Source organism: Pseudoxanthomonas helianthi, assembly GCF_017939625.1.
In the GTDB taxonomy this organism is placed as follows: Bacteria; Pseudomonadota; Gammaproteobacteria; order Xanthomonadales; family Xanthomonadaceae; genus Pseudoxanthomonas_A; species Pseudoxanthomonas_A helianthi.
Window position 1 is genome coordinate 473420 of sequence record NZ_JAGKTC010000002.1, and the last position, 54865, is coordinate 528284.

The 54865-nt window shown below is 65.0% G+C and carries 61 protein-coding genes and 1 tRNA gene (1 of these 62 only partly in view); 49 read left to right on the forward strand and 13 right to left on the reverse strand.

The window, feature by feature from the left end:
- Positions 1–14 precede the first annotated feature (14 nt).
- The 34 genes from rpsG (at position 15) to J5837_RS10070 (ending at position 23059) form a co-directional block, all read left to right on the forward strand.
- Positions 15–482: a 30S ribosomal protein S7 gene (rpsG, locus tag J5837_RS09905; protein ID WP_210536594.1), complete on the forward strand. Its 468-nt coding sequence runs from the start codon at positions 15–17 to the stop codon at positions 480–482.
- Between the two features lie 180 nt (positions 483–662).
- Entirely contained in the window at positions 663–2759 is a 2097-nt protein-coding gene (gene fusA, locus J5837_RS09910) for an elongation factor G (RefSeq protein ID WP_210536595.1), read from the forward strand.
- 66 nt (positions 2760–2825) lie between these two features.
- Positions 2826–4016: an elongation factor Tu gene (gene tuf / locus J5837_RS09915; protein ID WP_210536585.1), complete on the forward strand. Its 1191-nt coding sequence runs from the start codon at positions 2826–2828 to the stop codon at positions 4014–4016.
- Between the two features lie 396 nt (positions 4017–4412).
- The gene (gene rpsJ, locus J5837_RS09920) at positions 4413–4724 is read left to right on the forward strand and encodes a 30S ribosomal protein S10 (RefSeq protein ID WP_011036122.1); all 312 of its coding nucleotides are present in this window, start codon (positions 4413–4415) and stop codon (positions 4722–4724) included.
- Between the two features lie 10 nt (positions 4725–4734).
- Positions 4735–5388, forward strand: a complete 654-nt coding sequence (gene rplC, locus J5837_RS09925; RefSeq protein ID WP_210536596.1) for a 50S ribosomal protein L3 — start codon at positions 4735–4737, stop codon at positions 5386–5388.
- An 11-nt stretch (positions 5389–5399) separates the two neighbouring features.
- Positions 5400–6005: a 50S ribosomal protein L4 gene (gene rplD / locus J5837_RS09930; protein WP_210536597.1), complete on the forward strand. Its 606-nt coding sequence runs from the start codon at positions 5400–5402 to the stop codon at positions 6003–6005.
- Positions 6002–6301, forward strand: coding sequence for a 50S ribosomal protein L23 (gene rplW / locus J5837_RS09935; protein ID WP_210536598.1), 300 nt, complete (start codon positions 6002–6004; stop codon positions 6299–6301). The genes rplD and rplW overlap by 4 nt, the downstream gene beginning before the upstream one ends.
- 11 nt (positions 6302–6312) lie before the next feature.
- Positions 6313–7140 (forward strand): 50S ribosomal protein L2, encoded by an 828-nt coding sequence (gene rplB / locus J5837_RS09940; RefSeq protein ID WP_210536599.1) that lies wholly within the window; start codon positions 6313–6315, stop codon positions 7138–7140.
- A gap of 6 nt (positions 7141–7146) precedes the next feature.
- The gene (gene rpsS, locus J5837_RS09945; RefSeq protein WP_210536600.1) at positions 7147–7425 is read left to right on the forward strand and encodes a 30S ribosomal protein S19; all 279 of its coding nucleotides are present in this window, start codon (positions 7147–7149) and stop codon (positions 7423–7425) included.
- A 10-nt stretch (positions 7426–7435) separates the two neighbouring features.
- On the forward strand, positions 7436–7771 hold the full coding sequence (gene rplV / locus J5837_RS09950) for a 50S ribosomal protein L22 (protein WP_210536601.1): 336 nt from the start codon (positions 7436–7438) through the stop codon (positions 7769–7771).
- A gap of 2 nt (positions 7772–7773) precedes the next feature.
- Positions 7774–8523, forward strand: a complete 750-nt coding sequence (rpsC, locus tag J5837_RS09955) for a 30S ribosomal protein S3 (protein ID WP_210536602.1) — start codon at positions 7774–7776, stop codon at positions 8521–8523.
- A 2-nt stretch (positions 8524–8525) separates the two neighbouring features.
- Entirely contained in the window at positions 8526–8939 is a 414-nt protein-coding gene (gene rplP / locus J5837_RS09960) for a 50S ribosomal protein L16 (protein WP_210536603.1), read from the forward strand.
- Entirely contained in the window at positions 8939–9121 is a 183-nt protein-coding gene (rpmC, locus tag J5837_RS09965) for a 50S ribosomal protein L29 (RefSeq protein WP_210536604.1), read from the forward strand. Before rplP ends, rpmC begins: the two co-directional genes overlap by 1 nt.
- Positions 9122–9129: 8 nt before the next feature.
- Positions 9130–9399: a 30S ribosomal protein S17 gene (rpsQ, locus tag J5837_RS09970; protein WP_210536605.1), complete on the forward strand. Its 270-nt coding sequence runs from the start codon at positions 9130–9132 to the stop codon at positions 9397–9399.
- 12 nt (positions 9400–9411) lie between these two features.
- Complete coding sequence (gene rplN / locus J5837_RS09975; protein WP_162372847.1) at positions 9412–9780, forward strand: 50S ribosomal protein L14; 369 nt, start codon at positions 9412–9414, stop codon at positions 9778–9780.
- A 15-nt stretch (positions 9781–9795) separates the two neighbouring features.
- Positions 9796–10113, forward strand: a complete 318-nt coding sequence (gene rplX / locus J5837_RS09980) for a 50S ribosomal protein L24 (protein ID WP_210536606.1) — start codon at positions 9796–9798, stop codon at positions 10111–10113.
- An 11-nt stretch (positions 10114–10124) separates the two neighbouring features.
- Positions 10125–10667 carry a 50S ribosomal protein L5 gene (gene rplE, locus J5837_RS09985; protein WP_210536607.1) on the forward strand — a complete coding sequence of 181 codons (543 nt, stop codon included), beginning with the start codon at positions 10125–10127 and terminating at the stop codon, positions 10665–10667.
- Positions 10668–10684: 17 nt separating this feature from the next.
- Positions 10685–10990, forward strand: coding sequence for a 30S ribosomal protein S14 (gene rpsN / locus J5837_RS09990; RefSeq protein WP_210536608.1), 306 nt, complete (start codon positions 10685–10687; stop codon positions 10988–10990).
- A 190-nt stretch (positions 10991–11180) separates the two neighbouring features.
- Positions 11181–11579, forward strand: a complete 399-nt coding sequence (rpsH, locus tag J5837_RS09995) for a 30S ribosomal protein S8 (protein WP_210536609.1) — start codon at positions 11181–11183, stop codon at positions 11577–11579.
- A gap of 13 nt (positions 11580–11592) precedes the next feature.
- A complete protein-coding gene (gene rplF / locus J5837_RS10000) occupies positions 11593–12120 on the forward strand; it encodes a 50S ribosomal protein L6 (protein ID WP_210536610.1) in 528 nt (175 codons plus the stop codon).
- A 29-nt stretch (positions 12121–12149) separates the two neighbouring features.
- The gene (rplR, locus tag J5837_RS10005) at positions 12150–12506 is read left to right on the forward strand and encodes a 50S ribosomal protein L18 (protein ID WP_210536611.1); all 357 of its coding nucleotides are present in this window, start codon (positions 12150–12152) and stop codon (positions 12504–12506) included.
- Between the two features lie 154 nt (positions 12507–12660).
- The gene (gene rpsE / locus J5837_RS10010) at positions 12661–13209 is read left to right on the forward strand and encodes a 30S ribosomal protein S5 (RefSeq protein WP_210536612.1); all 549 of its coding nucleotides are present in this window, start codon (positions 12661–12663) and stop codon (positions 13207–13209) included.
- Positions 13202–13399, forward strand: a complete 198-nt coding sequence (gene rpmD, locus J5837_RS10015) for a 50S ribosomal protein L30 (protein WP_210536613.1) — start codon at positions 13202–13204, stop codon at positions 13397–13399. The genes rpsE and rpmD overlap by 8 nt, the downstream gene beginning before the upstream one ends.
- A 4-nt stretch (positions 13400–13403) precedes the next feature.
- Positions 13404–13841 carry a 50S ribosomal protein L15 gene (rplO, locus tag J5837_RS10020; RefSeq protein WP_210536614.1) on the forward strand — a complete coding sequence of 146 codons (438 nt, stop codon included), beginning with the start codon at positions 13404–13406 and terminating at the stop codon, positions 13839–13841.
- 7 nt (positions 13842–13848) lie between these two features.
- A complete protein-coding gene (gene secY / locus J5837_RS10025) occupies positions 13849–15192 on the forward strand; it encodes a preprotein translocase subunit SecY (RefSeq protein WP_210536615.1) in 1344 nt (447 codons plus the stop codon).
- 386 nt (positions 15193–15578) lie between these two features.
- Positions 15579–15935 (forward strand): 30S ribosomal protein S13, encoded by a 357-nt coding sequence (gene rpsM / locus J5837_RS10030; RefSeq protein ID WP_210536616.1) that lies wholly within the window; start codon positions 15579–15581, stop codon positions 15933–15935.
- A gap of 12 nt (positions 15936–15947) precedes the next feature.
- On the forward strand, positions 15948–16340 hold the full coding sequence (gene rpsK / locus J5837_RS10035) for a 30S ribosomal protein S11 (protein WP_093289967.1): 393 nt from the start codon (positions 15948–15950) through the stop codon (positions 16338–16340).
- Positions 16341–16355: 15 nt separating this feature from the next.
- Positions 16356–16982, forward strand: coding sequence for a 30S ribosomal protein S4 (rpsD, locus tag J5837_RS10040; protein WP_210536617.1), 627 nt, complete (start codon positions 16356–16358; stop codon positions 16980–16982).
- Between the two features lie 51 nt (positions 16983–17033).
- Positions 17034–18032, forward strand: coding sequence for a DNA-directed RNA polymerase subunit alpha (locus J5837_RS10045; RefSeq protein WP_210536618.1), 999 nt, complete (start codon positions 17034–17036; stop codon positions 18030–18032).
- Positions 18033–18324: 292 nt separating this feature from the next.
- A complete protein-coding gene (rplQ, locus tag J5837_RS10050; RefSeq protein ID WP_210536619.1) occupies positions 18325–18696 on the forward strand; it encodes a 50S ribosomal protein L17 in 372 nt (123 codons plus the stop codon).
- A gap of 321 nt (positions 18697–19017) precedes the next feature.
- A complete protein-coding gene (locus J5837_RS10055) occupies positions 19018–19533 on the forward strand; it encodes a PadR family transcriptional regulator (RefSeq protein ID WP_210536620.1) in 516 nt (171 codons plus the stop codon).
- A gap of 173 nt (positions 19534–19706) precedes the next feature.
- A complete protein-coding gene (locus J5837_RS10060) occupies positions 19707–20966 on the forward strand; it encodes an MFS transporter (protein WP_210536621.1) in 1260 nt (419 codons plus the stop codon).
- A 116-nt stretch (positions 20967–21082) separates the two neighbouring features.
- Positions 21083–21586 (forward strand): disulfide bond formation protein B, encoded by a 504-nt coding sequence (locus J5837_RS10065; RefSeq protein WP_210536622.1) that lies wholly within the window; start codon positions 21083–21085, stop codon positions 21584–21586.
- Between the two features lie 78 nt (positions 21587–21664).
- Complete coding sequence (locus J5837_RS10070) at positions 21665–23059, forward strand: class II 3-deoxy-7-phosphoheptulonate synthase (protein ID WP_210536623.1); 1395 nt, start codon at positions 21665–21667, stop codon at positions 23057–23059.
- Between the two features lie 175 nt (positions 23060–23234).
- On the opposite strand, the gene J5837_RS10075 is transcribed toward J5837_RS10070, so the two are convergent.
- The 3 genes from J5837_RS10075 to typA all read right to left on the reverse strand — a co-directional run bounded on the left by J5837_RS10075 (position 23235) and on the right by typA (position 27239).
- Positions 23235–24806, reverse strand: coding sequence for an amidase (locus J5837_RS10075; RefSeq protein WP_210537001.1), 1572 nt, complete (start codon positions 24804–24806; stop codon positions 23235–23237).
- Positions 24807–24883: 77 nt separating this feature from the next.
- Entirely contained in the window at positions 24884–25357 is a 474-nt protein-coding gene (locus J5837_RS10080; protein ID WP_210536624.1) for a DUF2127 domain-containing protein, read from the reverse strand.
- Positions 25358–25409: 52 nt separating this feature from the next.
- The gene (typA, locus tag J5837_RS10085; protein WP_210536625.1) at positions 25410–27239 is read right to left on the reverse strand and encodes a translational GTPase TypA; all 1830 of its coding nucleotides are present in this window, start codon (positions 27237–27239) and stop codon (positions 25410–25412) included.
- A 105-nt stretch (positions 27240–27344) separates the two neighbouring features.
- Here typA and J5837_RS10090 point away from each other — a divergent pair, with 105 nt between their 5' ends.
- The 5 genes from J5837_RS10090 (at position 27345) to prpC (ending at position 33341) form a co-directional block, all read left to right on the forward strand.
- Positions 27345–27839 (forward strand): peptidylprolyl isomerase, encoded by a 495-nt coding sequence (locus tag J5837_RS10090; RefSeq protein WP_210536626.1) that lies wholly within the window; start codon positions 27345–27347, stop codon positions 27837–27839.
- A gap of 84 nt (positions 27840–27923) precedes the next feature.
- Positions 27924–28910 (forward strand): malate dehydrogenase, encoded by a 987-nt coding sequence (locus J5837_RS10095; protein WP_210536627.1) that lies wholly within the window; start codon positions 27924–27926, stop codon positions 28908–28910.
- Positions 28911–29042: 132 nt separating this feature from the next.
- Positions 29043–30947, forward strand: coding sequence for a propionate--CoA ligase (gene prpE, locus J5837_RS10100; RefSeq protein WP_210536628.1), 1905 nt, complete (start codon positions 29043–29045; stop codon positions 30945–30947).
- Between the two features lie 126 nt (positions 30948–31073).
- Entirely contained in the window at positions 31074–31958 is an 885-nt protein-coding gene (gene prpB, locus J5837_RS10105) for a methylisocitrate lyase (protein ID WP_210536629.1), read from the forward strand.
- Positions 31959–32174: 216 nt separating this feature from the next.
- On the forward strand, positions 32175–33341 hold the full coding sequence (prpC, locus tag J5837_RS10110; RefSeq protein WP_210536630.1) for a bifunctional 2-methylcitrate synthase/citrate synthase: 1167 nt from the start codon (positions 32175–32177) through the stop codon (positions 33339–33341).
- Positions 33342–33410: 69 nt separating this feature from the next.
- Here prpC and J5837_RS10115 read toward each other — a convergent pair whose 3' ends face one another.
- From J5837_RS10115 to J5837_RS10140, 6 genes are all read right to left on the reverse strand, one after another.
- Positions 33411–33866, reverse strand: coding sequence for a cell wall hydrolase (locus J5837_RS10115; RefSeq protein ID WP_210536631.1), 456 nt, complete (start codon positions 33864–33866; stop codon positions 33411–33413).
- 357 nt (positions 33867–34223) lie between these two features.
- A complete protein-coding gene (locus J5837_RS10120; RefSeq protein ID WP_210536632.1) occupies positions 34224–36263 on the reverse strand; it encodes an NADPH-dependent 2,4-dienoyl-CoA reductase in 2040 nt (679 codons plus the stop codon).
- Positions 36264–36327: 64 nt separating this feature from the next.
- Entirely contained in the window at positions 36328–36948 is a 621-nt protein-coding gene (yczE, locus tag J5837_RS10125; protein ID WP_210536633.1) for a membrane protein YczE, read from the reverse strand.
- On the reverse strand, positions 36945–38174 hold the full coding sequence (locus J5837_RS10130) for a MalY/PatB family protein (protein WP_210536634.1): 1230 nt from the start codon (positions 38172–38174) through the stop codon (positions 36945–36947). The genes yczE and J5837_RS10130 overlap by 4 nt, the downstream gene beginning before the upstream one ends.
- A 21-nt stretch (positions 38175–38195) precedes the next feature.
- Positions 38196–39212 (reverse strand): zinc-binding alcohol dehydrogenase family protein, encoded by a 1017-nt coding sequence (locus tag J5837_RS10135; protein ID WP_210536635.1) that lies wholly within the window; start codon positions 39210–39212, stop codon positions 38196–38198.
- Complete coding sequence (locus tag J5837_RS10140; protein ID WP_244755857.1) at positions 39209–40009, reverse strand: dioxygenase family protein; 801 nt, start codon at positions 40007–40009, stop codon at positions 39209–39211. Before J5837_RS10140 ends, J5837_RS10135 begins: the two co-directional genes overlap by 4 nt.
- Positions 40010–40406: 397 nt before the next feature.
- Here J5837_RS10140 and J5837_RS10145 point away from each other — a divergent pair, with 397 nt between their 5' ends.
- From J5837_RS10145 to J5837_RS10155, 3 genes are all read left to right on the forward strand, one after another.
- On the forward strand, positions 40407–41426 hold the full coding sequence (locus J5837_RS10145; protein WP_210536636.1) for an OmpA family protein: 1020 nt from the start codon (positions 40407–40409) through the stop codon (positions 41424–41426).
- Between the two features lie 215 nt (positions 41427–41641).
- Positions 41642–42157 carry a hypothetical protein gene (locus J5837_RS10150; protein WP_210536637.1) on the forward strand — a complete coding sequence of 172 codons (516 nt, stop codon included), beginning with the start codon at positions 41642–41644 and terminating at the stop codon, positions 42155–42157.
- An 8-nt stretch (positions 42158–42165) separates the two neighbouring features.
- On the forward strand, positions 42166–42936 hold the full coding sequence (locus J5837_RS10155; RefSeq protein ID WP_210536638.1) for a pseudouridine synthase: 771 nt from the start codon (positions 42166–42168) through the stop codon (positions 42934–42936).
- 5 nt (positions 42937–42941) lie between these two features.
- Here the strand turns inward: J5837_RS10155 and kbl are convergent, their stop codons facing one another.
- Together kbl and J5837_RS10165 are read right to left on the reverse strand one after the other, a co-directional pair.
- Complete coding sequence (kbl, locus tag J5837_RS10160) at positions 42942–44141, reverse strand: glycine C-acetyltransferase (RefSeq protein ID WP_210536639.1); 1200 nt, start codon at positions 44139–44141, stop codon at positions 42942–42944.
- Positions 44142–44234: 93 nt separating this feature from the next.
- A complete protein-coding gene (locus tag J5837_RS10165; RefSeq protein ID WP_210537003.1) occupies positions 44235–44777 on the reverse strand; it encodes a GspH/FimT family pseudopilin in 543 nt (180 codons plus the stop codon).
- Between the two features lie 157 nt (positions 44778–44934).
- Between J5837_RS10165 and uvrB the strand changes: the two genes are divergently transcribed.
- Positions 44935–46956 carry an excinuclease ABC subunit UvrB gene (gene uvrB, locus J5837_RS10170; protein WP_210536640.1) on the forward strand — a complete coding sequence of 674 codons (2022 nt, stop codon included), beginning with the start codon at positions 44935–44937 and terminating at the stop codon, positions 46954–46956.
- Positions 46957–46966: 10 nt separating this feature from the next.
- Here the strand turns inward: uvrB and J5837_RS10175 are convergent, their stop codons facing one another.
- A complete protein-coding gene (locus J5837_RS10175; RefSeq protein ID WP_210536641.1) occupies positions 46967–47710 on the reverse strand; it encodes a DNA-formamidopyrimidine glycosylase family protein in 744 nt (247 codons plus the stop codon).
- A 152-nt stretch (positions 47711–47862) separates the two neighbouring features.
- Positions 47863–47936, reverse strand: a tRNA-Ser gene (locus J5837_RS10180).
- Positions 47937–48131: 195 nt separating this feature from the next.
- Between J5837_RS10180 and J5837_RS10185 the strand changes: the two genes are divergently transcribed.
- The 6 genes from J5837_RS10185 to J5837_RS10210 form a co-directional block, all read left to right on the forward strand.
- Entirely contained in the window at positions 48132–49211 is a 1080-nt protein-coding gene (locus J5837_RS10185; protein WP_210536642.1) for a tyrosine-type recombinase/integrase, read from the forward strand.
- 1636 nt (positions 49212–50847) lie between these two features.
- Entirely contained in the window at positions 50848–51501 is a 654-nt protein-coding gene (locus J5837_RS10190; RefSeq protein WP_210537004.1) for a recombinase family protein, read from the forward strand.
- A 41-nt stretch (positions 51502–51542) separates the two neighbouring features.
- Entirely contained in the window at positions 51543–52712 is a 1170-nt protein-coding gene (locus J5837_RS10195) for a hypothetical protein (RefSeq protein ID WP_210536643.1), read from the forward strand.
- A gap of 9 nt (positions 52713–52721) precedes the next feature.
- Positions 52722–53702: a hypothetical protein gene (locus J5837_RS10200; protein WP_210536644.1), complete on the forward strand. Its 981-nt coding sequence runs from the start codon at positions 52722–52724 to the stop codon at positions 53700–53702.
- 160 nt (positions 53703–53862) lie between these two features.
- On the forward strand, positions 53863–54096 hold the full coding sequence (locus J5837_RS10205) for a helix-turn-helix transcriptional regulator (RefSeq protein ID WP_210536645.1): 234 nt from the start codon (positions 53863–53865) through the stop codon (positions 54094–54096).
- Positions 54097–54614: 518 nt separating this feature from the next.
- On the forward strand, positions 54615–54865 hold the beginning of the coding sequence (locus J5837_RS10210; RefSeq protein WP_210536646.1) for a hypothetical protein. Its footprint extends 3004 nt past the window's final position; 251 of the gene's 3255 nt are visible here — the first part of the coding sequence; its start codon is at positions 54615–54617; its stop codon lies beyond the right edge, outside the window.

The following is a 54865-nucleotide window of genomic DNA, read 5'->3' on the forward strand; positions in this document are numbered from 1 at the left end:
GAGGAAAATAGTCAATGTCCCGTAAAGGTTCCGCCCCCCAGCGCGCCGTCCTGCCCGATCCGAAGCACGGCAGCCAGACCATCGCCCGTTTCATCAACATGGTCATGCTCAGCGGCAAGAAGTCCGTCGCCGAGAAGATCGTGTACGGCGCCATGGACGTCATCGGCGAGAAGAATCCCAATGCCCTCGAGCTGGTCGAGAAGGCGCTGGACAACGTCGCTCCCGCGGTCGAAGTGAAGTCGCGTCGCGTCGGCGGCGCCACCTACCAGGTGCCGGTCGAAGTGCGCGCCTCGCGCCGCCTGGCCCTGGCGATGCGCTGGCTGATCGAATCCGCGCGCAAGCGCGGCGAGAACTCGATGCCGCGCAAGCTGGCGGCCGAGCTGCTCGACGCCTCCGAGAACCGCGGCGGCGCGATCAAGAAGCGCGAAGAAACCCACCGCATGGCCGAGGCCAACAAGGCCTTCGCGCACTACCGCTGGTAACGGCTTCAGGCCCTTGTTTTCAGGGGCCGGCGACACCATCTAGCAGCACCCCGGCGCTTCGGCGCCGACGCTGAAGCCGAAAGCCGCCTCCGGGCGGCGTTCGGCCATTTGCGAGATGCCCCTCGCAACGCCCGCGCCGCGCGCGAGCTTCCACGAAACACAAACAGTCGAGACATCACCGTGGCCCGCAATACCCCCATCGAGCGTTACCGCAACTTCGGCATCATGGCCCACATCGACGCGGGCAAGACCACCACGTCGGAGCGCATCCTGTTCTACACCGGCAAGAGCCACAAGATCGGTGAAGTGCACGACGGCGCCGCGACCATGGACTGGATGGAGCAGGAGCAGGAGCGCGGCATCACCATCCAGTCCGCGGCCACGACCGCGTTCTGGAAGGGCATGGACAAGTCGCTTCCGGAGCACCGCTTCAACATCATCGACACCCCCGGGCACGTCGACTTCACCATCGAAGTCGAGCGTTCGCTGCGCGTGCTCGACGGCGCGGTGTTCGTGCTGTGCGCGGTCGGCGGCGTGCAGCCGCAGTCCGAGACGGTGTGGCGCCAGGCCAACAAGTACCACGTGCCGCGCATCGCGTTCGTCAACAAGATGGACCGCACCGGCGCCAACTTCTTCAAGGTCCGCGACCAGCTGAAGTCGCGCCTGGGCGCTGCCCCGGTGCCGATGCAGGTGCCGATCGGCGCCGAAGACGGCTTCGAAGGCGTGGTCGACCTGATCAAGATGAAGGCCATCCATTGGGATGTGGCTTCGCAGGGCCTGAACTTCGAATACCGCGACATCCCGGCCGAGCTGCAGGCTCAGGCCGAGGAAGCGCGTGCGTTCATGGTCGAGTCCGCCGCCGAGGCCAGTGAAGAGCTGATGGACAAGTACCTCAACGAGGGCGACCTGTCCGAGGCCGACATCATCGCCGGCCTGCGCGAGCGCACCCTGAAGACCGAAATCGTGCCGATGTTCTGCGGCTCCGCGTTCAAGAACAAGGGCGTGCAGGCCATGCTCGACGGCGTCGTCAACCTGCTGCCGTCGCCGGTCGACGTGCCGCCGGTGAAGGGCGTGGACGTCGACGACGAGACCAAGGAGCTGTCGCGCGAATCCAGCGACAAGGCCCCGTTCTCGGCGCTGGCGTTCAAGATCATGACCGACCCGTTCGTCGGCTCGCTGACCTTCTTCCGCGTCTACTCGGGCACCCTCAATGCCGGCGACCAGGTGTTCAACTCGGTCAAGGGCAAGAAGGAGCGCATCGGCCGCCTGTTGCAGATGCACTCCAACAACCGCGACGAGATCAAGGAAGTGCTGGCCGGCGACATCGCCGCCGCGGTGGGCCTGAAGGACGTCACCACCGGCGACACGCTGTGCGCGCAGGACAATCCGATCGTGCTCGAGCGCATGAGCTTCCCGGAGCCGGTGATCTCGATGGCGGTCGAGCCGAAGACCAAGTCGGACCAGGAAAAGATGGGTCTGGCGCTGGGTCGCCTGGCGCAGGAAGACCCCAGCTTCCGCGTGCGTACCGACGAGGAATCCGGCCAGACCATCATCTCCGGCATGGGCGAGCTGCACCTCGACATCATCGTCGACCGCATGAAGCGCGAGTTCAACGTCGAAGCCAACGTCGGCAAGCCGCAGGTCGCCTACCGCGAGACCATCCGCAAGGCGGTCAAGCAGGAAGGCAAGTTCGTGCGCCAGTCGGGCGGTCGCGGCCAGTACGGCCACATCGTCATCGAGATGGAACCGCAGGAACGCGGCGGCGGCTTCAGCTATGAAAGCGCGATCGTGGGCGGCGTGGTGCCGAAGGAATACGTCACCGCGGCCGGCAAGGGCATCGAGGAAGCGATGCGCAACGGTCCGCTGGCCGGCTTCCCGGTCGTCGACGTCGCCATCAAGGCGGTGGACGGTTCGTTCCACGACGTCGACTCCAACGAAATGGCGTTCAAGGTCGCCGGTTCGATGGCCTTCAAGGAAGCTTTCAGCAAGGCCAGCCCGGTGCTGCTGGAGCCGATGATGAAGGTCGAGATCGTCACCCCGGAAGACTACCTGGGCGACGTGATGGGTGACGTGAGCCGTCGTCGCGGCATCCTGCAGGGCTCGGACGACAGTCCGTCCGGCAAGATCATCAACGCGATGGTGCCGCTGGGCGAAATGTTCGGCTACGCCACCACGCTGCGTTCGATGTCGCAGGGTCGCGCCACGTTCTCGATGGAGTTCGACCATTACGCCGAAGCGCCGGCCAACATCGCCGAAGCGGTCGTCAAGAAGAACTGAGTCCGGGATCCGGAAGGCGATGCCTTCCGGCTTCCCTTCGAATCACGAATCACAAGGTAGAAGACAATGGCAAAGGGTAAGTTCGAGCGCACCAAGCCCCACGTGAACGTGGGCACGATTGGTCACGTGGACCACGGCAAGACGACGCTGACGGCGGCGCTGACGAAGGTGGGCGCGGAACGTTTCGGCGGCGAGTTCAAGGCGTACGACGCGATCGACGCGGCGCCGGAAGAGAAGGCGCGCGGCATCACGATCTCGACGGCGCACGTGGAGTACGAAAGCCCGACGCGCCACTACGCGCACGTGGACTGCCCGGGCCACGCCGACTACGTGAAGAACATGATCACGGGTGCGGCGCAGATGGACGGCGCGATCCTGGTGTGCTCGGCGGCGGACGGCCCGATGCCGCAGACCCGCGAACACATCCTGCTGTCGCGCCAGGTGGGCGTGCCGTACATCGTCGTGTACCTGAACAAGGCCGACATGGTGGACGACGCCGAGCTGCTGGAGCTGGTGGAGATGGAAGTCCGCGAACTGCTGAGCAAGTACGAGTTCCCGGGCGACGACACCCCGATCATCTCGGGTTCGGCGCGCCTGGCGCTGGAAGGCGACCAGTCGGAGATCGGCGTGCCGTCGATCATCAAGCTGGTGGACGCGCTGGACACCTGGATCCCGGAACCGCAGCGTGACGTGGACAAGCCGTTCCTGATGCCGGTGGAAGACGTGTTCTCGATCTCGGGCCGCGGCACCGTGGTGACCGGCCGTATCGAGCGCGGCGTGATCAAGGTGGGCGACGAAATCGAAATCGTCGGTATCCGCCCGACCCAGAAGACCACGGTGACCGGCGTGGAAATGTTCCGCAAGCTGCTGGACCAGGGCCAGGCGGGCGACAACGCGGGCCTGCTGCTGCGCGGCACCAAGCGCGACGAAGTGGAGCGCGGCCAGGTGCTGTGCAAGCCGGGTTCGATCACCCCGCACACCGAGTTCGAGGCCGAGGTGTACGTGCTGTCGAAGGACGAAGGCGGCCGTCATACCCCGTTCTTCAAGGGCTACCGTCCGCAGTTCTACTTCCGCACCACGGACATCACCGGTGCGGTGCAGCTGCCGGAAGGCGTGGAGATGGTCATGCCGGGCGACAACATCAAGATGGTGGTGAGCCTGATCAACCCGGTGGCGATGGACGAAGGCCTGCGCTTCGCGATCCGCGAAGGCGGCCGTACCGTCGGCGCCGGCGTCGTGGCCAAGATCATCAAGTAAGTAATTGAAAGGGAAGGGGTTTCCCTTCCCTGAGCGTTGTAATGCCGACGCCCTGGGAGGTGGCCGGCCTACCGCGAAAAGAGGTGCAGGAAGCGCCTCGTGTTCGCCAGACACGGAGTTGTCGCGCATCAGGTCCGATCGGCAGCGATTATTTGCCGAAAAAGACGCGTCCCCGTGTTGACGGGGTCTGGTGCGCGCTCTATACTTTTCTGTCTGGGCGGGCCGGTTTACCGGCCTGCCTAGTTTTTCAGGAAGAACCCCAGCCTTTGGCGTCAGCGTGGCCTGCCGGTGCAACCGGCGATCCCGGCCTCGCGGGGAAACCAAAACACTGGACCTAACCGGGGCAAGGCATCCCAGAGGCCGCGCCCGTCGCTCTTTTAACGAAGGAATTCCGTCATGGCGGACCAAAAGATCCGGATCCGGCTCAAGGCTTTCGATCATCGCTTGATCGACCGCTCGGCCAGCGAGATCGTCGAAACGGCCAAGCGGACCGGCGCGCAAGTGCGCGGCCCGATCCCGCTGCCCACCAAGATCGAGCGTTACACCATCCTGGTGTCGCCGCACGCCGACAAGGACGCGCGCGACCAGTACGAAACCCGCACGCACAAGCGCGTGCTCGACATCGTCGACCCCAACGACAAGACCGTGGACGCGCTGATGAAGCTCGAACTCGCGGCCGGCGTCGACGTGCAGATCAAGCTGACCTGAGGCCACGACCATGACTGCGAAGAAATATTCGTTGGGCATCGTCGGCCGCAAGGCCGGCATGACCCGGGTGTTCACCGAGGACGGCCAGTCCATCCCGGTCACCCTGATCGAAGCCACCCCGAACCGCATCACCCAGGTGAAGACCCCGGAAACCGACGGCTACAGCGCCGTGCAGGTCGCCGTCGGTTCGCGCCGCGCCTCGCTGGTGACCAAGCCCGAAGCCGGTCACCTGGCCAAGGCCAAGGTCGAAGCCGGCCGTGGCCTGTGGGAACTGCGCGTCGAAGCCGACAAGCTGGGCGAATTCGCCGTTGGCGGCGAGATCAAGGCCGACATTTTCGAAGTCGGGCAGATCGTCGACGTCCAGGGCGTGACCAAGGGCAAGGGCTTCCAAGGCACCATCAAGCGCCACAACTTCCGCATGGGCGACGCGACCCACGGTAACTCGCTGAGCCATCGCGCTCCGGGTTCGATCGGTCAGCGCCAGACCCCGGGCCGCGTGTTCCCGGGCAAGAAGATGTCCGGCCACATGGGCGCCGAGACCCAGACCACGCAGGGCCTGGAGGTCGTGCGTGTCGACGCCGAGCGCGGTTTGATCGCGATTCGCGGCGCTGTCCCGGGTGCCCCGGGTGGCGACGTGGTCGTTCGTCCGACCAGCAAGGCTTGAGGAGAATGACGATGGAACTCGCCATTACGGGTAGCGCCAACAAGCTGTCGGTCTCCGACGCCGTGTTCGGCCGCGAATTCAGCGAAGACCTGGTCCACCAGGTCGTCGTTGCCTACCGCAACGCCGGTCGTGCCGGCACCAAGGCGCAGAAGACCCGCGCCGAAGTCAACGGCACCACCAAGAAGTCGAAGAAGCAGAAGGGCGGCGGTGCGCGTCACGGCGCGCTGACGGCCCCGATCTTCGTCGGCGGCGGCGTGACCTTCGCGGCCAAGCCGCGCAGCTTCGAGCAGAAGGTCAACCGCAAGATGTACCGCGCCGCGATCAGCGCGATCCTGTCGGAACTGAACCGCCAGGACCGCCTGAAGGTCGTCGACTCGTTCGACGTCGACGCCGCGAAGACCTCGGCCCTGGCCGCCAAGCTCAAGGGCCTGGAAGTCGGTCGTCGTCCGCTGATCGTCACCGAGGACGCCTCGGAAAACCTGTACCTGTCCGCCCGCAACCTGCCCTACGTGGAAGTGCGCGACGTGCAGGGCCTGGATCCGGCTTCGCTGGTGGGCGCCGACACCGTCGTCATCACCGCCGATGCGGTCAAGAAGATCGAGGAATGGCTGGCATGAACGCCAACGAGAAAATCTTCAGCATCCTGCGTGCGCCGCGCGTGTCCGAAAAGACCGCCCGCCTGCAGGAAGTCACCAACCAATACGTCTTCGAAGTGGCGAACAGTGCGACCAAGGCCGATGTGAAGGCCGCCGTCGAGCAGCTGTTCTCCGTCAAGGTCGAGGCCGTCAACGTGGTCAACGTGAAGGGCAAGAACAAGTCCTTCCGTAACCGCGGTGGCCGTCGCGGCGACTGGCGCAAGGCGTACGTTCGTCTGGCCGATGGCCAAGCCATCGACGTCACGGCCACGGCCTGAGGTAGACCCACATGCCATTGATGAAATTCAAACCCACTTCCGCCGGCCGTCGTAGCGCCGTTCGCGTGGTCACGCCTGGTTTGCACAAGGGTGCGCCGCACGCCGCCCTGGTCGAGAAGCAGGGCAAGACCGGCGGCCGCAACAACCATGGCCGCATCACCACCCGCCACATCGGCGGTGGCCACAAGCAGCACTACCGCCTGATCGACTTCAAGCGCAACAAGGAAGGCATCCCGGCGCGCGTGGAGCGGATCGAATACGATCCGAACCGCACCGCCCACATCGCCCTGCTGTGCTACGTCGACGGCGAGCGCCGCTACATCATCGCGCCGAAGGGCCTGAAGGCCGGCGACCAGGTGATCGCGGGCAGCGACGCCCCGATCAAGGCCGGCAACACCCTGCCGCTGCGCAACATCCCGGTCGGTACCACGGTGCACGGCATCGAGCTGAAGCCCGGCAAGGGCGCCCAGCTGGCCCGCGCCGCCGGCGCCGCGGTGCAACTGGTCGCGCGCGAGCAGGGCTTTGCCACGCTGCGCCTGCGTTCCGGCGAAATGCGCAAGGTGCCGGTCGAGTGCCGCGCCACCGTCGGCGAAGTCGGCAACGACGAGCACAGCCTCGAGAAGCTCGGCAAGGCCGGCGCCAAGCGCTGGCGCGGCGTGCGCCCGACCGTTCGCGGTGCGGCCATGAACCCGGTCGACCACCCGCACGGTGGTGGCGAAGCCAAGGCCGGCCAGGGCAATCCGCATCCGGTCACGCCGTGGGGCGTGCCGACCAAGGGCTACAAGACGCGCAAGAACAAGCGCACCCAGCAATTCATCGTCCGCGATCGTAGGGGCTAATCGACCATGGCACGTTCACTCAAGAAGGGCCCGTTCGTCGATCACCACCTCATCAAGAAGGTGGAGGCCGCCGGCGGCAGCAAGAAGCCGATCAAGACCTGGTCGCGCCGTTCGATGATCCTGCCGGAAATGGTGGGCTTCACCATCGCCGTGCACAACGGCAAGAACCACGTTCCGGTGCTGGTCAACGAGAACATGGTCGGTCACAAGCTCGGCGAATTCGCCGTCACCCGTACCTTCAAGGGTCACGGTGGCGACAAGAAAGCCGCCGCGGGCAAGAAGTAAGGAGATGACCATGGAAGCGAAAGCCATCCTGCGCACCGCGCGCATCTCCCCGCAGAAGGCCCGCCTGGTCGCAGACCAGGTGCGTGGCCTGTCGGCCGAACGCGCCGTCAACCTGCTGAAGTTCTCCGACAAGAAGGCCGCGGCGCTGATCAAGAAGGTCGTCGAATCGGCCATCGCCAACGCCGAGAACAACCAGGGCGCCGACGTCGACGAGCTGAAGGTCAAGACCATCATGGTCGATGAAGGTCCGACGCTGAAGCGTTTCATGGCCCGCGCCAAGGGCCGCGGCACGCGCATTCTGAAGCGCACCAGCCACATCACCGTGGTCGTGGGCGAGGGCAAATAATCATGGGTCATAAAGTTCATCCCACCGGCATCCGCCTCGGCATCGCCAAGGACTGGAACTCCAAGTGGTACGCCGGCAAGAAGCAGTACGCCAGCTTCCTCGCCGCCGACCTCAAGGTCCGCGACATGCTGCGCAAGAAGCTGGCCCAGGCCGGCATCAGCAAGATCCTGATCGAGCGTCCGAACAACACCGCCCGCGTGACCATCCACACCGCCCGCCCGGGCGTGGTGATCGGCAAGCGCGGCGAGGACATCGAGAAGCTGCGCAAGGAAGTGAGCGACGTGATGGGCGTTCCCGCCCACATCAACGTCACCGAAGTGCGCAAGCCGGAACTGGACGCGCAGCTGGTGGCCGAGTCGATCGCCCAGCAGCTGGAGCGCCGCATCATGTTCCGCCGCGCGATGAAGCGCGCCGTCGGCAATGCGATCCGCCTCGGCGCCCTGGGCATCAAGGTCAACGTCGCCGGCCGCCTGAACGGCGCGGAAATCGCCCGTTCCGAGTGGTACCGCGAAGGCCGCGTGCCGCTGCACACGCTGCGCGCCGACATCGACTACGGCTTCGCCGAGGCGAAGACCACCTACGGCATCATCGGCATCAAGGTGTGGGTCTACAAGGGCGAAATCTTCGATTTCAGCCAGGTGGGCCAGGAAAAGCAGGACGACAGCGCACCGTCGCGCGGCGAGCGTGGCGACCGCAATGATCGTGCCGACCGTCCGCGCGGCCCGCGCCGCGACCGTGAGGCGAGGGAATAACCATGTTGCAACCCAAGCGAACCAAATACCGCAAGATGCACAAGGGCCGCAATGAAGGCCTGAGCTGGAACGGCAACCTCGTCAGCTTCGGCGAGTACGGCCTGAAGGCGACCGCGCACGGCCAGCTGACCGCGCGCCAGATCGAGGCCGCGCGCCGTTCCATCAGCCGCTACGTCAAGCGCGGCGGCAAGATGTGGATCCGCGTGTTCCCCGACAAGCCGATCACCAAGAAGCCGATCGAAGTCCGCATGGGCTCCGGCAAGGGCAACGTCGAGTACTGGGTCGCGCAGATCCAGCCCGGCCGGATGATCTATGAAATCGAGGGCGTCGACGAAGCGACCGCGCGCGAGGCGTTCCGCCTGGCCGCCGCCAAGCTCTCGGTCACCACCACTTTCGTGACCCGGACGGTGCGCTAATGGAACTCAAGCAACTCCGCGAGAAGTCGGCCGAACAGCTGAACGCCCACCTGGGCGACCTGCGCAAGGAGCAGTTCTCCCTGCGCATGCAGAAGGCGACCGGCCAACAGCCCAAGACCCATGAAATCCGCCGTGTCCGCCGCGAGATCGCTCGCGTCAAGACCCTGCTCGGCGGCAAGTGAGACCCGACATGACCGACAACAATACAGAGAAAGCAAAGCGCACGGTTGAAGGCCGGGTCGTCAGCAACAAGATGGACAAGACCGTCACCGTGCTGGTCGAGCGCCAGGTCAAGCACGCGCTGTACGGCAAGTACATCAAGCGTTCGACCAAGCTGCATGCCCACGACGCCGAGAACGCCTGCAACGAGGGCGATGTCGTCCGCGTGCAGGAGATCGCGCCGATGTCCAAGACCAAGAACTGGCGCGTGGTCGAAATCGTCGCGCGCGCGGCCGAATAAGGGAGCCAGATCATGATCCAGGTGCAAAGCTACCTCGAAGCCGCCGACAACTCCGGCGCCAAGGAAATGATGTGCATCAAGGTGCTGGGCGGCTCCAAGCGCCGTTATGCCGGCATCGGCGACATCATCAAGGTGACCGTGAAGGACGCGATCCCGCGCGGCAAGGTCAAGAAGGGCGAAGTCTACGACGCCGTGGTCGTGCGCACCCGCAAGGGCGTGCGTCGTGCCGACGGTTCGCTGATCCGTTTCGACGGCAACGCCGCGGTCCTGCTCAACAACAAGCAGGAACCGATCGGCACCCGCATCTTCGGACCGGTGACCCGCGAACTGCGTTCCGAGAAGTTCATGAAGATCGTTTCGCTCGCACCCGAAGTGCTCTGAGCGGAGGACACGAAAATGGCAAACCGCATCAAGAAAGGCGACCAAGTGGTCGTCATCGCCGGCAAGGACAAGGGCAAGCAAGGCGACGTCGTGCGCGTTGATGGCGACCGCGTGGTCGTCTCCAACGTCAACGTGGTCAAGCGCCACACCAAGCCGAACCCGCAGGCGGGCATCGCCGGCGGCGTGGTCGAGCGCGAAGCCTCGATCCATATCTCCAACGTGCAGATCTTCAACCCGGCTTCGGGCAAGGGCGAGCGCGTTGGCTTCAAGGTGCTGGAGGATGGACGCAAACTGCGTGTGTTCCGCTCCAGCGGTGAGGCGCTCGACGCCTGAGGAATGAAGTCATGACCACTCGTCTGGAAAAAATCTACAAGGAAGAGGTCGTACCGGCTCTGATCAAGAAGTTCGGTTACGCCAATCCGATGGAAGTGCCGAAGATCACCAAGATCACCATCAACATGGGTGTGGGTGAAGCGGCGACCAACAAGAAGATCCTGGAAAACGCCGTGGCCGACCTGGCCGCGATCAGCGGCCAGAAGCCGATCACCACCAAGTCGCGCGTTTCCGTGGCTTCGTTCAAGATCCGCGACGGCTGGCCGATCGGCTGCAAGGTGACCCTGCGTCGCGGCCACGCCTACGAATTCCTCGACCGCCTGATCAGCATCGCGCTGCCGCGCGTGCGCGACTTCCGCGGCGTGTCGGGCCGTTCGTTCGACGGCCGCGGCAACTACAACATGGGCGTGAAGGAACAGATCATCTTCCCGGAAATCGACTTCGACAAGGTCGACGCGGTCCGCGGCATGGATATCGCCATCACCACCACCGCGAAGAGCGACGCCGAAGCCAAGGCCCTGCTCGAAGCGTTCAAGTTCCCGTTCCGCAACTGATTCGCTAGGAAACCGACATGGCCAAGACCTCGATGGTGAACCGCGATATCAAGCGGGCCAAGCTTGCCAAGCAGCACGCCGCCAAGCGTGCCGCGCTGAAGAAGACCGTCTCCAGCGCCACGGCCAGCTACGAAGAAAAGATGGAAGCCGCGACCAAGCTGCAGAAGCTGCCGCGCGATTCCTCCCCCAGCCGCCAGCGCACCCGCTGCGAACTTTCGGGCCGCCCGCGCGGCGTGTACCGCAAGTTCGGCCTGGGCCGCAACAAGCTGCGCGAAGCCACCATGCGTGGCGACGTGCCGGGCCTGCGCAAGGCCAGCTGGTAAGCAGGCGGCCGGCTGGTAGCAGGCTGGTTCGGCTGCTACACTAGGCAGTTCCGCAGGCCGGTTCGTCCGGCCTGCCGCCGTCTCCGACGGCAGGTCCCGCAAGGGATCGAACGCCGGGCATCCGCCCGGCTCCACAATCCAGACAGATTTCGCGAAAGCGGATATCGGTGCTACTCATAGGTGAATCGCAATGAGCATGACTGATCCCATCGCCGACATGCTGGTCCGCATCAAGAATGCGGCCGCGGTCGGCAAGCCGACGGTGAAGATGCCGTCCTCCAACACCAAGGTCGCCATCGCCGGCGTGCTGAAGGCCGAGGGCTACATCGCCGACTCGCGCGTGACCAAGACCGAGAACAACAAGGCCGAGCTGGAAATCGTCCTGAAGTATTTCGAGGGCAAGCCGGTCATCGACAAGCTGCAGCGCGTCTCGCGCTCGGGCCTGCGCCAGTACCGCGGCAAGTCGGAGCTGCCGAAGGTGCTGAACGGCCTCGGCATCGCCATCATTTCCACCTCCAAGGGCATCATGACCGATGCGCAGGCGCGCCAGCAGGGCGTCGGCGGCGAAGTCCTGTGCTTCGTGGCCTAAGGGAGAAACCACAATGTCTCGCGTAGCCAAGAAGCCGATCGCCCTGCCGAAGGGCGTCGAATTCAACCAGCAGGCCGACAGCCTGTCCGTGAAGGGCCCGAAGGGCAACCTGTCGCTGGCCAAGCCGGCCGGCGTCGAAGTCAAGGTCGAAGACGGCACCGTCAACCTGGCCCCGACCGCTCCCGAGCACGACGCCATGACCGGCACCGTGCGCGCCATCCTGGCCAACATGGTCAAGGGCGTGTCCGAGGGCTTCGAGCGCAAGCTCGAGCTGGTCGGCGTGGGTTATCGCGCCGCCATGCAGGGCAAGGACCTGAACCTGTCGCTGGGTTATTCGCACCCGGTGCTGTTCAAGGCCCCCGAGGGCATCACCCTCGCGACCCCGACCCAGACCGAAATCCTGGTGCAGGGCGCCGACAAGCAGCGCGTCGGCGAAGTCGCCGCCAAGATCCGCGGATTCCGTCCGCCGGAGCCCTACAAGGGCAAGGGCGTGAAGTACTCCGACGAAACCATCATCCGCAAGGAAGCGAAGAAGGCGTAATAACGCCTTCGGCTTCGAGGAAACCGATCATGAGCATCAAGAACAACGCCCGCCTGCGCCGCGCCAAGACCACCCGCGCGCACATCCGCGACCTCGGCGTGCCGCGCCTGAGCGTGCTGCGCACCGGCCAGCACCTGTACGCGCAGGTGTTCAGCGCCGACGGCTCCAAGGTCATCGCCGCCGCCAACACCCTGCAGGCCGACGTCAAGGAAGGCCTGAAGAACGGCAAGAACAGCGATGCCGCCGCCCGCGTCGGCAAGATCATCGCCGAGCGCGCCAAGGCCGCGGGCATCGAGAAGGTCGCGTTCGACCGCTCGGGCTACCGCTACCACGGTCGAGTCAAGGCGCTGGCCGAAGCCGCGCGCGAAGGCGGCCTGCAGTTCTGAGTTGAATCGCGTGGGGCGCGTCCCCACGACTTGACCCGCCGGCACGGGATGCGCCGGGCGCGCTGCGGCTTCTGTCCGCTACCGCGTTGCACCGATCCACGCCACAACCATAAGCGGCCAAGCCGCAAATCCCTCAACTATCGAGTCAACGAAAATGGCAGAAGAGCAACGTGCACCGCGTGGCCGCGATCGTGATCGCGCCCCCCGCGAGGAAAAGATCGACGATGGCATGATCGAGAAGCTGGTCGCGGTCAACCGCGTCAGCAAGACGGTCAAGGGCGGTCGCCAGTTCACCTTCACCGCGCTGACCGTGGTCGGCGACGGCAACGGCAAGATCGGCTTCGGTTACGGCAAGGCGCGCGAAGTGCCGGTCGCGATCCAGAAGTCGATGGAGTACGCCCGCAAGGGCATGCTGAACATCGACCTGAACAACGGCACCCTGTGGCACTCGGTGAAGTCCGGCCACGGCGCGGCCCGCGTGTTCATGCAGCCGGCCTCGGAAGGTACCGGCGTCATCGCCGGCGGCGCCATGCGCGCCGTGCTGGAAGCGGTGGGCGTGAAGAACGTGCTGGCCAAGGCCACCGGTTCGCGCAACCCCATCAACCTGGTGCGCGCCACCCTGCGCGGCCTGAGCGAAATGCAGTCGCCGGCCCGCATCGCGGCCAAGCGCGGCAAGAAGGTGGAGGAACTCACCCATGGCTAAGCAGTCCAACAACGGCGGAACGGTCAAGGTGCGCCTGGTGCGCGGCCTGCGCGGTTCCCAGTCGATCCATCGCCTGTCGGTGCGTGCGCTGGGCCTGAACAAGCTCAACGACGTGCGCGAACTGAAGGACAGCCCGCAGGTCCGTGGCCTGATCAACAAGGTCCACTACCTGGTCAAGGTCGAGGAGTAATCACATGCGTCTCAACACTCTCAAGCCCGCAGAGGGCGCCCGCACCGAACGCGTCCGCGTCGGTCGCGGCATTGGTTCCGGCCTGGGCAAGACCGCCGGCCGCGGCCACAAGGGTTCGTTCGCGCGCGCGGGCAAGGGCAAGATCAAGGCCAAGTTCGAAGGCGGCCAGATGCCCCTGATCAAGCGCCTGCCGAAGGTCGGCTTCCGCTCCAAGCTGAAGGACGACACCGCCGAAGTGCTGTCGTACCAGCTGGACAAGCTGGCCGCCGGCGAAGTGACCTTCGCCGCGCTGCGCGAAGCCGGCCTGGTGCCGAGCAAGGCCAAGCGCGCCAAGATCGTCAAGAAGGGCGACCTGACCAAGGCCTTCGTGCTGAAGGGCCTGCTGGCCACGGCCGGCGCCAAGGCGGCGATCGAAGCCGCCGGCGGCAGCGTGCAGGAGTAACCACGGCATGGCGCAAGGCGACGTGGCGGGTCTGGGCGGTCTGGGCAAGTTCACCGAACTGCGCCAGCGACTGTTCTTCGTGCTGGGCGCGCTGGTCGTCTACCGCATCGGTTGCTACGTGCCGGTGCCGGGCGTCAATCCGGACGCGATGCTGCAGCTGATGCAGAACCAGGGCGGCATCGTGGACATGTTCAACATGTTCTCCGGCGGCGCCCTGCATCGCTTCAGCATCTTCGCCTTGAACGTGATGCCGTACATCTCGGCATCGATCGTGATGCAGCTGGCCGTGCACATCTTCCCCAGCCTGAAATCGCTGCAGAAGGAAGGCGAGTCGGGCCGTCGCAAGATCAACCAGTGGTCGCGCTACGGCGCGGTGTTGCTGGCGGTGGTGCAGGGCGGCAGCATCGCCGCCGCGCTGCAGAACCAGGTCGCGCCCGGCGGCGCGCCCGTGGTCTACGCGCCGGGCATGGGCTTCCTGCTGACCGCGGTGGTCGCGCTGACCGCCGGCACCATCTTCCTGATGTGGCTGGGCGAGCAGGTGACCGAGCGCGGCATCGGCAACGGCGTGTCGATGATCATCTTCGCCGGCATCGTCGCGGGCCTGCCGCACGCGGTAATCGATACGTTCCAGAAGGCGCAGAACGGCGACATCAGCCCAATCGCGTTGATCGTCATTGCATTGGTGGTGTTCGGCTTCACTTGGTTCGTGGTGTTCGTCGAGCGCGGCCAGCGCAGGATCACGGTCAACTACGCGCGCCGCCAGGGCGGTCGCAACGCGTACATGAACCAGACGTCGTTCCTGCCGCTGAAGCTCAACATGTCGGGCGTGATCCCGCCGATCTTCGCTTCCAGCATCCTGTCGTTCCCGGCGACCCTGGCCATGTGGTCCGGCCAGAACGGCGGTACGGCGACCAACTGGCTGCAGCGCATCTCCGCGGCGCTGGCGCCGGGCGAGCCGCTGCACATGATCGTGTTCGCCGCGATGATCATCGGTTTCGCGTACTTCTATACCGCGCTGGTGTTCAACTCGCAGGAAACCGCAGACAACCTGAAGAAGTCGGGCGCGCTGATCCCGGGCATCCGGCCGGGCAAGGCTACCGCCGACTACATCGACGGCGTGCTGACCCGCCTGACCGGCGCCGGCGCGCTGTATCTGGTGCTGGTGTGCCTGTTGCCGGAAGTGATGCGTACCTGGCTGAATACGTCGTTCTACTTCGGCGGCACCTCGCTGCTCATTGTGGTGGTGGTGGTGATGGACTTCATCGCCCAGGTGCAGGCGCACCTGATGTCCCACCAGTACGAAAGCCTGCTGAAGAAAGCGAACCTGAAGGGCGGGGCGCGTTCCCGCTGATCGCAGGACGGGCTACGGCCCGCCTTGCGAGGATGTAGAATTCGAGGGGACGGGCCCTGGCCCGTCCAAAGTTCACCCGCCACCGGCCGTCCAGTGCTGGGGGCATTGATGGGCGACCTGCGCGGCGGTCTCGGGCGCAGGTGAGAATCGACCAGTCCCTGCGCAAGAGTAGCGCGGGCGGGGTCCCGGAAGGGGCGCCAGGCCGGTTCCGACGCCGGAGCATGGGCACACTCCCCATGCCGGGCAGGGATTCGTCTCCGGACGGGTTCGGGCTTCCATAACCCCCGGGATCTTGCTAAAATTTTGTGTTCACTCCGCCCGTATGCCGGGGCCCGCAAGGGTCCTGTGTCGCGTCCGGGCCAATCAACAGTTTGGAGAATCGCGTCATGGCGCGTATTGCAGGTGTCAACCTGCCTGCCCAGAAGCACGTCTGGGTGGGGCTGCAAAGCATCTACGGCATCGGCCGTACCCGTTCGAAGCAGGTCTGCGAAGCCGCAGGCGTGGCCTCGACCACCAAGATCCGCGACCTGTCCGAGCCGGAAGTCGAGCGCCTGCGCGCCGAAATCGGCAAGTACGTGGTCGAAGGCGACCTGCGTCGCGAAGTGGGCATGGCGATCAAGCGCCTGATGGACCTGGGCTGCTACCGCGGCCTGCGCCATCGTCGCGGCCTGCCGCTGCGCGGCCAGCGCACCCGCACAAACGCCCGTACCCGCAAGGGTCCGCGCAAAGCCATCAAGAAGTAAGGGGCGCATACCATGGCCAAGCCGGCAGCTGCCAAAGTCAAGAAGAAGATCAAGCGCGTCGTCACCGACGGCGTCGCCCACGTCCATGCTTCTTTCAACAACACCATCGTCACCATCACCGACCGCCAGGGCAACGCCCTGTCGTGGGCCACGTCGGGCGGTGCGGGCTTCCGCGGTTCGCGCAAGTCCACCCCGTTCGCCGCGCAGGTCGCCGCCGAGAAGGCGGGCCGCGCTGCGCTGGACTACGGCCTGAAGTCGCTGGAAGTGCGCATCAAGGGCCCGGGTCCGGGCCGTGAGTCGGCCGTGCGTTCGCTCAACAACGTCGGCTACAAGATCACCAACATCATCGACGTGACGCCGATCCCGCACAACGGGTGCCGTCCGCCGAAGAAGCGTCGCGTCTAAAGGAGCGATAAGACAATGGCACGTTATATCGGTCCTACCTGTAAGCTCGCGCGCCGCGAAGGCGCCGACCTGTCCCTGAAGAGCCCGGCGCGCGCGCTGGACTCGAAGTGCAAGCTGGAGCAGAAGCCCGGCCAGCACGGCGCCGCCCGCAAGGGCAAGCTGTCCGACTACGCCACCCAGCTGCGCGAGAAGCAGAAGGTGAAGCGCATCTACGGCCTGCTGGAGCGCCAGTTCCGCAACTACTACAAGAAGGCCAGCACCAAGAAGGGCAACACCGGCGAAAACCTGCTGCAGTTGCTGGAAACCCGCCTGGACAACGTCATCTACCGCATGGGCTTCGCCGTCACCCGTCCGTCGGCCCGCCAGCTGGTCTCGCACCGCGGCGTGCTGGTCAACGGCAAGCCGGTGAACCTGCCTTCGTACCAGGTCAAGGCCGGCGACGCGATCGAGCTGTCGGAAAAGGCCCAGAAGCAGCTGCGCGTGCAGGAGTCCCTGACCGTCGCGGAGCAGCTGGACCTGAGCCCGTCGTGGGTGGAAGTGGACGCCAAGAAGTTCAGCGGCGTGTTCAAGGCCGTGCCGGTGCGTTCCGACCTGCCCGCCGACATCAACGAAGCGCTGATCGTCGAGCTGTACTCGAAGTAATCCATTCACGCACCCCCGTCCCCCGCGGGGGGTTGCAGGAGACCAAGCTACATGACGGTTACCACTCAGCAGGTGCTGCGCCCGCGCGGCCCGCAAATCGAACGCATCACCGACAACCGCGCCAAGGTCGTGATCGAACCGCTGGAGCGCGGCTACGGCCACACCCTCGGCAACGCCCTGCGTCGCGTGCTGCTGTCGTCGATCCCCGGCTTCGCCATCACCGAGGTCGAAATCGACGGCGTGCTGCATGAGTACAGCACCATCGAAGGTCTGCAGGAAGACGTGCTGGAAGTGCTGTTGAACCTGAAGGATGTCGCCATCCGCATCCACACCGGCGACAGCGCCACGCTGACCCTCGGCAAGCAGGGTCCGGGCGTCGTCACCGCCGGCGACATCAAGACCGACCACAACGTCGAGATCCTCAATCCCGACCATGTGATCGCGCACCTGACCAAGGACACGGCGCTCAGCCTGCGCCTGAAGATCGAGCGTGGTTTCGGCTACCAGCCGGCCGCCGCCCGTCGTCGTCCGGATGAAGAGAGCCGCGCAATCGGCCGCCTGGTGCTGGACGCCTCGTTCTCGCCGGTCCGCCGCGTCGCCTACGCGGTGGAAGCCGCGCGCGTCGAGCAGCGCACCGACCTGGACAAGCTGGTGCTGGAAATCGAAACCAACGGCACGATCGATGCCGAGGAAGCCGTGCGCACCGCCGCCGACATTCTCACCGACCAGCTGTCGGTGTTCGGCGACTTCACCCATCGCGACCGCGGTGCGCCGAAGCAGGCCGCCAGCGGCGTCGACCCGGTGCTGCTGCGCCCGATCGACGACCTCGAGCTGACCGTGCGTTCGGCCAACTGCCTGAAGGCCGAGAGCATCTACTACATCGGCGACTTGATCCAGAAGACCGAAGTGGAACTGCTCAAGACCCCGAACCTCGGCAAGAAGTCGCTGACCGAGATCAAGGAAGTGCTGGCCCAGCGAGGCCTGTCGCTCGGCATGAAGCTGGAAAACTGGCCGCCGGCCGGCGTTTCGGCCCACGGCATGCTGGGGTGAGCAAGCGCGCCCAGCTGGTGCCGCATCGGCACCAGCTGAGCTTGCGAACGCCCGGCCATGGATGGACGGGAAGGGCTCCCCGGAGCCCAAGTTGCAGCGCCATGGACGGCACGATGATGTAACCGAAGCAGTACGCAACACCATCGCCGACGAACCGAAGTTCGCGGCGCGTCCGGCCAGGGAGGCCGGTCAAGGACCAGCGCAGTCCATCCGCTCCGATCAACGAGCACAACGCCACGATGGCGACAACGAAGTCCAACGCCACAACATTCATTCGTAAGGAACCATTCCCATGCGCCACCAGAAATCCGGCCGCAAGTTCAGCCGCACCAGCTCGCATCGCGATGCGATGTTCACCAACATGGCCGCTTCGCTGATCAAGCATGGCCTGATCCGCACCACCCTGCCCAAGGCCAAGGAACTGCGCCGCGTCGCCGAGCCGCTGATCACCCTGGCCAAGGTCGACGGCGTCGCCAACCGCCGCCTGGCGTTCTCGCGCCTGCGCGACAAGGAAGCGGTCGGCACCCTGTTCACCACCCTGGGTCCGCGCTACGCCACCCGTCCGGGCGGTTACCTGCGCATCCTGAAGTGCGGCTTCCGCGCCGGCGACAACGCGCCGATGGCATACGTCGAACTGGTCGACCGTCCGGAAGCGGCTGAATAAGCCAACGCTCGACCACGAATACCTTCGAAACCCCGGCGCATGCCGGGGTTTCGCGTTTCAGGCCGCCGAGAAAGCCGACGTGGGGAAGGGTTGACAGAATATCTTTAGATATATATCTTAAGAAATATCTTAAGGCACTTAAGGAGTGTCGCGATGTTTCGAGGATTCCACCGGCATTTTCGCCATTTCCATGCCGACGCCGACCTTTCCGCGCAGGCTCCCCATTGTTTCGCCCACGGACGTGAGCGCGGAGGCGGACGGGGCGGCTTCGATCCCGGAAGAGGGTTCCCCGGCGGGTTCGGAGGTTTTGGCGGCGGCGGCATGCCCCGCGGTCGCAAGTTCAGCGCCGACGACCTGCAATTGCTGCTGCTGGCGCTGCTGGAGGAAGAGCCGCGCCATGGCTACGAGCTCATCAAGGCTTTGCAGGCCCGTTCCAACGGGTTCTACAGCCCCAGCCCCGGCATGGTCTATCCGTCGCTGACCTATCTGGAAGAACTGGGCCACGTGACCGTCGAGGCGGAAGGCAATCGCAAGCGCTATGCCCTGGCCGACGGGGGCCGCGAACACCTGGCCGCCCGTCGCGCACGCGTGGACGCCATGTGGGCCAAGCTCAACCACATCGCGGCGAAGATGGATTCGGTGCGCCGCGCGTTTTCCGGCGAAGACCTGTCCGAGGCCAGCGAAGGCGGCTGGTTGCCGGAGCTGGCGCAGGCCCGTCGCGCGCTGAAGACCGCATTGTTCCGCCGCCACGACCTGAGCGCCGACGAACAACGCCGTATTGCCGCGATCCTGCAGCGTGCGGCGCGGGAAATCGAAGGCGAGGGTGGGGCGCGCTGATCGCTGCGCCATCCGCAAAGAGAAGACGTTAAACCCGCGACAGGCCACAGGCGCGGGCCGGGCTTTCGCAAGCGAAAGGCCGGAGACAACCGCAGGCTGCCGGGATCCGCTTGCGCTCCGCGCCCGCGAGCGAACGCTCATCCAAGAAGAACAACAAGAGAAGACCGAACCGCATGTATTCCCTGAGCCAACCCCAAGAGCGCCGCCTGTTGTGGCTGCTGATGCTGACCCAGTTCACCCTCATCATGGATTTCATGGTGATGATGCCGCTGGGTCCGCAGATCATGCAGGCACTGCACGTGACACCGGCGCAATTCGCCGCCGCCGTGTCGGCGTATTCGATCTGTGCCGGTTTGTCCGGCCTGCTGGCGGCGACCTACGTCGACCGCTTCGACCGGCGCAAGCTGCTGCTGGCCATGTATGCGCTGTTCGCGCTGTCCAACCTGGCCTGCGCGCTGGCCAACAGTTATGCGTTGCTGCTGGCGTCGCGCGCGTTCGCCGGCATCAGCGGCGGCGTGCTTGGCTCTATCGTCATGGCCATCATCGCCGACGTGGTGCCCGCGCAGCGGCGCGGCGCGGCCACCGGCACGGTGATGACGGCATTCGCCATCGCTTCGGTGCTGGGCGTGCCGGTGGGCGTGTTGCTAGGTGCGCACTTCCACTGGTCCGCGCCGTTCTGGTTGCTGGTGGTTTTGTCGGCCGGCGTCTGGATGGCCGCGGCGCGCATCGTGCCGGCGCTGAACCAGCATTTGTCGAATACGCCCATGCCCCTGTCACAGGCCCTGCCCAACCTGTTCAAGTTGTTCGCCAACACGCGCCACCTCAACGCCTTGGCATTGACGTTCATGCTGGTGGTGTCGCAGATGCTGGTGATTCCCTTCATTTCGCCTGTGCTGGTGGCCAACCACGGGATCGCTCCCGCGCAGATTTCGTGGATGTACATGGCCGGCGGCGTCGCGGCGTTCTTCAGTTCGCGGTGGATCGGCGGGCTCGCCGACCGGTATGGCAAGCAGCGTGTGTTCCGCATCATGGTGGCGGTGTCGCTGCTGCCCGCGTTGTTGATGACCCATCTGCCGACAGTGGCGGGTTTCGTGTTCATGCTGCTGTTCTTCCCGGTGTTCATGGTCGCGATGAGCGGACGCATGGTGCCGCTGCAGGCCCTGCAGACCACGGTGCCGCAGCCCGCGCAACGCGGCGCCTACCTCAGCGCGCACAGCGCGGTGCTCTCGCTGGGCACCGGTCTGGGCGCATGGTTGGGCGGTCTGCTGGTCAGCGCCGACGCGGGCGGCCATCTGGTCGGCTACGGCACGGCGGGCTGGGTGGCGGTGACGTTGGCGCTGGGTGCGGCGTGGTGGGTGGGCCGGGTCGTGCCGGCGGATGCGTCGCCGATCGCGGAGCTGCCGAAGTCGGCGGTGCAGGGCGAAGCGGGCTGACGCCGGCACCGAGGATGCGCATGCCGCTTCGGCGATGGTCGCGGAACTCGCTTTGCGAATCGCGGTCCATGCCCGACATCGGCTAAATTAGCGCCATCCTTTCCATGCCCCGTGCCATGAATCCTTTCCGCTGGTCGTTCCGCGCGCAGTTCCTGCTGGGTTTCCTCGTCTGCGTCGCGTTGCTGGGCTATGCGCTGTTCGTGCAGTTCGTGCAGAAGATCGAACCGTGCCCGTTCTGCATCTTCCAGCGCATCGCCTTTGCCGCGGCGGCGGTGTTCTTCCTTCTCGGCGCGCTGCATGGCCCGACGAGCGTGGGCGGACGCCGCACCTACGGCGTGTTGGCTTTTCTCGCTGCGGCAACCGGCGTCGGCATCGCCGGGCGCCATGTATGGGTGCAGGTGTTCCCGCCGGCGATGCCCAGCTGCGGGCCGGGCTGGGATTACCTGGTCGAGACCAGCACCTGGCTGGGGGTGGTGCGCAAAGTGCTGAGCGCGAAGGGCGACTGCAGCACCATCGACTGGAGCTTCCTCGGTTTGTCGATGCCGATGTGGAGCCTGGTCTGGTTCGTCGCGCTGGCGCTGTGGGCGCTGTACGCCGGCTTCAAGGCGCGCCGTTCCTAAGCGGGCCTGTTGCACCCGTAACCAAAGTTTCTTGCGTCGCAGCAATCTGGCAACATGGCGGGCCCCGAGGAGTCCGTCATGAGCAGTCCCGAACGCAATCTGCGCGCCGTCAATCTTCCCGCCGACTGGTCGCCGGCGTCGTGGCGTTCGCGCCCGGCGTTGCAGATGCCGACTTATCCGGATGCAGCCGCGCTGGAATCGGCGCTGGGCGAATTGCGCCAGTTGCCGCCGCTGGTCACTTCGTGGGAAATCTTCTCGCTGAAGCAGCAACTGGCCGAAGCGCAGGAGGGCAAACGCTTCCTGTTGCAGGGCGGCGACTGCGCGGAGAATTTCAGCGACTGCGAATCCGGCCTGATCACCAACCGGCTGAAGGTGCTGCTGCAGATGAGCCTGGTGCTGGTGCACGGCCTGCGCCTGCCCGTGGTGCGCGTCGGCCGCTTCGCCGGACAGTACGCCAAGCCGCGTTCCGCCGACACCGAGACGCGCGACGGCGTGACCCTGCCGAGCTATCGCGGCGACCTGGTCAACCAGCCGGAGTTCACCGCCGAAGCGCGCGTGCCCGATCCGCGCCGGATGATCAAGGCGCATGCGCGTTCGGCGATGACGATGAACTTCGTCCGCGCGCTGATCGATGGCGGCTTCGCCGACCTGCACCATCCCGAATACTGGAACCTGAGCTGGATGGACTACTCGCCTAACGCCGGCGAGTACCAGCAGATGGTCAATTCGATCGGCGACGCGGTGCGCTTCATGGAGACGTTGTCCGGCTCGGAAGTGCACAACCTCAACCGCATCGACTTCTACACCTCGCACGAAGCGCTGCTGTTGCCGTACGAGGAAGCGCTGACCCGTGAAGTGCCGCGGCAGTGGGGCTGGTTCAACCTCAGCACGCATTATCCGTGGATCGGCATGCGCACCGCGGCGGTCGACGGCGCGCACGTCGAGTACCTGCGTGGCGTGCGCAACCCGATCGCGTTGAAGGTCGGCCCGTCGGTGAACCCCGACCAGTTGCTGCGCCTGATCGACATCCTCAATCCGGACGACGAACCCGGCCGGCTGACCTTCATCCACCGCATGGGTGCGGCGCAGATCGCCGAAAAGCTGCCGCCGTTGCTGGAGGCGGTGAAGCGCGACGGGCGCCGCGTGCTGTGGGTCTGCGATCCGATGCACGGCAACACCGAGAGCACCTCCAACGGCTACAAGACGCGCCGCTTCGATAACGTCCGCGGCGAAGTGGAGCAGTCGTTCGATCTGCACGCGGCCGCCGGCACGCGCCTGGGCGGCGTGCACCTGGAGCTGACCGGCGAGGACGTGACCGAATGCACCGGCGGCGCGCGCGAATTGACGGATGCCGACCTGGAACGCGCCTATCGCTCCACCGTCGATCCGCGGCTCAACTACGAGCAGTCGCTGGAGATCGCGATGTCGATCGTGCGCAAGCAGAACCAGCGCACGGCCGCGACGGCGCGCTGAATCTTTCTTGTAGAGCCGAGCTTGCTCGGCTGCTCTTGCAATGGACTTTGTAGAAGCCGGGCTTGTCCCGGCTTGCTTTTTGCCGTTCGCTACGAAGACCAGAAGCGTGCCGGGACAAGCCCGGCACCTACAGAAAGCGAGTGCAGCCGAGCAAGCTCGGCTCTACAAAACGCGGTCAGTGCTTGTCCAGGCTCGGCCGATATTCCGGCGGTTTGCGCGCGCGGGTCAGCTGTTCGTAGGCGTAGCCCAAGCTGATCAGCCGGGGTTCGCTCCATGCCGTGCCGATGAACACCACGCCCAGCGGCAATCCGTTGCGGCTGCTGCCCATCGGCACGGTCAGGCTGGGATAACCCGCGACGGCCGCAGCACCGTAACCGGCGCCGGGAAAGCGGTCGCCGTGGGCCAGGTCGGTCGGCCAGGCAGCGCCGGTGGCCGGCGCGATCAGCGCGTCCAGTTGCTGCGCCTTCAACGCGGCGTCGATGCCTTCCGGTCCGGCCAGTCGCCGGGCGCGGTTGCGCGCGGTGGTGTATTCCGGATCGCTGAGTTCGCCCTTGGCCTGGGCCTGTTCGAACAGGTCCTGGCCGAACCACGGCATTTCGGTGTCGGCATTGCGCTGGTTGAATGCGATCAGTTCTTCCAGCGAGCGAACCGGTGCCGAATGCGAAGCGAGGTAGCGGTTCAAGCCGGACTTGAATTCGTACAGCAGCAGGACGAGTTCGTCGGCATCCCACTGGCCGTCGGTGGGGATCTCCGCATCGACCACGGTGGCGCCGGCATCGCGCATCACCTTGATCGCCGCCTCCATCGCGGCGCCGGCGTCGGGATCGACCGCGAACTTGCTGCGCATCACCCCGATGCGCGCACCCTTCAGCGCGTCGGCCTGAAGCCGGGCAGGGTAGTCGAGCGTGGCATTCCACGCGGCGCGGGAGGTGGCCGGGTCGTTGTCGTCTCGACCGGCCAGCACGCCCAACAGCACGGCAGCATCGGCGACGCTGCGGGTCATTGGGCCTGCGGTGTCCTGGCTATAGGAAATCGGAATGATGCCGCTGCGGCTGACCAGGCCGACGGTCGGCTTCAACCCGACCAGGCCGTTGAGCGCCGACGGACAAATAATGCTGCCGTCGGTCTCGGTGCCGATAGCGGCAGCGGCCAGGTTGGCCGAAACCGCGACCGCGCTGCCGGCGCTGGAACCGCAGGCGTTGTGGTCGAGCACGTAGGGGTTGTGGGTCAGGCCGCCGCGCGCGCTCCAGCCCGAGGTCGAATGGCTGGAACGGATGTTGGCCCATTCGCTGAGGTTGGTCTTGCCGAGGATCACCGCCCCGGCCTGGCGCAGGCGTCGCACCAGGAAAGCGTCTTCCTTCGGCCGGAAATCCTTCAGGGCCAGCGAGCCGGCGGAATTGACCATCGGCACCGCGTCGATGTTGTCCTTCAGCAGGACCGGAATGCCGTGCAACGGCCCCAGCGCCTTGCCCGCCTTGCGTTCGGCGTCGCGCAACGCGGCTTCGCGCAAGGCGGCGGGGTTCAGTTCGATCACCGAGTTCAGCTTCGGCCCATTGCGGTCGATGGCGGCGATGCGGTCGAGGTAGGCCTGGGTCAGCGTGCGGCTATCCAGTTCGCCGCGCTGCATGCGCGCCTGCAGGTCGACGATGTCGAGTTCGGCGTACGGGAAGTCGTTGTGTGAGGCGCTGGAGGGAGCCTGGGGCTTGCAAGCGCACAGGGCCAGGGTTGCGAGCAGCAGCCATCGCATCTTCATCGTCTTGGTTCCGCGGCAATCGGACGGCGCAGGCTAACCAGCCGCCGCGACGCTTGCAACGCGGCGCGGGTTCAGCCGTTGCGGCGACGGAACAGGTCGCGCGCCAGGATCGCGACGACCAGCACGTTGACGATCACCACGGCCCAGGTGTGCCAGCCGCGGTGGTGGTACAGGGCGAAGCCATCCAGGGGCAGGTAGGCGGCGGTGCCGATGCAGCCCAGCCACGAGGCCCAGGCCTTGGCCCGCCACAGGCCCCAGGCCTCGGCGATGCGTAACGCCGCGTACAACATCACCACGACCACGGCCAGGTGCACGGCGCCGGGGTTGACCGCGTGCAACAGGGTCGGCAGCGCGCCGTGGTTCGGGTCGAGATTGAAGCGGGCGATCAGCTGATGGATCACCCGGCGGATCGAATCCGGTCCGAACACTTCCAGGCTCGCCGCGGCGACCACCGCCAGCAGTCCCTTCAGCAGCTCGAACACCGCCAGCACGTGCAGGCCCGGATGCGCGTGCGGATCCGGGTTGTAGGGTCTGTCGTGCGACATGGAAGCGGGTCCAGCGAGGAAGTCAGGACAGACCGGGCGTGGCCGCGGAAGTTCAGGCGGCGCGGCTGGCGCGCTTGCGGTCGCTTTCCAGCAGGAACTTCTTGCGCAGGCGGATTTCCTTCGGCGTGACTTCCACCAGCTCGTCGTCCTCGATGAAGTCCAGCGCCTGCTCAAGCGTGTACTTGATCGCCGGGGTCAGCTTGATCGCGTCGTCCTTGCCCGAGGCGCGCATGTTGGTCAGCGGCTTGGTCTTGATCGCGTTGACGGTCAGGTCGTTGTCCTTGGAGTGGATGCCGACCAGCTGGCCTTCGTAGACGTTGTCGCCTTCGGCGGCGAACAGGCGGCCGCGTTCCTCGAGCGGGCCCAGCGCATAGGCGGGGGTCACGCCCGGCGCGTTGGCGATCATCACGCCGTTCGGGCGCTTGGCGATGGCGCCTTGTTCCTTCGGGCCGTAATGGTCGAACACGTGGAACAGCAGGCCCGAGCCCTGGGTCAGGGTGCGGAATTCGTTCTGGAAGCCGATCAGGCCGCGCGCCGGGATTTCATAGTCCAGGCGCACCCGGCCCTTGCCGTCGGATTCCATGTTCTTCAGCTGCGCCTTGCGGATGCCCAGCTTCTCCATGACGCCGCCCTGGTGGATTTCCTCCACGTCGACGACGAGCTGCTCGATCGGCTCCATCAGCTGGCCGTCGACTTCCTTGATGATCACTTCGGGACGCGACACGGCCAGTTCGTAGCCCTCGCGGCGCATGTTCTCGATCAGCACCGACAGGTGCAGTTCGCCGCGGCCGCTGACCAGGAATTTGTCGGCGTCTTCGAGCTGTTCGACCTTCAGCGCCACGTTGTGCACGGTCTCGCGCTCGAGGCGGTCCTTCAGCTGGCGGCTGGTCAGGAACTTGCCGCCCGACAGGTCCTTGTTGCCGGCGAACGGCGAGTTGTTGACCTGGAAGGTCATGCTGATGGTCGGCTCGTCGACGGTCAGCGCCGGCAGCTGCTCGGGGAAATCCAGCGCGCAGACGGTGTCGGAGATGGTCAGTTCCTGGATGCCGGAAATGGCCACGATGTCGCCGGCCTCGGCGGTGTCCTGTTCGATGCGCTCCAGGCCCATGAAGCCCAGCACCTGCAGCACCTTGCCCTGGCGCTTGTTGCCGTTGCGGTCGATCACCGCCACCGGCATGTTCTTCTTCAGCGTGCCGCGCTGGATGCGGCCGATGCCGATCACGCCGACGAAGCTGTTGTAGTCCAGCTGCGAGATGCGCATCTGGAACGGGCCTTCCGGGTCCACGTCGGGCATCGGCGCGTGCTGCATGATCGCTTCGTACAGCGGGGTCATGTCGCCGCTGCGCGCTTCCGGGTCCAGGCTGGCATAGCCGTTCAGGGCGGAGGCGTAGACGATCGGGAAATCCATCTGCTCGGCGGTCGCACCGAGGCGGTCGAACAGGTCCCACACCTGTTCCACCACCCATTCCGGACGCGCGCCGGGACGGTCGATCTTGTTGACCACCACGACCGGCTTGAAACCCATGGCGAAGGCCTTCTGGGTCACGAAGCGGGTCTGCGGCATCGGGCCGTCCATCGCGTCGACCAGGATCAGCACGGTGTCCACCATCGACAGCACGCGCTCCACCTCGCCGCCGAAGTCGGCGTGTCCGGGGGTGTCGACGATGTTGATGCGGTTGCCCCGCCAGGTGATGGCGGTGTTCTTGGCCAGGATGGTGATGCCGCGTTCCTTTTCCTGGTCGTTGCTGTCCATCACCCGCTCGGCCAGCACGGTGCGTTCGCTGAGGGTGCCGGACTGCTTCAGCAGGCAGTCGACGAGGGTGGTCTTGCCGTGGTCGACGTGGGCGACGATGGCGATGTTGCGCAGGTTCTGGATGGACATGGGAAAGGCGCGGGCGGGCCGCGCGGGCAGGCAGTGGGGAATGGGGCGTATTATAGCCGGCTGGGTCCGCCAATCGGGCCATCCCCCACCGAATCCGGAGCGAAAATGTCCCTTTACGCCACCTTCAACACCTCGCGCGGCCCGATCAAGGTCGAACTGCTCGCCGACAAGGCCCCGCTGACCGTGGCCAATTTCGTCAACCTGGCCCAGCGCGGCTTCTACAACGGCCTGAACTTCCACCGGGTCATCGCCGATTTCATGATCCAGGGCGGCTGCCCCGAGGGCTCCGGCCGCGGCGGCCCGGGCTACCGTTTCGAGGACGAAACCCGCAACGGCGTCGCCCACGAGCGCGGCGTGCTGTCGATGGCCAACGCCGGCCCCAACACCAACGGCAGCCAGTTCTTCATCACCCACATCAAGACCGACTGGCTGGACGGCAAGCACACCGTGTTCGGCAAGGTCGTGGAAGGCCTGGACGTGGTCGATGCGGTCAAGCAGGGCGACCTGATCGAGTCGGTGGTCATCGAGGGCGACGCCGCGCCGGTGCTGGCCGCAAATGCCGACCGCGTGGCCGAGTGGAACCGCATCCTCGGCGCCTGACCCGCGCGGCGGGGTAAAATCCGCCGGCTGCTCCCCGTATCCAGGACGCGTGAACGCGCCCGTATTTCCCCTCTGGAGAAACAGATGAAAGCTCCCGTTCGTGTTGCCGTGACCGGCGCCGCCGGCCAGATCGGCTATTCGCTGCTGTTCCGCATCGCCTCCGGCGAAATGCTGGGCAAGGACCAGCCGGTGATCCTGCAGCTGCTGGAACTGCCGATCGACAAGGCCCAGGCCGCGCTGAAGGGCGTGATGATGGAGCTGGAGGACTGCGCGTTCCCGCTGCTGGCCGGCATGGTCGGCACCGACGATGCCGAGGTCGCGTTCAAGGACGCCGATATCGCCCTGCTGGTCGGCGCGCGTCCGCGCGGGCCGGGCATGGAGCGCAAGGACCTGCTGCTGGAGAACGCCAAGATCTTCACCGCCCAGGGCGCCGCGCTGAACAAGGTCGCCAGCCGCAACGTCAAGGTGCTGGTGGTCGGCAACCCGGCCAACACCAACGCCTACATCGCGATGAAGTCGGCGCCGGACCTGCCGGCGAAGAACTTCACCGCGATGCTGCGCCTGGACCACAACCGCGCGCTGAGCCAGCTCGCCGCCAAGGCCGGGGTCGCCGTCGGCGATATCGAGAAGCTGATCGTGTGGGGCAACCACAGCCCGACCATGTATCCGGACTACCGCTTCGCCACCGTCGGCGGCCAGTCGCTGAAGGACAAGATCAACGACGCCGACTGGAACGCCAACACCTTCATCCCGCAGGTCGGCAAGCGCGGCGCGGCGATCATCGAAGCGCGCGGCCTGTCGTCGGCCGCTTCGGCCGCCAACGCCGCCATCGACCATATCCGCGACTGGGTGCTGGGCAGCAACGGCAAGTGGGTGACCATGGGCGTGCCCTCGGACGGCAGCTACGGCATCCCGGAAGGCGTGATGTACGGCGTGCCGGTGACCACCGCCAATGGCGAATACACCCGCGTCGAGGGCCTGCCGATCGACGACTTCAGCCGTGCGGCGATGGACAAGACCCTGGCCGAACTGGAAGAAGAGCGTTCCGGCGTGGCGCACCTGCTGGGCTGATCCGAGGTTCGACGCTTCCACGAAAAACGCCGGCTTGCCCGGCGTTTTTCTTTGGGTAAGACCAAGGTCGCAAGGCTGCCGGAAGCGCTTGGGCCTATGCTGGCCGCCGGGCATCGCGGGTCGGAGGCGGTCGTGGGCTACGAAGAAACCTATCGTCGTTCCATCGAACAACCAGAAGCGTTCTGGGCCGAGGAAGCGCGTGCCATCCACTGGCACAAGCCGCCGCAAAGGATCCTCGACTACTCGAATCCACCGTTTCGCCAATGGTTCGTCGGCGGCGAAACCAACCTCTGCTACAACGCGGTGGACCGGCACCTGGCCGAACGCGCCGACCAGCTGGCGCTGGTCGCCATCTCGACCGAAACCGACACCACCCGCGAGATCTCATACCGCGAACTGCATCGCGAGGTGAACGCCTTCGCCGCGGTGCTGAAGAAGCTCGGCGTCGGTCGCGGCGACCGCGTGGTGATCTACATGCCGAACATGGCCGAAGCGGTATTCGCGATGCTGGCCTGCGCACGGATCGGCGCGGTCCATTCCGTCGTGTTCGGCGGCTTCGCTGCGCACAACTTGGCCCTGCGCATCGACGACGCGCAACCGAAGCTGCTGATCGCCGCCGACGCCGGCAGCCGCGGCGGCAAGGTCATTCCGTACAAGCCGCTGGTCGATGAGGCCTGCGCCAAGGCGCAAACGCCGCCGCCGAAGGTGCTGATAGTTTCGCGCGGGCTGGATCCGGCCGAGCCGAAGGTCGCAGGTCGCGACGTCGACTACGCCGCATTGCGCGCGGAAGTCGGCGACGCGGAGGTACCGGTCGAATGGCTGGAATCGAACGAACCCAGCTACCTGCTCTACACCTCCGGCACCACCGGCAAACCGAAAGGCGTGCAGCGCGACGTCGGCGGTTACGCCGTGGCGATGGCGTTGTCGATGCGCACGGTGTTCGATGTCGGCGCGGGGCAGGTGATGTTCTCCACCTCCGACGTCGGCTGGGCGGTAGGCCATTCGTACAACGTGTACGGGCCGTTGATCGTCGGCGCGACCTCGCTGCTGTACGAGGGCCTGCCGATCGCGCCCGACGCGGGCATCTGGTGGTCGCTGTGCGAGAAGTACGGCGTGCGCACGATGTTCTCCTCGCCGACCGCGATCCGCGTGCTGAAGAAGCACGATGTATCGTTCATCCGCGACCATGATCTGTCTAGGCTGCGATACCTGTTCCTGGCCGGCGAACCGCTGGACGAACCGACCGCCCAGTGGATCCACGATGCGTTGGGCGACAAGCACGTCATCGACAACTACTGGCAGACCGAGACCGGCTGGCCGGCGCTGACCTTGTTGCCGGGACTGGACATGAAGCCGGTGAAGTTCGGTTCGCCCGGTTTTCCCAATCTCGGTTACGCGATGAAGATCATCGACGAAAACAGCGGCGCGGAGGTGGGACCGGGCGAGAAGGGCGTGCTGGTGATGCAGCCGCCACTGCCGCCGGGCTGCATGACCACGATCTGGGGCGACGACGCGCGTTTCGTCGCGAGCTATTTCAGCCACTTCAGGGAACTGCTGTACAGCTCGCTGGACTGGGCGATCCGCGACGCCGACGGCTACACCTTCATCCTCGGCCGTACCGACGATGTGATCAACGTCGCCGGCCATCGCCTCGGCACCCGCGAAATCGAGGAGTCGGTGTCGTCGTATCCGGCGGTCGCCGAAGCGGCGGTGATCGGCGTCAACGACGAACTCAAAGGCCAGGTGCCGGTGGTGTTCGCCACGTTGCGCCAGGCCACCGAAGCCGCCGATGCGCGCGCTGCCGCGGCCGACGGCATGCGCCTGACGGTCGAACGGAACCTGGGCGCGCTGGCGCGACCGGCACGCGTGTACATCGTCAATGCGTTGCCGAAGACGCGGTCCGGCAAGTTGTTGCGGCGTTCGTTACAGGCGCTGGCGCAAGGTTCCGATCCGGGCGATCTGTCGACGCTGGACGATCCGAACGCGCTGGAGGAAGTCAGGCAGGCGTTGCAACGCGGCCCCGAGGCGGGCAGTTGATCCGCCGCACGGGACCTTTCCCGTCGGATTCGGCGGCCCTGTGGCCTTGGCGCGCCATGGCGTTCCTAGAGGTGCTCCATTGGTCTGCGTTAAAATGGAACGATTACCCATGAACCGGGGCGTCGCATGACCCAACCGCAATCCGCCGGCGCGAAGTTCCGCGCCGCGCTCGCCGCCGAGAAGCCCTTGCAGGTGATCGGCGCGATCAACGCCAACCATGCGCTGTTGGCCCGGCGCGCCGGCTACCGCGCGATCTACCTGTCCGGCGGTGGTGTCGCTGCGGGTTCGCTCGGCCTGCCGGACCTGGGCATCAACACGCTGGACGACGTACTGATCGACGTACGTCGCATCACCGACGTCTGCGACCTGCCGTTGATGGTCGACATCGACACTGGCTTCGGTCCCAGCGCGTTCAACATCGAGCGCACGGTCAAGTCGCTGATCAAGGCCGGCGCGGCTGCGTGCCACATCGAGGACCAGGTCGGCGCCAAGCGTTGCGGCCATCGGCCGGGCAAGGAGATCGTCTCCGCCGGCGAAATGGCCGACCGGGTCAAGGCGGCGGCGGATGCGAAGACCGATCCGGATTTCTTCCTGATCGCACGCACCGATGCGATCCAGGTCGAAGGCGTCGAGGCGGCGATCGAACGCGCCATCGCCTGCGTCGAGGCCGGCGCCGACGGCATCTTCGCCGAGGCCGCCTACGACCTGCCGACCTACCAGCGCTTCGTCGACGCGGTGAAGGTGCCGGTGCTGGCCAACATCACCGAATTCGGCAAGACCCCGCTGTTCACCCGCGACGAACTGGCTTCGGTCGGCGTGGCGATCCAGTTGTATCCGCTATCCGCCTTCCGCGCCGCGAACAAGGCAGCCGAGGCCGTATACACGGCGATCCGCCGCGACGGCCACCAGCAGAACGTGGTCGATTCGATGCAGACGCGCGAAGAGCTGTACGACCGCATCGGCTACCACGCCTTCGAACAGAAGCTCGACGCACTGTTCGCGAAGAAATGACCGCAGTACGCATGCCTTTGCTGGCGGAATGGTCGGCCGGCGGGCCGGGCACGGCGCGTGCCCTGTCCGGTTCCCCCTCCGGCGCGTGCTGTCGCGGCTTTGCGGCCGCTTCACCGAAGCAAACGCATCCGGGCCGCCCGGTCGGCCATCGCCGATGACCGCCGCGTTCCGCGCGGACGTGGCGAACGAACAAGACACGATCCAGGAGACCTGACGATGAGCGAGACAAATCCTGCCACCGCTTCCGCCGGCGCGTTCAAGCCGAAGAAGTCCGTCGCCCTGTCCGGCACCGCCGCCGGCAACACCGCGCTGTGCACGGTCGGTCGTACCGGCAACGACCTGCACTACCGCGGCTACGACATCCTCGACCTGGCCACCACCAGCGAGTTCGAGGAGATCGCCCACCTGCTGGTGCACGGCAAGCTGCCGAACCAGGCCGAACTGCGTGCGTACAAGGCCAAGCTGAAGGCGTTGCGTGGCATCCCGGCGGCGGTCAAGGCCGCGCTGGAGGAACTGCCGCCGTCGGCCCACCCGATGGACGTGATGCGCACCGCCGTGTCGGTGCTGGGCTGCATGTCGCCGGAAAAGGACGACCACAACCATCCGGGCGCGCGCGATATCGCCGACAAGCTGATGGCGTCGTTGGGTTCGATGCTGCTGTACTGGTACCACTGGAGCCACAACGGCAAGGTTCTCGACGTCGAGACCGACGACGACAGCATCGGCGGCCACTTCCTGCACCTGCTGCACGGCGAGCCGCCGCCGGAATCGTGGGTGCGCGCGATGCACACCTCGCTGATCCTGTACGCCGAGCACGAGTTCAACGCATCGACGTTCACCGCGCGGGTCATCGCCGGTACCGGCAGCGACATGCATTCGTGCATCGCCGGTGCGATCGGCGCGCTGCGCGGGCCCAAGCACGGCGGCGCCAACGAGGTCGCGTTCGAAGTGCAGAAACGCTACGAAACGCCGGACGAGGCGGAAGCCGACATCAAGGCGCGGGTCGAGCGCAAGGAAGTGGTGATCGGTTTCGGCCACCCGGTCTACACGGTCGGCGATCCGCGCAACAAGGTGATCAAGCAGGTCGCAAGGGAACTGTCGGAGGAACAGCGGAACACCAAGATGTACGACATCGCCGAGCGGCTGGAAACGGTGATGTGGGACATCAAGAAGATGTTCCCGAACCTGGACTGGTTCAGCGCGGTCAGCTACCACATGATGGGCGTGCCGACGGCGATGTTCACCCCGCTGTTCGTGATCGCGCGGACCAGCGGCTGGAGCGCGCACGTGATCGAACAGCGCATCGACGGCAAGATCATCCGCCCCAGCGCGAACTACACCGGGCCGGAAGACCTCGAGTTCGTGCCGATCGAGAAGCGTTGATTCTCGCTGCGACACGCATGAAAAAGCCGCGCGACGCGCGGCTTTTTCTTTGCACACCGGCCGGACCGGTCAGCCGCGCGGGCGCAGCTTCTGCACGCGATAGAAAGTGTGGTCGCCGATGGTTGCCACCTGGTAGGCGTTGCGCCAGCTCGGGCTGGCGATGGCGTGGGCGGCGAAATGGCTGGCGCCCGGCACGATTTCCCTGCGCTGGCCCGGCGGCAACGCCCAGTTGCGTTCCGCGCCCAGCGCAACCTTGATCGAGGCGGCCCAGGCGTCGTCGTTCTTCAGCCGGGTATTGGCCGGGACCAGGGTTGGGGCGAACTGTTTGCGCGCAGTGACCACCTCGCACATCGAATCGCCCCACAGGCCGCTGTCGAGGCGGCGCAGGGCGACTTCGGCCACCGCCTGCTGGCCGCGCAGGGTCTGGTCGCGGGCTTCCAGGTACACGGTGGTGGAAAGGCACAAAGAATCGGCGGCCGGCTGCGGCAACACATGCGACAGCCATAGGATCCAGGCCAGTTTCATGGGAACTCCTTGCTTCGTCTTGCCCGCGTCCGCGTCTTCCCTGGTAACGCAGGGAAGGCCGTGGGTTGGACGCGTCTGGGGCGTTATGGGGAGGCAGCCTTCACACGGGCTGCCCGTTGGCCGGCCGAAGATCGGGGCCGGCTGGGCCTGCCAGAACTGGGTGGCGGGCCGGAAAGTCGGCGCAAGGTACGGGCACAAAGCCGAACATCGGCTGAACCCGCAAGCTTGACTTTCTGGCTAAGTCACTGATCCGGAATGGAGTTTTTACTCTGTAGGAGCGCGCCTGGGCGCGACCGGAAAACGAAGTGACGTGGAAAATTCTGCAAGCAGCCAATTACGGTCGCGCCAGGCGCGCTCCTACAGGCGGGCGGCCAAGCGGCTGCCCTGGTCGATGGCGCGCTTGGCATCCAGTTCCGCCGCCACGTCGGCGCCGCCGATCAGGTGCGGCGTCTTGCCTGCGGCGATCAGCTCCGCCTGCAGTTCGCGACGCGGCTCCTGACCGGCGCAGATCACCACGTGGTCGACGGGCAGGACCTGTTCCGTCCCGTCCACGCGGATGCGCAAGCCGGCATCATCGACGCCGAGGTATTCGACCCCGCCCAGCATCTTCACGCCCTTGGCCTTCAGCGTGGCGCGGTGCACCCAGCCGCTGGTCTTGCCCAGCCGGGCGCCCGGCTTGCCCGGGCTGCGCTGCAGCAGCCAGACCTCGCGGGTCGGCGGCTCCACGTGCGGTTCGACTAGGCTGCCGCGGGTTTCGAAGGTCGGATCCACGCCCCATTCGGCCATCCAGCGCGCCGGGTCCAGCGACGGCGATTCGCCTTCCTGCACGAGGAATTCGGCCACGTCGAAGCCGATGCCGCCGGCTCCGATCAGCGCCGCGCGTTCGCCGACCCGCACCCGTCCGGCCAGCACGTCGAGGTAACCGACGACCTTGGCGTGGTCGTGTCCCGGGAAATCCACCTTGCGCGGCACGATGCCGGTCGCGAGCACCACTTCGTCGTATTCGGCCAGCATCGGCGCGGCCACGGGCGTGGACAGCTTCAGGTCGACGCCGGTTTCCTCCAGCTTGTGGCGGAAGTAGCGCAGGGTTTCGTGGAATTCCTCCTTGCCGGGAATCCGCTTGGCGACGTTGAACTGGCCGCCGATTTCATCCGCAGCATCGAACAGGGTCACGCGGTGGCCACGCTCGGCGGCGACCGTCGCGCAAGCCAGTCCCGCGGGGCCGGAACCGACCACGGCGATGCGCTTGGGCGCGTAGGTCTTCTTGTAGACGAGCTCGGTTTCGTTGCAGGCGCGCGGATTGACCAGGCAACTGGCCAGCTTGTTTTCGAACACGTGGTCCAGGCAGGCCTGGTTGCAGGCGATGCAGGTGTTGATGGCGTGGCTGCGGCCGGCGCGCGCCTTCTCCACCCATTGCGGGTCGGCCAGCAACGGGCGCGCCAGCGACACCATGTCGGCCTTGCCGGCGGCGAGGATGCCTTCGGCGACCTCGGGCATGTTGATGCGGTTGGTCGCGACCAGCGGCACGCGCACTTGCGGTTTCAGCTTGGCCGTCGCATCGACGAAGGCCGCGCGCGGCACCGAGGTGACGATGGTGGGAACGCGTGCCTCGTGCCAGCCGATGCCGGAATTTATGATGCTCGCGCCCGCGGCTTCCACCGCCTTGGCCTGCATCAGGATCTCGTCCCAGCGGTTGCCGTCCTCGACCAGGTCGAGCAAGGAGAGGCGGTAGACGATGATGAAATCGGGTCCGGCCGCTTCGCGCACGCGGCGCACGATATCCACCGCGAAACGCATGCGCTTTTCCGGCGTGCCACCCCAGGCATCGTTGCGCCTGTTGGTGCGCGGCGCGGTGAATTCGTTGATGAAATAGCCTTCCGAACCCATGATCTCGACGCCGTCGTAGCCGGCTTCGCGCGCGCGGCGCGCGGCGGCGGCGTAGGCATCGATCTGGCGCTCGACTGCGCGCGCGGACAACGCGCGCGGGGTGAACGGATTGATCGGCGCCTTCAGCTTCGACGGCGCTACCGTCAGCGGGTGGTAGCCGTAGCGCCCGGCGTGCAGCAGTTGCAGGCAGATCTTCGCGCCGCCGTCATGCGCGGCGGCGGTCAGGAACTTGTGCGGCCGCACTTCCCACGGCCACGACAGCTTGCTGCCGAATGGCTTGAGCCAGCCCACCACGTTGGGGGCGAAGCCGCCGGTGACGATCATGCCCACGCCGCCTTCGGCGCGCTCGGCGAAATACGCCGCCAGTCGCGGGAAGTCGCGTGCGCGGTCTTCCAGGCCGGTGTGCATGCTGCCCATCAGCACGCGGTTGCGCAGTGTGGTGAAGCCCAGGTCGAGCGGGGCAAGCAGGTGGGGATAGGGCGAGGGGACCGCGGCGACCGGCGTCGTCATCTGGCATGCGCGTGCGTATGGAGCGCGCAGGGTGCCGGGAATCCGCGTGGCGGGCAAGCGTAGGTCAGTCGGCAGGCGAATCCAGCATCGGCCGTTCGGCCGGGCGCACGTTGGGTGCGAACCAGCGCAGGGTCGCCGCGCACATCGGCCCGATCAGCAGGGCGAAGGCCAGCGTGCCCCATCCGGCATTGCCGCCCAGCCACCAGCCCAGCGCCAGTACCGCGGCCTCGATGCCGGTGCGCACGGCCCAGATCGGCCAGCCGGTGCGCCGGTGCAGGCCGGTCATCAGCCCGTCGCGCGGGCCCGGCCCGAAGTCGGCGCCGATATACAGCCCGGTGGCCAGCGCTAGCACGCCCATCCCGGCGGCGAAGGCGGCGACCTGCATCGGCAGGGCGCCGAACCCGGGGAACAGCCACAGGCCGAACTGGGCGCTAGGCCCGATCAGCAACACATTGAGCACGGTGCCCAGTCCGGGCTTCTGCCGGATCGGCCACCACAGCAGCAACACCACCGCGCCGATGACGTTGGTCAGCAGGCCGAACGACCAGCCGCTTTGTTTCGCGATGCCTTGGGTCAGCACGTCCCACGGCGCGATGCCCAGCGCCGCGCGAACCATCAGGCTGATGCCGATGCCGTACAGGAACAGGCCAACGACGAGTTGGGCGAAGCGCTTGGCGAAATTCATCGGCTAGGCAGGTCCGGGGTAGGTGGGCGGTGGTTGCCGGGAGCATCGTCGATGGCTTCGGCGATCTGCTCCAGAGCTTGCCGCAGCAGTGGACGCGGCATGGCGAAGTTGAGGCGCACACACTGATCGAAGCCTTCGCCGCATTCGCGGCCATCGGTCATCGCGACCCCGGCGTTGTCGCGGAACCAGCGCCCGAGCGGCAAAGGCAGCGCCAGCGCGCTGCAGTCCAGCCAGGCCAGATAGGTGCCTTCGGGTCGGAAGTGGCCGATCTGCGGCAGGCGTTCGCGCAGGAAATCGGCCAGCAGGTCACGGTTGCCTTGCAGGTAGGCCAGCACCGCCTGCAGCCAGTCGCCGCCATCTCGATAGGCGGCGATGTGCGCGATCGCGCCCAGCGTGCTGGTGCTGTTGCTGGTCAGCAGGTGGCCGCGACGCTGCCAGGTGCGCAGGTCGTCGGGATTGGAGAAGACGATCTGCGCGCATTTCATCCCGGCCAGATTCCACGCCTTCGACGCCGAGACGGTGGTGATGGCATGCGCCGCGCTGGCTGGCGACAGCGCGGCATAGGGCAGGTGGCGATGCCCGGCGTAGACCAGCGGTGCGTGGATTTCGTCGGCGAACACGCGCGCGCCGTGGCGTTCGACGATGCCGGCCAGTTGCAGCAGTTCCTCGCGTTCGTATGCGCGGCCGACCGGATTATGCGGATTGCACAGCAGCAGGGCGCGTGCGCCGGAAGCGAAGGCGGCGTCGATGCGGTCGAAATCCAGGGCGGGACGTTCGCCGTCGCGGCGCAAAGGAATCTGCATCGCCACATGGCCGAGCTGTTCGATCAGCGGCACGAACGGCATGTAGCACGGCGTCGGCACGATCACCGGCACGCCCGGGGGCAGGTGGAAGCGCAACATCACTTCCAGCGCCTTGATTACATCCGGCACGGGTCGAATCGCTTGCTCGGGCACCTGCCAGCCATGCCGTCGTGACAGCGATTGCGCGGCCGCGGCGGCCAGTTCGCCGAACAGCTGGGCGGTGGCATAGCCGAGCCTGCCCCGGGCGACCGCTTTGCCCAGCGCTGCGCTCACCGCCGGCGCGGTGCCGAAATCCATCTCGGCGACGAAGGCGCCGATGCAGTCGGGGAACTGGGTCCATTTGGCGCCGCCGTTGACGCGCAGGCGTTCGATGCCGAGGGCGTCGAAGCGGGCATGCAGTTCGGCGATCGCGGTTTCCGGCATGTCGGAAACAATAGCAGCCGCTTACCAGCCCGACAGCGTCAGCTTGCCGATGCTCGCGCCGGATTCCAGCCGCCGATGCGCTTCGCGCAGGTTCGCCGCGTTGATCGGCGAGAGCGTTGCGGTCTGCGTGCCGCGTAGCTTGCCGGCATCGACCAGCTCGGCGACGCGCGCGAGGATGCGGCCCTGTTCGGCCATGTCTGCGGTGCGAAAGCGCGGACGAGCGAACATGAATTCCCAATGGATGCCGATGCATTTCATCTTGTACGGGTCGCCGATGCGCAGTTCGCCCTTGGGTTCGACGATCAGGCCGACATGGCCCTGTGGCGCGAGCAGCTCGCCCAGTTCCTTCCAGTAGTGGTCGGTGTCGGCCAGGTTCAGTGCCGCGTCGACCGACGCGACGCCGAGTTCCTGCAACTGCAGCGCGAGCGATTCGCGATGGCTGATGACGTGGTCGGCGCCGAGCGATCGGCACCATGCGATGGTTTCCGCGCGGGAAGCGGTGGCCACGACGGAGAAGCCGGCCAGCTTCGCCAACTGGATGGCGATGGAACCCACGCCGCCAGCACCGCCGATCACCAACAAAGTCTTACCCGCACCGCCGCCCTCGAAGGCATAGGGCATGCGCTGGAACAGCAATTCCCATGCGGTAAGCGCAGTCAGCGGCAGCGCGGACGCAGCGGCGAAATCCAGCGAAACCGGCTTGTGCGCGGCGAGGCGTGCGTCGACCAGCTGGAACTGCGCATTGCTGCCGGGCCGGGTCACGTCGCCTGCGTAGTAGACCGCGTCGCCAGGCCTGAATCCCGAGACATCGGCGCCCACGGCTTCGACCACCCCGGCCGCGTCGAAGCCGAGTACCCGCGGTTGCGCTTCGATCTGCGGTTTCGGAGCGCGCAGCTTGGTGTCGACGGGATTGACCGACACGGCTTCCACCCGGACCAGCAGGTCGTGCGCGCCGGGCTGGGGCTTCGGCAGTTCGATATCGACCAGCGATTGCGGATCGTCGATGGGTAGATAGCGGGTCAGGGCAACGGCTTTCATCGGACGGCTCCTTCGAAGGCGAAGGCATCCAGCGCCAGTGCGCCCATTTCCACGTCCCGGTGCAGTAGCCGGCCGCGCGCGCCCTCACCGCCGGCGCCGAGCGCCACGTACAACGGGAACAGATGCTCAGGGGTGGGATGGTTGCGTGCTGCCTCCGGGAGTGAGGTCCAGTCCAGCGCGCCGTCGATGTCGCCGGCCAGCAGCTTTTCGCGCAGGGGTTCGGTGAATGCGCTCACCCAAGGGAATTCGGGCGCACCCCTTTCGCCCCAGGCCAGGGCACGCAGGTTGTGCGAGAACCCGCCCGAACCGATCACCAGCACGCCTTCCGCGCGCACGGGCGCCAGGGCGCGGCCCAGCCGGTAATGCCATTCGGCTGTGCGGCGAGGGTCCACCGACAGCGCGACGACCGGGATGTCGGCTTCAGGATAGATCCGGCGCAAGGGCACCCAGACGCCGTGGTCGATGCCGAGCCCGGGATCCTGGCGGGCATCGAAGCCGGCTTCGACCAGCAGGTCCGCAGCCCTCGCCGCCAGCTCGGGCGCGCCCGGAGCCGGGTAGCGGATTTCATACAGAGGAGCTGGAAAGCCGCCGAAATCATGGATGGTCGCCGGCCGGCTCGTTGCCGTCAGGGTAGGCGAGGGCGCCATGAAATGGGCCGAAGCGACGAGGACTGCCCGTGGCTTGGGGAACTGCCCGGACAGACCTTCGAGGAACCTCCCGGTCGGGGAATCCTCGATCGCCAGCATCGGCGAGCCGTGGGAAAGGAACAGCGAAGGCAGAGAGGTCATGGCGTCCATGCGGGCCAGCATCGGGCCTGACAGTCATGGCGCCAAGAGCCACGCCAGGACCAATGCGTTGCAGGATGGCAACGACATGCAGGCGCTCCGGCGATCGATGTTGGCCGCAGGCTGATCGGGACCGGGTATTCTGACTACCCGGCAACCGTGAGCAGGATTAAGACTTGCATGCGACGGTTGTTCAGCTACCTGTATGGCAATTAGAATAGGGGGTGCGACGGGTTTACACCCGGTGTCCTGCATTGTTATGTTAGTGTTAACACGGCCTTCACTTGGTTTCCCCTAGTCTTTACGCCAAGTCGGTTGCGGGTCGTGGCCGTCACATGCGTGCCTGCGGGTTCGGCACGTGGTAGGAAGGCAAACTGGTTTCTTTACAAACCTGATTAAGGAGCTGCAAATGAATAAAAAACTTCTCTGTGCCGCACTGCTGGCCGGCCTGGGCGTGGCGCAGGCCGCTTCCGCTCAGGAGTTCGACGATCGCTGGTACCTGACCGGTTCGGCCGGCGTCAACGTCCAGGACAACGATCGCAATACCGACGACACCAGCTTCGGTGCCATTGGACTGGGCAAGTTCATCAGCCCGAACTGGTCGGTGGATGGTGAGCTGAACTACCAGAACCCGAACTTGGTCAAGAACGTCGACCTGAACTGGAGCCAGTACGGCATCTCGCTGGATCTGCGCCGTCATTTCTGGCTGGGCGAGAAGAAGTGGCATCCGTACGTCGTCGCCGGCCTGGGTTACCAGCGTTCGGAAGAAGAATACGTCGTCAACGCGATCGATTCGCCGCACGAGCGGAAGGAAGGCAATTTCGCTGCCAAGCTGGGTGGCGGTCTCCAGGCTGACGTGGGTCGCGTCGGCGTCCGCGCCGAACTGGCCTATCGCATCGACTTCGACGACAGCGCCATCGGCCCGTCGTATGACGGCTCGATCGACGACGCCGACAGCTTCGGCGACCTGCTCGCTTCGGTCGGCGTGGTGATCCCGCTGGGCGCGAAGGCCGAGCCGGCTCCGCCGCCGCCGCCGCCGCCGGCCCCGGCTCCGGAACCCGCTCCGGCCCCGGCCCCGGTCACCATCGACCTGAACGGCGTGAACTTCAACTTCGACAAGGCGACCCTGCGTCCTGACGCGGTGGCCATCCTGAACGAAGCGGTGGAAATCCTGAAGCGCTATCCGGACATCCGCGTCGAAGTGGCCGGCCACACTGACCAGTGCGGCAAGGACACCTACAACCAGGGTCTGTCCGAGCGTCGCGCCAAGGCCGTGTACGACTACCTGACCAGCAACGGCATCGACGCCGGCCGCCTAGCGGGTCCGACCGGTTACGGCGAGAGCCGCCCGCTGGAAGATTTGGGTCAGAAGTTCCCGGCTTGCAAGAGCGAGAAGAACCGTCGCACCGAGCTGAACGTCCAGAACTGATCGGACGCGAGTTCGCAGCAACACCCGAAGCCCGGCTCATGCCGGGCTTCGTTTTTCCGGTTCGCGATCCATGGCCGGCGAGTTCGATTCCATCGCAGTGCGTGTCGGCAAGTGCCTCGATGTTTTGTGCGGTCGATGGCAAGCCGATGAACAGCGCGTTGTGTTTCCGTGCGTCGCTGCCTAGACTGCGGCGCTATCGAACATGGAGTGACGCGATGCCCCGGATCCATTCGTTCCTGCTGCTGGGTCTGCTGGTTTCCCCAGGCGTGCATGCGGCGGTCAATTGCGCCGATATCTCGGCGACGCCGCCTTTGTCGGCGAAACCGACGGTGCTGGTGCCGGTTTCCGGCGAGTTCACCAGCATCGCCAGCCAGTTGGGAGCGCCGCGAGGCGTGCTTGCGCAAGGATTCGACGAAAGCCAATCGGTCGACCAGGTGCTGCTGCGCCTGCGCGTGGAGAGCTGCCACAACACTGCGTCGCTGCCGGCTCCGGGTGCTGCACGACCCAATGATCCGGCCGCGTACAAACCGAAGACCGCGTTCGACAACACGCCGTATCGCTTCAACATGACCCAGGGCGGCAAGCGCATGACCGCCGACGACTTCGATGCCTGGTTGAAAGCGAACGGCTACAGCGTCGGCCGTCGCGTGGACACCGCCAAGCCTGCCCCCGCCGCGCCGGTGGCTGCGCCTGCGGAAGAAACACCGGCGCCGGGCAAAAAGAAGAAGTAAGCCTCGAAGTGCGTCCGCCACGCAAAGCCGGCGCGCGCAGTGCTCCGCGCCACGGTTTGGCGCGGGTGCTTTCCAAGCGCGGGCTGTGCTCGCGCAGTGAAGCGGCGAAATGGATCGCAGAGGGCCGTGTCCGAGTGGAGGGGCGTGTCGTCCGGGATCCCGAGTTCCCGATCGTAGACGGCGCCGCGCGCATCGCCGTCGACGACCGCGAGCTGGACGCGCCGCCGCGCCGCATCTACCTGGCGTTGAACAAGCCCCGCGGGCTGGTGACGACGGCACGCGACGAACAAGGTCGCGACACCGTCTACCGCTGTTTCGACGGCGCGAGCCTGGATGGTGGCGAGGATATCGGCTGGATCGCGCCGGTCGGGCGCCTCGACAAGGCCAGCGAAGGCCTGCTGCTTTTCAGCAACGATCCAAAATGGGCCGCGCGCATCACCGATCCGCTATCCGGCCCGGACAAGACTTACCACGTGCAGGTCGATGCGATCCCGGATGTCGTCCTGTTGGCGCGATTGGTCGATGGCGTCGAAGCCGACGGCGAGCGGTTGTCGGCGAAGTCGGCCGTGTTGCTGCGTGCCGGCGCGAAGAATGCCTGGTTGGAAATCGTCCTGGACGAAGGCCGCAATCGGCAGATACGGCGGCTGCTCGCGGCCTTCGACATCAAGGTGCTGCGTTTGGTGCGCGTCGCCATCGGCGAGCTGAAGCTCGGCGAATTGGCGAAAGGGCAGTGGCGCGAGTTGAGCGCGGCGGAAGTCGCCGCGCTCGGTAGGGGCTGATCTGCTCAGCCTTTCAGCACGCCCAACTCGCGACCGATGCGGATGAAGGCGTCGATCGCGTGGTCCAGGTGCTCGCGCGTATGCGCGGCGCTCATCTGCGTGCGGATGCGCGCCTGGCCCTTGGGCACGACCGGGAAGAAGAAGCCGATGGCATAGATGCCTTCTTCCAGCAGGCGCTCGGCGAAGCGCTGCGCCAGCGGCGCGTCGTACAGCATCACCGGGCTGATCGGGTGCACGCCCGGCTTCACGTCGAAACCGGCCGCGGTCATCTTCTCGCGGAAGTAAGCGGTGTTTTCAGCCAGTTTCTCGCGCAGGTCCCCGGCCGCGGCGAGCATTTCGAAGGCCTTGATGCCTGCAGCCACCACGTGCGGCGGCAGCGAGTTGGAGAACAGATAAGGGCGCGAACGTTGGCGCAGCAGTTCGATCACTTCCTTCTTCGCCGTAGTGAAGCCGCCCAGCGCGCCACCCATCGCCTTGCCCAGCGTGCCGGTGAAGATGTCGATCTGGTCCAGCACGCCCTTCACTTCGGCCGAGCCGCGCCCGGTCTTGCCGAGAAAGCCGGTGGCATGGCATTCGTCGATATGCACCAAGGCCCCGTACTTCTTCGCCAGCGCGACGATTTCGTCGAGCGGGGCGATGAAGCCGTCCATCGAGAACACGCCGTCGGTGGTGATCAACTTGGTCTTGCAGCCAGCCGCCTCGGCCGCCTGCAGTTGCTTCTCCAGGTCGGCCATGTCGCAGTTGGCGTAGCGGAAGCGTTGTGCCTTGCACAGGCGCACGCCGTCGATGATCGAGGCGTGGTTAAGCGCATCCGAAATGATCGCGTCCTGCTCGCCCAGGAGCGGCTCGAACAGGCCGCCGTTGGCGTCGAAGCAGGCGGCGTAGAGGATGGTGTCCTCGGTGCCGAAGAAGTCGGCGATGGTCTTCTCCAGTCGCTTGTGCAGGTCTTGCGTGCCGCAGATGAAGCGCACGCTGGCCATGCCGAAGCCGTGCGTATCCAGCGCTTCTTTCGCCGCGGCGATGATGTCAGGGTGGTCGGCCAGGCCAAGGTAGTTGTTGGCGCAGAAGTTCAGCACCCTGCGGCCGTCCTCCAGTTCGATCTCGGCCGATTGCGGGCTGGTGATGATGCGCTCGGACTTGAACAAGCCTTGGGCGCGGATGTTTTCGAGTTCGGCGGCGTAATGGGCGGTGAGCGATGCGGACATGGACGAAGCCGGTGGTGGCAGTGAGGCAGCCATTCTACCAATGGGCCTGCATGGGCACGTCGCGCCGCCTGCGGGGGCGCAGCGCGCGATTCGTCACGGCATCGGATGCATGCAGGCCTCGGCCGCCGCGCCCGTTGGAACGCCATTGCGCAGGCGCCCATCGTTGGCCATGACCAGGGTTACCGCCTTGGCAGGGCCGCGGCCATCGCAGACGGTGAAGGTGACATTGGATCCGGCATTGCCGCCATTGGGCTGGAAAACCAGCCGGGTGCGGCCCACCGTGCTGCGCAGGTGGACATCGCCACCAAGCGAAACCTGTTCGTGCAACAAGGTTTCGTTGGGAGTGCGCTGGCGATCGCCATCCAGATCGGCAAAAGCCATCCAGCCATGGCTCCAGTCGATGCTGGCGCGGCAGCCGTTCGCATCGCCGGGGCAGAGCACTACCTCGCTGCCGGTCAAGGCGGCATGGGAGATCGCCTTCAACAGGCTTTCGCCGACTGCCGCGCGGGCGGCGCCAGCATAGGCGGCCTCACGGGCGCCTTGGTAGGCGGGCAGCGCGACGCCCACCAGTATTGCGACGACGGCCATCGCCACCACCATCTCGGCCAGACTGAAACCTGCTTGCGTCCTGCGCATGGGCACACCTCCTTGTGCGTGGAAGCCAGCTTGGCGCAGGGATGGGCCGGTTCCCATCAGGCGGAGGCGCGATGTACCGTAGGAATAGTCCGGCCCGGCCTTTACAGGTGGAAAACCCGCCGCGGCTATACTGGAATGTCCCCCGCCGGCCACCGCCATGTCCGATCGTTTCCAGCTCGTCGCCCCGTATTCGCCCGCCGGCGAACAGCCGCAGGCCATCGAACGCCTTATCGAAGGTTTCGAATCCGGCCTGGCCAGGCAGACCCTGCTCGGCGTGACCGGCTCGGGCAAGACCTACACCATCGCCAACGTGATCCAGGCGGTGCAGAAGCCGACCCTGGTGATGGCCCACAACAAGACCCTGGCCGCGCAGCTGTACGGCGAGTTCAGGTCGTTCTTCCCGCACAACGCGGTCGAGTACTTCGTCAGCTATTACGACTACTACCAGCCGGAAGCCTACGTGCCCTCGTCGGACACCTTCATCGAGAAGGACAGTTCGATCAACGAGCACATCGAGCAGATGCGCCTGTCGGCGACCAAGGCCTTGCTGTCGCGGCGCGACACTATCGTGGTCGGCACGGTATCGGCGATCTACGGCCTGGGCGCGCCGGAAGACTACCTGTCGCTGCGCCTGATCCTGTCGCGGGGCGAGCGCATCGACCAGCGCGAACTGATCCGCCACCTGACTTCGCTGCAATACACGCGCAACGAATTCGAGTTGCAACGCGGCACCTTCCGCGTGCGTGGCGAGGTGATCGACGTGCACCCGGCCGAAAGCGACGTGGAAGCGTTGCGCATCGAGCTGTTCGACGGCGAAATCGAAGGCCTGTCGTTGTTCGACCCGCTGACCGGCGAAACCCTGCGCAAGATCCCGCGCTACACGGTCTACCCGAAGACCCACTACGCGACCACCCGCGACCGCATCCTCGCGGCCATCGACACCATCAAGATCGAACTGAAGGAACGGCTGGAACTGTTGTATGCGCAGAACAAGCTGGTCGAGGCACAACGGCTGGCCCAGCGCACGCAGTTCGACCTGGAGATGATGGCCGAGGTCGGTTATTGCTCGGGCATCGAGAACTATTCGCGCCACCTGACCGGCAAGGCACCGGGCGAGCCGCCGCCGACGCTGTTCGATTACCTGCCGCCGGACGCGCTGCTGGTGGTCGACGAATCGCACGTGACCGTGCCGCAGATCGGCGCGATGTACAAAGGCGATCGTTCGCGCAAGGAAACCCTGGTCGAATTCGGCTTCCGCCTGCCTTCCGCACTGGACAATCGGCCGCTGCGCTTCGAGGAATGGGAAGCGCGTTCGCCACGCAGCATCTACGTATCGGCCACGCCGGGACCATACGAGTTGCGCGAATCGAACGGCGAGGTGGTCGAACTGGTCGTGCGGCCGACTGGCCTGGTCGATCCCGAGGTCGAGATCCGCCCGGTGGCGACCCAGGTCGACGACCTGCTTTCGGAAATCAACGAGCGCGTGTCCTGGGGCGACCGAGTGCTGGTCACCACGCTGACCAAGCGCATGGCCGAGAACCTGACCGAATACCTCGGCGAGCACGGAGTCAAGGTGCGCTACCTGCACAGCGACGTGGAAACGGTCGAGCGCGTCGAGATCATCCGCGACCTGCGCCTGGGCAAGTTCGACGTGCTGGTCGGCATCAACCTGCTGCGCGAAGGGCTGGACATGCCCGAAGTCTCGCTGGTGGCGATCCTGGACGCGGACAAGGAAGGTTTCCTGCGTTCGTCCGGTTCGCTGATCCAGACCATCGGCCGCGCCGCGCGCAACCTGCGCGGCAAGGCGATCCTGTACGCCGATCGCATCACCAATTCGATGAAGGCGGCGCTGGACGAAACCGAGCGCCGCCGCGAGAAGCAACTGGAGTTCAACGCCGCGCACGGCATCGTGCCGACGTCGATCGCCAAGCCCATCGTCGACATCCTCGAAGGCGCGCGCAGCGAGGCGGCCAACGACGGCAAGAGCGGGCGCGGCAAGGCGCGCCGCGTAGCCGAGGAATCGGCCGACTACGGGGTGCTGAACCCGGTGCAGCTGGCTGCCAAACTGAAGGCGCTGGAGCAACAGATGTACCAGCACGCCCGCGATCTGGAATTCGAAGACGCGGCGCGCCTGCGCGACGAGATCCAGCGGCTGAAGTCGGCCAGCCTGACGATCTGACAGGCTGGCGTCAGCGGTACAGCCGCTGGCATTCCGGGCACCAGAACGCACGCCGCTTCTTGCGTCCGAGCGCCTTCGCATAGGACAGCCGCGTCCCGTCGCGCGGGCACTCGGTTTTGGTGTGCACCTGGTAGTGCTTGCGCAGCACGTAAGCCTTTTTCCAGTGGTAGAAGTCGAAGCTGTATTCGCGCGCCTGTTCGACCAGTTCGCGCAGTTTCGTCGGGGGCAGGGCGCCAACGCGGCTCTCCGGATGCACTCGGATGCGGAACAGCACCTCATTCTTGATGATGTTGCCCACGCCGGAGAACACGTCCTGTTCCAGCAACGCGTCGCAGGCCAGCGTGTCCGGTTGCGCACGCAGGGCACGCAACGCGGCGCGCGGGTTCCAGGCGTCGCTCATCACGTCCGTGCTGAAGTCGTACAGGCCGTCGATGTCGCCTTCCAGGTAGCGCACCGAGCAGGCATACAGGTTGAGCCGGCGCCCGCGTGCGAAGCGCAGTTGCAGCCGTGGCACGCGATCGGGCAGGTCCTCGTCGATGGCGTACTTGCCGAACAGCATGAAATGCACGCGCAGCACGAAGCCGTCGAACTGGACGAGGAAATGCTTGCCCCAACTGGCCACGCGCCGCACCGCGAGGCCTTTCATCCGGAACGGCTCGATCGTACGGGTGTTGCCGCCCACCTGCAGCACGCGTTTGCCGACGAAATCCTCGGTCAGTTCGCGCAGGATGACGATGGACGGACCCTCCGGCATGCGGCCAGTCTGCCCAGCGCCGGTGGAGGGGATGTATAGAGGATCGAGCCGCGGGCCCGAAAACAAAAAACCGCCAGCGAAGGCGGTTTTCCTGATCCTTCCGGCATTTCCGGATTCGGGCCAATCGAAGGCGGCTAAGCCGTTGATTCGATTGGTGGGCGGTACAGGGTTCGAACCTGTGACCCCTACCATGTCAAGGGTGAGAATTAGGCTCCCACTAGCCCCCATGAGCATCTAAGTATTTGAATTGTGGACCCATGAGACCCCATACGGACCACTATGTTTGCCGTACTTTTGCCGTACTCGCCTGATAGACTCCCCGCCCATTGATTCAAGCAGGGGGGACGACGCGGTGGCAGATCTGAGTACGGTTCGCAACAGAGAGAGACTGAAGCCCCGACGCGAACCCTACTGGCACACCTTGGCTACCGGCCAAGCCATTGGCTATCGCCCCTCTACTTCGGGCAAGGGCGGAACGTGGATCGCCAAGTTCAATGACACAGACAGCAGTAAGCGGTCTTTGCGGTCGCTGGGTGACTTCGGCCACCTTCCGCCAAGCGAACGGTTCGGAGCCGCGACGAAGGAAGCGCGGGAATGGATGCTGCATCTGTCCGCAGGCGGCTCGACCGAAGCTCTGACCGTGCGCGAAGTGTGCGAACGCTACGCCAAGAACAAGCCCGATGCCGGTAAGTACTTCACCCGGCATGTCTACGATGATCCCATCGCCAAGGTGCTGGTTCACAAGCTGACAGATCGGCAGGTTCGCGCATGGCGTGACCGGTTGGAAGCGACACCGGCCCAAGTCTCGCGTAACAAGGTCGGCCCGCGCGTCACCCGGGAGCGCACGACTGCGAGCGTCAATCGCGTTATGACCCCCTTTCGGGCTGCGCTCAACATGGCGCTAACCAACGGCGAAGCTCTAACAGCGAACGCGTGGCGCGGGGCCTTGAAGCCCGCTCAGGCCGAAGGGCGGCGGACCCTATACCTCGGCAAGGAACAGCGCCGCGCACTCCTGAAAGAACTGCCCGCCGACGCTGAAGCATTCTGCCGGGGGTTGTGCCTCCTACCGCTGCGACCCGGTGCGCTGGCCGAAGCCCGCGTCTCCGACTTCGATTCTCTGCGGGGCACGTTGGTGATTAGCCGCGACAAGGCGGGCGCGGGCCGCTCAATCGTGGTCCCGAAGGAAACCGCCGACCTCCTGCGCCAACACGTGAAGGGCAAGCTGCCAGCAGCCTTCATCTTCATGCGTGCAGCTGGCGGGCAGTGGAATAAGGATGCTTGGAAGAAGCCCATCACTGAAGCCGTCCAAGCCGCCGATCTTCCCTCTGGGACGACTGCATACACGCTTCGCCATTCTGCAATCACTGACTTGGTAACAAGCGGACTCGATCTATTCACCGTAGCCCAGCTGGCTGGCACGTCCGTTCGCATGATCGAAAAGCACTACGGCCATCTTCAGCAGGAACACGCCACAGCCGCCTTGTCTACGTTGGCTCTGTGATCTAGCTTGCGATAGGGGAACAGTGCGGCAAGCAGACAGGGGGAAGCTATGGCTGCAGGTTTGGGGATTACGGTCGCCCTGGTGGCGTTCACTGCTTCGGCAGTCGCGATCATCTACCGGCGTAGGTCGAAAGCACTTGTGACGGCGTATCACGCTGGCCGACGCGCGTACGCGTACGCGGCCGATCCCAAGGCGTTAGAGGACTACGCGGACGAAATGCTGCTAAGGGCTGCTGCCGCCCGGGCACTTGGCAGCCACAAGGCTCTAAATCGCGAGGGCTTCGCTATCGCCGCTCTCGCACAGGCCGATGACCTCACGCGGAGCCGCCAAGCCCAGCGGACACACTCTCAGATCATCGCTCTGCATCGCGAACTGGGTCCCCGTCAGCTACAGGCGGAGCGCATGTTTAGGAGCATGCTCCGTGAAGCTGGTCATCTCGACATGACCACAGCTATGCGCATGCAGCTACAGCACTTCGTGGACACAGGGGAAGCTGCTTGGATGCAACGCAATGAATCCACAATCGTAGACGCTTCGGCCGAAACACTATCGGCGAACGCATAGGCGCATCGCAAGGGCCGCTAGTTGGCGTGACGTATCACGCGGGCATCCGGAGAATGCATGCCACTCGCCCACCGTCGGGCGACTACAGGGGAACTACTAGTGCTTCTTGAGATTGGCCGTTGTCGCGTAGAACTGTCCCGTGCATCGCTTTACGTGAAGCTAGGCAGAAAGGAACTCTATTGGAACTGGCATGCCGGGGAGTTCGTCCGCGACTTCTAACGCAACGCGCCCAATCAAGTCGGAAAGAAAGCTGCCGGTGGACCGATGGTCCCCGGCATTCTTTTTTGTAGCTGCCCGACCCTTCAGATATCAAAAATCTGCGAGGGCATTTGATATCAAGGACGCGCGGCGATTCCCCCCGTAGGGGTGTCCCCACTAAAGCGCAGGGGGTGGGGCGGTTCATCTCGCGTCGCCACCAAGTCCCCGTAATTGGAAGGGCTGGAGGCCCGCCCCTCCGGTCAAACCTTAATGTCTACTGTTAGTAGCTACTGAGAGTTACAGAGGGTGGACTGACGGAACCAAGTCCCACTATACGGAGGAGACTCCCTCCCCTCCGTGGGTCAAACCTCTACGTCTACTGTTAGTAGCTACTGAGGGTTACAGAAGGTGGACTGACCGTGGACTGTGTCCATCATCATCCATAGACCAAGACCTTGGTCTGCAAGGGTCTACCTTCAGTGGGGACAGACGGTCGGACAGGAGATCCATCGTCTAGACCAACGACCTTGGTCTACCTTCATCGTCGTTAGCTCTTGCCATAGCGCAGCTGCTGGCCGCACCTTCGCGCCGCGCTGCCCTCGGACCGATCATCCCTGCTCTGGATGGTTGGTCTTTTTTTTCATCCGCCCCCGCTCCGCAGGATCGCTCAGAACGCCGCCAGTCGCCCAAGCGGCGCAGCGTCGCGTCTACCTGAGAGGATCGCACCGGCTTGTCACAGTCGAGCGGAGAGCGCGGCGCAGGCCGCGTAGCACTTAGCGAGGTCCGGTGCCTCGCGTGCAGGGTCGCCGCGCCCCTTGTATCGTTTCTAATCGGTGGTATAGTAACGATACGAAGTCGACAAAGGGCGGCACCAATGCACGGGAAGTTCGTTGCTTACTACCGGGTCTCCACCAAGCGGCAGGGAGAGTCCGGGCTTGGCTTGGAAGCACAGCGACAGGCCGTGCTTGATTACCTCAATGGCGGGAAGTGGGAACTACTCGCCGAGTACACGGACGTAGAGTCCGGTGGGGATGACAGCCGCCCCGAACTGGCCCGGGCTATCGACCACGCCAAGAAGGCCAAAGCAACGCTGGTCATCGCGAAGCTGGACCGGCTCAGTCGCAAGGTCTCTTTTGTGTCGAGCCTGATGGACTCGGGCGTTCGCTTCGTCGCGGCGGACAATCCGTCGGCAAATGAATTGACGATCAATATCCTTGCGGCGGTAGCGCAGGAAGAGCGACGGCTGATCTCCCAGCGCACCAAGGCCGCCCTGGTGGCCGCCAAGAAGCGGGGCGTGCGGTTGGGCAATCCGCGACTAGACGACGCGCGTACGGCCGCACAGGAAGCGAGAGAGCAAGGGGCGGACCGCTTCGCCACCAACGTGATCCCTGTGATTCGGCAGGTTCAAGCTGCGGGCTGCACCGGTCTACGTGAGATTGCCGCAGCATTGGACGCGCGAGGGATCAAGACCCGCCGGGGATCGAACTGGACGGCGGCTGCGGTAAGTCGCGTACTCTCCCGCGCGTGATGGGGTATTTATTTTTTTGAGGTCATGGACGGGAGGGGAGCATGCTGGTCACACGCGTACTCGGAGAATGTCCCGCATGCGGCTTTGAGATTTTTGGGAACGTCAGCGTCTTGGGCGACTTCGTGCTACGTGGGTGCGGACGTTGCAACTACTCTCAGCGAATCTACCTCCCTCCAGTAAGGAAGAAGGTTCTCTATCTTGACCAGCCCTTCTTTAGCGGGGCCTTCCGAGGTGGGGATCGCCGGTTTGTAGAACTCGCTGACCGTATCGAACGGATCGCCGCCTCTCAGCTGCTCACCATTCCGCGATCCAATATCCATGAAGCCGAGACACGTCTGTGGGCGCGGGCTGATGAACTATTGGAGTTCATAAAGACGACTAGCCGAGGCCATAAGTTTGAGTCGGATTACCGGGTCGAACGCAGTCAGATAATCAAGGGATTCCGACAGTGGCTAGACAATGGGCCTGTGGAATATCCCATTGAACAAAGGGAAGCATTGACTGCACGGGTTCACGAGTGGGATAGCTACTTCATAGTCGATGTCAGGCACGCTCCCGGAGATACCGCCCAAGAACGCGAGAACAAGCGGCAGTCCACTGAGAACTTGGTGAACCTCTTTGATGGCTGGCGGCAATCAAACGATACCTTTGAGCAAGATGTCGCCGGAGAGTTGGATGGCGCGAAGAGGATCTATCTAAGCTCCTACTTGCGTTACTTCGCTCGGGTAGGTCAAGGCGACTTTGCGGCGCTACTCGATTCCCCAATCGTCTCTAAGGTTGTGGAAGGCATGCGGCATCTTCTGCCAAGAGAAATGCCATTTCCAATGCAACTAGAACGTTGCGCTCTCTTCTTCGACTCTCAGCACTTCGCGCATCTACCTTTTCAGTACATACGCGCTAGGTCATTCGCCGTGCTGAAGGCTATGGTTAAGGCCGGTGCGTATGCAAATCGCGAGCGGGCACTACAAAAACTGAGCGGGTTCTATTCGGATGTCGATCATATCGCCCATTACGCCCCCTACTGTGACGCTATCGCACTTGACCAGCCCATGGCCGAACTCACAAAGCATCCCGGGTTGGCGTTAGAGGAAGCATTCGGCGTTAAGGTTTTTAGCCTTAACAACCTCGCTGAGTTCACGGCTTGGCTTGATGAGCTTGAGGCTTCGATGACCGATGAACACCAAGTAGGGCTAAGAGCGGCGTACGCCTGATTAGTGCACATGATCCCGCCCGCCGTGCAAAGGAAGTTTGAGAGCGCATGCAGCGACGCAGGCGGGCTTTGGGACATTAAGCTGCGACGGCTAATAGCACTCTTCGAATGGTTCACGTGGGAAGGGCTCGCTGATCCGCACTTTGTGCAGGAACTAGCAGCCGAGGACACGTATCGGGAGCGACTGTCAGAGATGCTGGTCGCCTACAAGCTGATGCGATCCGGCTATGAGCTTAAAAGTGATTCCGCTGGGCCAGACTTCTGGGCCTACAAAGGCGAGCAAGGATTCTGGGTCGAGGTTGTAACGCCCCGCCCCACAAGAATCGACCCCGACTACCTCGCCCAGACCGGGGCGACAGATGAGGGCATGCTGGAGTTTCCGGCGGATCAAGTTCTGAGGCGGTGGACTCAGGCCATCGATAAGAAAGTCGCGGCGCTTCTGGGACCGCGAGAGGGAAGTCCTGATGGAAAGCGGCCCGGCTACCTGCACAAAGGAATCGTGAAGGCTACCCAGCCTTACGTCATAGCCGTCAATGGCCGAAACCTGAGAGGCAAGGCAGGAATCGGTTTTAACGGCAGCAGCGGCAATCCCTGCGCGGTAGAGGCACTGTTCGCAGTCGGTCCGCTCCACATTCGGTTTGACCCAATAGGGAACGGCTTCATGCGCCCCAGTCTCGGTAGGTCGCAGAGGGCGAGCATAGAGTCTCCGAATGGTTCTCCTATTCCGCTAACGACGTTCCTCGACGAGACCTATGCGCAAGTGAGCGCGGTGTGGGCGCTAGACATTGATGAGGATGAAGTACTGCTAGACCCGGCTTGGCCCAACCTTGAGCGCAACTACTTTGCCTCGGCTGGGGTATTCAATCCGCTAGCTGTCAATCCGCTTGCCGTCGGGGCCTTCCCGACGTTTGAAGACTGGACGTGCAACATCTCTGGTGACAGCTATCAGCTGACGCATCACAACCGGATCCCGTTCCGCCCGTCCCGCTGACCAGCAGCGGCGCTGCGTCGCCGTCTTCCCTTGCCTACGGTCTAAGTCCCCGTAATTGGCTAGAACACCCCGCGTCTTCCCGGGACTCCGCTGAGTCCCACTATTAGGTAAGGCAGCCGTTCTAAGCCGTTACCCGTCCCTTTCACTACCGACTTTCACCATGACCACCGATTCACAACAAGCAGACCGGCCGCTGACCACCAAGCAGGCGGCTGAAGCTCTGAACGTCACCCCGCACACCTTGGAGAACTGGCGGCATGCAGGCCGAGGGCCGCGCTTTATCCGCTATTCCCGCACCTGCATCCGCTACCGCCCCGCCGATCTAGACGCTTGGCTGGCGCAGCGAGCCGCTGAAAGCGCTACCGACTCGCAGCTGTCCGCTGCCGCGCAGTAATCATCTCCCGCGTCTAGCAGCCCTCGTCGGGGCCGCCCACTAGACGCATCCCGCGAACTCCCTTGCTGCCCTCTGCCCCGCCCTGGTGGGAGCGGAACGGGCTGCCTTTGTCTTTGAGATACCCATGAAACGAAACACCAAGCCCGAGACCTTCACCGGTCCCGATGGCACCGCACTTGCTCGCGTACCCCTCGCTGGATCGAAGGGGCATGCAGTTATCGAATTAGCCGATTATTCGGCGCTGATCGCTGCCGGAGTGTCCCCTTACTGGGCCTTCAGTTCCGCTGCCCCTACCCGAAGCTACGTGTGCGTAAAGCGCGGAAGGAAGCTGTTTCCCGTCGCTCGCTTCATCGTCAGTGCTGGTCATAGGCAGGTAGTGCGCTACCGCGATGGCAACCACCTGAACCTGAGGCGATCCAATCTGTACATCGATTCCGGTCCTGCGAAGAGCGCATGCGTTGCTGCGCAGCCGCTAGTTGTAGACGGCCGAGGCGCAGCCCCTGCATTGAGGATGCAGCATGCCTGACCATCCGAGGGCGACAAATGGTCAGGAGCTAAACGAGTACTTCGCGCTGACGGGTGACGCCACGCCAATCCAGAGCGAGGCCGAAATTCGGTCCGAGCAATACGCGGCCGAGCAAAAGGCCAAGGCCGTGGACTTCTCTCAGATCTATCAGGCCGGTGTCGAGAACAATCACACCGTCACCAACGTGATGCAGTTCATGGAGATGACGGGCTTTGAGTTCGATGACACCTATGAACTTGATCC

Bases quoted from the DNA above. Each gene is read 5' to 3' on its own strand.
- rplN (WP_162372847.1), top strand. From the start codon at position 9,412: ATGATCCAGGTGCAAAGCTACCTCGAAGCCGCCGACAACTCCGGCGCC.
- uvrB (WP_210536640.1), top strand. From the start codon at position 44,935: ATGTCCGATCGTTTCCAGCTCGTCGCCCCGTATTCGCCCGCCGGCGAA.
- rpsE (WP_210536612.1), top strand. From the start codon at position 12,661: ATGGCAGAAGAGCAACGTGCACCGCGTGGCCGCGATCGTGATCGCGCC.
- rpsQ (WP_210536605.1), top strand. From the start codon at position 9,130: ATGACCGACAACAATACAGAGAAAGCAAAGCGCACGGTTGAAGGCCGG.
- rplD (WP_210536597.1), top strand. From the start codon at position 5,400: ATGGAACTCGCCATTACGGGTAGCGCCAACAAGCTGTCGGTCTCCGAC.
- rplB (WP_210536599.1), top strand. From the start codon at position 6,313: ATGCCATTGATGAAATTCAAACCCACTTCCGCCGGCCGTCGTAGCGCC.
- rpsN (WP_210536608.1), top strand. From the start codon at position 10,685: ATGGCCAAGACCTCGATGGTGAACCGCGATATCAAGCGGGCCAAGCTT.
- J5837_RS10055 (WP_210536620.1), top strand. From the start codon at position 19,018: ATGCCCCGCGGTCGCAAGTTCAGCGCCGACGACCTGCAATTGCTGCTG.
- yczE (WP_210536633.1), bottom strand. From the start codon at position 36,948: ATGAATTTCGCCAAGCGCTTCGCCCAACTCGTCGTTGGCCTGTTCCTG.
- J5837_RS10140 (WP_244755857.1), bottom strand. From the start codon at position 40,009: ATGGACGCCATGACCTCTCTGCCTTCGCTGTTCCTTTCCCACGGCTCG.
- J5837_RS10075 (WP_210537001.1), bottom strand. From the start codon at position 24,806: ATGCGATGGCTGCTGCTCGCAACCCTGGCCCTGTGCGCTTGCAAGCCC.
- J5837_RS10060 (WP_210536621.1), top strand. From the start codon at position 19,707: ATGTATTCCCTGAGCCAACCCCAAGAGCGCCGCCTGTTGTGGCTGCTG.
- rplW (WP_210536598.1), top strand. From the start codon at position 6,002: ATGAACGCCAACGAGAAAATCTTCAGCATCCTGCGTGCGCCGCGCGTG.
- secY (WP_210536615.1), top strand. From the start codon at position 13,849: ATGGCGCAAGGCGACGTGGCGGGTCTGGGCGGTCTGGGCAAGTTCACC.
- prpC (WP_210536630.1), top strand. From the start codon at position 32,175: ATGAGCGAGACAAATCCTGCCACCGCTTCCGCCGGCGCGTTCAAGCCG.
- rplF (WP_210536610.1), top strand. From the start codon at position 11,593: ATGTCTCGCGTAGCCAAGAAGCCGATCGCCCTGCCGAAGGGCGTCGAA.
- J5837_RS10195 (WP_210536643.1), top strand. From the start codon at position 51,543: ATGCTGGTCACACGCGTACTCGGAGAATGTCCCGCATGCGGCTTTGAG.
- J5837_RS10130 (WP_210536634.1), bottom strand. From the start codon at position 38,174: ATGCCGGAAACCGCGATCGCCGAACTGCATGCCCGCTTCGACGCCCTC.
- J5837_RS10070 (WP_210536623.1), top strand. From the start codon at position 21,665: ATGAGCAGTCCCGAACGCAATCTGCGCGCCGTCAATCTTCCCGCCGAC.
- J5837_RS10165 (WP_210537003.1), bottom strand. From the start codon at position 44,777: ATGCGCAGGACGCAAGCAGGTTTCAGTCTGGCCGAGATGGTGGTGGCG.
- rplQ (WP_210536619.1), top strand. From the start codon at position 18,325: ATGCGCCACCAGAAATCCGGCCGCAAGTTCAGCCGCACCAGCTCGCAT.
- J5837_RS10145 (WP_210536636.1), top strand. From the start codon at position 40,407: ATGAATAAAAAACTTCTCTGTGCCGCACTGCTGGCCGGCCTGGGCGTG.
- J5837_RS10080 (WP_210536624.1), bottom strand. From the start codon at position 25,357: ATGTCGCACGACAGACCCTACAACCCGGATCCGCACGCGCATCCGGGC.
- rplX (WP_210536606.1), top strand. From the start codon at position 9,796: ATGGCAAACCGCATCAAGAAAGGCGACCAAGTGGTCGTCATCGCCGGC.
- rpsG (WP_210536594.1), top strand. From the start codon at position 15: ATGTCCCGTAAAGGTTCCGCCCCCCAGCGCGCCGTCCTGCCCGATCCG.
- rpmC (WP_210536604.1), top strand. From the start codon at position 8,939: ATGGAACTCAAGCAACTCCGCGAGAAGTCGGCCGAACAGCTGAACGCC.
- rpsH (WP_210536609.1), top strand. From the start codon at position 11,181: ATGAGCATGACTGATCCCATCGCCGACATGCTGGTCCGCATCAAGAAT.
- rpsC (WP_210536602.1), top strand. From the start codon at position 7,774: ATGGGTCATAAAGTTCATCCCACCGGCATCCGCCTCGGCATCGCCAAG.
- J5837_RS10135 (WP_210536635.1), bottom strand. From the start codon at position 39,212: ATGAAAGCCGTTGCCCTGACCCGCTATCTACCCATCGACGATCCGCAA.
- J5837_RS10120 (WP_210536632.1), bottom strand. From the start codon at position 36,263: ATGACGACGCCGGTCGCCGCGGTCCCCTCGCCCTATCCCCACCTGCTT.
- rplV (WP_210536601.1), top strand. From the start codon at position 7,436: ATGGAAGCGAAAGCCATCCTGCGCACCGCGCGCATCTCCCCGCAGAAG.
- tuf (WP_210536585.1), top strand. From the start codon at position 2,826: ATGGCAAAGGGTAAGTTCGAGCGCACCAAGCCCCACGTGAACGTGGGC.
- rpsJ (WP_011036122.1), top strand. From the start codon at position 4,413: ATGGCGGACCAAAAGATCCGGATCCGGCTCAAGGCTTTCGATCATCGC.
- rpsM (WP_210536616.1), top strand. From the start codon at position 15,579: ATGGCGCGTATTGCAGGTGTCAACCTGCCTGCCCAGAAGCACGTCTGG.
- rplE (WP_210536607.1), top strand. From the start codon at position 10,125: ATGACCACTCGTCTGGAAAAAATCTACAAGGAAGAGGTCGTACCGGCT.
- J5837_RS10200 (WP_210536644.1), top strand. From the start codon at position 52,722: ATGATCCCGCCCGCCGTGCAAAGGAAGTTTGAGAGCGCATGCAGCGAC.
- J5837_RS10115 (WP_210536631.1), bottom strand. From the start codon at position 33,866: ATGAAACTGGCCTGGATCCTATGGCTGTCGCATGTGTTGCCGCAGCCG.
- J5837_RS10150 (WP_210536637.1), top strand. From the start codon at position 41,642: ATGCCCCGGATCCATTCGTTCCTGCTGCTGGGTCTGCTGGTTTCCCCA.
- kbl (WP_210536639.1), bottom strand. From the start codon at position 44,141: ATGTCCGCATCGCTCACCGCCCATTACGCCGCCGAACTCGAAAACATC.
- rpsK (WP_093289967.1), top strand. From the start codon at position 15,948: ATGGCCAAGCCGGCAGCTGCCAAAGTCAAGAAGAAGATCAAGCGCGTC.
- rplO (WP_210536614.1), top strand. From the start codon at position 13,404: ATGCGTCTCAACACTCTCAAGCCCGCAGAGGGCGCCCGCACCGAACGC.
- rplP (WP_210536603.1), top strand. From the start codon at position 8,526: ATGTTGCAACCCAAGCGAACCAAATACCGCAAGATGCACAAGGGCCGC.
- J5837_RS10090 (WP_210536626.1), top strand. From the start codon at position 27,345: ATGTCCCTTTACGCCACCTTCAACACCTCGCGCGGCCCGATCAAGGTC.
- typA (WP_210536625.1), bottom strand. From the start codon at position 27,239: ATGTCCATCCAGAACCTGCGCAACATCGCCATCGTCGCCCACGTCGAC.
- prpB (WP_210536629.1), top strand. From the start codon at position 31,074: ATGACCCAACCGCAATCCGCCGGCGCGAAGTTCCGCGCCGCGCTCGCC.
- J5837_RS10095 (WP_210536627.1), top strand. From the start codon at position 27,924: ATGAAAGCTCCCGTTCGTGTTGCCGTGACCGGCGCCGCCGGCCAGATC.
- J5837_RS10045 (WP_210536618.1), top strand. From the start codon at position 17,034: ATGACGGTTACCACTCAGCAGGTGCTGCGCCCGCGCGGCCCGCAAATC.
- rplC (WP_210536596.1), top strand. From the start codon at position 4,735: ATGACTGCGAAGAAATATTCGTTGGGCATCGTCGGCCGCAAGGCCGGC.
- J5837_RS10065 (WP_210536622.1), top strand. From the start codon at position 21,083: ATGAATCCTTTCCGCTGGTCGTTCCGCGCGCAGTTCCTGCTGGGTTTC.
- J5837_RS10175 (WP_210536641.1), bottom strand. From the start codon at position 47,710: ATGCCGGAGGGTCCGTCCATCGTCATCCTGCGCGAACTGACCGAGGAT.
- rpsS (WP_210536600.1), top strand. From the start codon at position 7,147: ATGGCACGTTCACTCAAGAAGGGCCCGTTCGTCGATCACCACCTCATC.
- J5837_RS10190 (WP_210537004.1), top strand. From the start codon at position 50,848: ATGCACGGGAAGTTCGTTGCTTACTACCGGGTCTCCACCAAGCGGCAG.
- rpmD (WP_210536613.1), top strand. From the start codon at position 13,202: ATGGCTAAGCAGTCCAACAACGGCGGAACGGTCAAGGTGCGCCTGGTG.
- J5837_RS10205 (WP_210536645.1), top strand. From the start codon at position 53,863: ATGACCACCGATTCACAACAAGCAGACCGGCCGCTGACCACCAAGCAG.
- rplR (WP_210536611.1), top strand. From the start codon at position 12,150: ATGAGCATCAAGAACAACGCCCGCCTGCGCCGCGCCAAGACCACCCGC.
- rpsD (WP_210536617.1), top strand. From the start codon at position 16,356: ATGGCACGTTATATCGGTCCTACCTGTAAGCTCGCGCGCCGCGAAGGC.